General features: G+C 69.9%; 55 protein-coding genes, 2 pseudogenes and 1 riboswitch (1 of these 58 cut by a window edge). Of the genes and pseudogenes, 18 read left to right on the top strand and 39 right to left on the bottom strand.

What is annotated here, in order from left to right:
* A protein-coding gene (locus HC028_RS13510; RefSeq protein WP_168077129.1) for a response regulator transcription factor crosses the window boundary here: on the bottom strand, positions 1–452 show its 5' portion. The gene continues 223 nt to the left of window position 1, outside the view; the window shows 452 of its 675 coding nt (coding positions 1–452); the start codon lies at positions 450–452; its stop codon lies off the left edge, out of view.
* 149 nt (positions 453–601) lie between these two features.
* Here HC028_RS13510 and HC028_RS13505 point away from each other — a divergent pair, with 149 nt between their 5' ends.
* From HC028_RS13505 to nhaA, 3 genes are all read left to right on the top strand, one after another.
* Positions 602–1,018, top strand: coding sequence for an STAS domain-containing protein (locus tag HC028_RS13505; protein WP_168077128.1), 417 nt, complete (start codon positions 602–604; stop codon positions 1,016–1,018).
* A 46-nt stretch (positions 1,019–1,064) separates the two neighbouring features.
* Complete coding sequence (locus tag HC028_RS13500) at positions 1,065–1,667, top strand: STAS domain-containing protein (protein ID WP_168077126.1); 603 nt, start codon at positions 1,065–1,067, stop codon at positions 1,665–1,667.
* Positions 1,668–1,836: 169 nt separating this feature from the next.
* A complete protein-coding gene (nhaA, locus tag HC028_RS13495) occupies positions 1,837–3,147 on the top strand; it encodes a Na+/H+ antiporter NhaA (protein WP_168077124.1) in 1,311 nt (436 codons plus the stop codon).
* 20 nt (positions 3,148–3,167) lie between these two features.
* Here the strand turns inward: nhaA and HC028_RS13490 are convergent, their stop codons facing one another.
* The 12 genes from HC028_RS13490 to HC028_RS13435 form a co-directional block, all read right to left on the bottom strand.
* A complete protein-coding gene (locus tag HC028_RS13490; protein WP_239075573.1) occupies positions 3,168–3,695 on the bottom strand; it encodes a class I SAM-dependent methyltransferase in 528 nt (175 codons plus the stop codon).
* Between the two features lie 205 nt (positions 3,696–3,900).
* Complete coding sequence (locus tag HC028_RS13485; protein WP_168077120.1) at positions 3,901–5,169, bottom strand: glycoside hydrolase family 5 protein; 1,269 nt, start codon at positions 5,167–5,169, stop codon at positions 3,901–3,903.
* A 119-nt stretch (positions 5,170–5,288) separates the two neighbouring features.
* On the bottom strand, positions 5,289–5,492 hold the full coding sequence (locus HC028_RS13480; RefSeq protein WP_168077118.1) for a cold-shock protein: 204 nt from the start codon (positions 5,490–5,492) through the stop codon (positions 5,289–5,291).
* A gap of 229 nt (positions 5,493–5,721) precedes the next feature.
* The gene (locus HC028_RS13475; protein ID WP_168077116.1) at positions 5,722–6,153 is read right to left on the bottom strand and encodes a hypothetical protein; all 432 of its coding nucleotides are present in this window, start codon (positions 6,151–6,153) and stop codon (positions 5,722–5,724) included.
* On the bottom strand, positions 6,150–7,775 hold the full coding sequence (locus HC028_RS13470; RefSeq protein WP_205861391.1) for an FAD-dependent oxidoreductase: 1,626 nt from the start codon (positions 7,773–7,775) through the stop codon (positions 6,150–6,152). The genes HC028_RS13475 and HC028_RS13470 overlap by 4 nt, the downstream gene beginning before the upstream one ends.
* Positions 7,776–7,884: 109 nt before the next feature.
* The gene (locus HC028_RS13465) at positions 7,885–8,631 is read right to left on the bottom strand and encodes an IclR family transcriptional regulator (RefSeq protein ID WP_168077114.1); all 747 of its coding nucleotides are present in this window, start codon (positions 8,629–8,631) and stop codon (positions 7,885–7,887) included.
* A 73-nt stretch (positions 8,632–8,704) separates the two neighbouring features.
* Positions 8,705–9,484 (bottom strand): enoyl-CoA hydratase/isomerase family protein, encoded by a 780-nt coding sequence (locus HC028_RS13460; RefSeq protein ID WP_168077112.1) that lies wholly within the window; start codon positions 9,482–9,484, stop codon positions 8,705–8,707.
* Positions 9,485–9,536: 52 nt separating this feature from the next.
* Positions 9,537–10,646 (bottom strand): ABC transporter permease, encoded by a 1,110-nt coding sequence (locus HC028_RS13455; protein ID WP_168077111.1) that lies wholly within the window; start codon positions 10,644–10,646, stop codon positions 9,537–9,539.
* Complete coding sequence (locus tag HC028_RS13450; protein WP_168077109.1) at positions 10,647–12,206, bottom strand: sugar ABC transporter ATP-binding protein; 1,560 nt, start codon at positions 12,204–12,206, stop codon at positions 10,647–10,649.
* Positions 12,207–12,259: 53 nt separating this feature from the next.
* On the bottom strand, positions 12,260–13,432 hold the full coding sequence (locus HC028_RS13445; RefSeq protein WP_168077107.1) for a sugar ABC transporter substrate-binding protein: 1,173 nt from the start codon (positions 13,430–13,432) through the stop codon (positions 12,260–12,262).
* A gap of 84 nt (positions 13,433–13,516) precedes the next feature.
* On the bottom strand, positions 13,517–13,948 hold the full coding sequence (locus tag HC028_RS13440; RefSeq protein ID WP_168077105.1) for a hypothetical protein: 432 nt from the start codon (positions 13,946–13,948) through the stop codon (positions 13,517–13,519).
* Positions 13,945–15,570 carry an FAD-dependent oxidoreductase gene (locus tag HC028_RS13435; RefSeq protein ID WP_205861390.1) on the bottom strand — a complete coding sequence of 542 codons (1,626 nt, stop codon included), beginning with the start codon at positions 15,568–15,570 and terminating at the stop codon, positions 13,945–13,947. Before HC028_RS13435 ends, HC028_RS13440 begins: the two co-directional genes overlap by 4 nt.
* A 539-nt stretch (positions 15,571–16,109) precedes the next feature.
* On the opposite strand from HC028_RS13435, the gene HC028_RS13430 reads away from it, so the two are divergent.
* Together HC028_RS13430 and HC028_RS13425 are read left to right on the top strand one after the other, a co-directional pair.
* Positions 16,110–16,436, top strand: a complete 327-nt coding sequence (locus HC028_RS13430) for an NIPSNAP family protein (protein WP_168077104.1) — start codon at positions 16,110–16,112, stop codon at positions 16,434–16,436.
* A gap of 108 nt (positions 16,437–16,544) precedes the next feature.
* A pseudogene (locus tag HC028_RS13425) lies at positions 16,545–16,766 on the top strand (mycothiol transferase); the annotation flags it as partial.
* 33 nt (positions 16,767–16,799) lie between these two features.
* On the opposite strand, the pseudogene HC028_RS27565 reads toward HC028_RS13425, so the two are convergent.
* Both HC028_RS27565 and HC028_RS13415 read right to left on the bottom strand, forming a co-directional pair.
* Positions 16,800–17,276, bottom strand: a pseudogene (locus HC028_RS27565) (transposase family protein); the annotation flags it as partial.
* Between the two features lie 86 nt (positions 17,277–17,362).
* Positions 17,363–17,983 carry a TetR/AcrR family transcriptional regulator gene (locus tag HC028_RS13415; RefSeq protein WP_239075716.1) on the bottom strand — a complete coding sequence of 207 codons (621 nt, stop codon included), beginning with the start codon at positions 17,981–17,983 and terminating at the stop codon, positions 17,363–17,365.
* A 142-nt stretch (positions 17,984–18,125) separates the two neighbouring features.
* On the opposite strand from HC028_RS13415, the gene HC028_RS13410 reads away from it, so the two are divergent.
* Entirely contained in the window at positions 18,126–19,304 is a 1,179-nt protein-coding gene (locus HC028_RS13410) for an alkane 1-monooxygenase (RefSeq protein WP_239075717.1), read from the top strand.
* Positions 19,305–19,409: 105 nt separating this feature from the next.
* Here the strand turns inward: HC028_RS13410 and HC028_RS13405 are convergent, their stop codons facing one another.
* Both HC028_RS13405 and HC028_RS13400 read right to left on the bottom strand, forming a co-directional pair.
* The gene (locus HC028_RS13405) at positions 19,410–20,738 is read right to left on the bottom strand and encodes a KamA family radical SAM protein (protein ID WP_239075718.1); all 1,329 of its coding nucleotides are present in this window, start codon (positions 20,736–20,738) and stop codon (positions 19,410–19,412) included.
* A 17-nt stretch (positions 20,739–20,755) separates the two neighbouring features.
* Positions 20,756–21,817, bottom strand: coding sequence for a hypothetical protein (locus HC028_RS13400; protein ID WP_168077096.1), 1,062 nt, complete (start codon positions 21,815–21,817; stop codon positions 20,756–20,758).
* Between the two features lie 244 nt (positions 21,818–22,061).
* On the opposite strand from HC028_RS13400, the gene pqqA reads away from it, so the two are divergent.
* The 5 genes from pqqA to pqqE are packed head-to-tail and all read left to right on the top strand — an operon-like array spanning position 22,062 to position 25,122.
* Positions 22,062–22,172, top strand: a complete 111-nt coding sequence (gene pqqA / locus HC028_RS13395; RefSeq protein ID WP_168077094.1) for a pyrroloquinoline quinone precursor peptide PqqA — start codon at positions 22,062–22,064, stop codon at positions 22,170–22,172.
* Positions 22,173–22,179: 7 nt separating this feature from the next.
* Positions 22,180–23,070: a pyrroloquinoline quinone biosynthesis protein PqqB gene (pqqB, locus tag HC028_RS13390; RefSeq protein WP_203981583.1), complete on the top strand. Its 891-nt coding sequence runs from the start codon at positions 22,180–22,182 to the stop codon at positions 23,068–23,070.
* Positions 23,067–23,783, top strand: a complete 717-nt coding sequence (gene pqqC / locus HC028_RS13385) for a pyrroloquinoline-quinone synthase PqqC (protein ID WP_239075719.1) — start codon at positions 23,067–23,069, stop codon at positions 23,781–23,783. The genes pqqB and pqqC overlap by 4 nt, the downstream gene beginning before the upstream one ends.
* Positions 23,780–24,031 (top strand): pyrroloquinoline quinone biosynthesis peptide chaperone PqqD, encoded by a 252-nt coding sequence (pqqD, locus tag HC028_RS13380; RefSeq protein WP_203981584.1) that lies wholly within the window; start codon positions 23,780–23,782, stop codon positions 24,029–24,031. The genes pqqC and pqqD overlap by 4 nt, the downstream gene beginning before the upstream one ends.
* Positions 24,028–25,122, top strand: coding sequence for a pyrroloquinoline quinone biosynthesis protein PqqE (pqqE, locus tag HC028_RS13375; RefSeq protein WP_203981585.1), 1,095 nt, complete (start codon positions 24,028–24,030; stop codon positions 25,120–25,122). The genes pqqD and pqqE overlap by 4 nt, the downstream gene beginning before the upstream one ends.
* Here the strand turns inward: pqqE and HC028_RS13370 are convergent.
* The 4 genes from HC028_RS13370 to HC028_RS13355 form a co-directional block, all read right to left on the bottom strand.
* Positions 25,119–27,452, bottom strand: a complete 2,334-nt coding sequence (locus HC028_RS13370; RefSeq protein WP_168077088.1) for an EAL domain-containing protein — start codon at positions 27,450–27,452, stop codon at positions 25,119–25,121. The genes pqqE and HC028_RS13370 overlap by 4 nt on opposite strands.
* An 81-nt stretch (positions 27,453–27,533) precedes the next feature.
* The gene (locus HC028_RS13365) at positions 27,534–28,331 is read right to left on the bottom strand and encodes a hypothetical protein (RefSeq protein WP_168077086.1); all 798 of its coding nucleotides are present in this window, start codon (positions 28,329–28,331) and stop codon (positions 27,534–27,536) included.
* Positions 28,328–28,987: a hypothetical protein gene (locus tag HC028_RS13360; protein ID WP_168077084.1), complete on the bottom strand. Its 660-nt coding sequence runs from the start codon at positions 28,985–28,987 to the stop codon at positions 28,328–28,330. The genes HC028_RS13365 and HC028_RS13360 overlap by 4 nt, the downstream gene beginning before the upstream one ends.
* The gene (locus tag HC028_RS13355; protein WP_168077082.1) at positions 28,984–29,487 is read right to left on the bottom strand and encodes a pyruvoyl-dependent arginine decarboxylase; all 504 of its coding nucleotides are present in this window, start codon (positions 29,485–29,487) and stop codon (positions 28,984–28,986) included. The genes HC028_RS13360 and HC028_RS13355 overlap by 4 nt, the downstream gene beginning before the upstream one ends.
* Positions 29,488–29,886: 399 nt before the next feature.
* Here HC028_RS13355 and HC028_RS13350 point away from each other — a divergent pair, with 399 nt between their 5' ends.
* The gene (locus tag HC028_RS13350; RefSeq protein WP_168077080.1) at positions 29,887–30,339 is read left to right on the top strand and encodes a flavodoxin family protein; all 453 of its coding nucleotides are present in this window, start codon (positions 29,887–29,889) and stop codon (positions 30,337–30,339) included.
* A 16-nt stretch (positions 30,340–30,355) separates the two neighbouring features.
* On the opposite strand, the gene HC028_RS13345 is transcribed toward HC028_RS13350, so the two are convergent.
* Positions 30,356–32,014, bottom strand: coding sequence for a sugar transferase (locus tag HC028_RS13345; protein WP_168077078.1), 1,659 nt, complete (start codon positions 32,012–32,014; stop codon positions 30,356–30,358).
* Positions 32,015–32,445: 431 nt separating this feature from the next.
* Between HC028_RS13345 and HC028_RS13340 the strand changes: the two genes are divergently transcribed.
* On the top strand, positions 32,446–34,080 hold the full coding sequence (locus tag HC028_RS13340) for an MFS transporter (protein WP_168077076.1): 1,635 nt from the start codon (positions 32,446–32,448) through the stop codon (positions 34,078–34,080).
* Here HC028_RS13340 and HC028_RS27060 read toward each other — a convergent pair.
* The 4 genes from HC028_RS27060 to HC028_RS13320 form a co-directional block, all read right to left on the bottom strand.
* Positions 34,064–34,231 (bottom strand): hypothetical protein, encoded by a 168-nt coding sequence (locus HC028_RS27060; protein WP_203981586.1) that lies wholly within the window; start codon positions 34,229–34,231, stop codon positions 34,064–34,066. The genes HC028_RS13340 and HC028_RS27060 overlap by 17 nt on opposite strands.
* 83 nt (positions 34,232–34,314) lie before the next feature.
* On the bottom strand, positions 34,315–35,358 hold the full coding sequence (locus tag HC028_RS13330) for an ABC transporter ATP-binding protein (RefSeq protein WP_168077074.1): 1,044 nt from the start codon (positions 35,356–35,358) through the stop codon (positions 34,315–34,317).
* Positions 35,355–36,881, bottom strand: a complete 1,527-nt coding sequence (locus tag HC028_RS13325; protein WP_203981587.1) for an ABC transporter permease — start codon at positions 36,879–36,881, stop codon at positions 35,355–35,357. The genes HC028_RS13330 and HC028_RS13325 overlap by 4 nt, the downstream gene beginning before the upstream one ends.
* Before the next feature lie 26 nt (positions 36,882–36,907).
* Positions 36,908–37,945 (bottom strand): iron ABC transporter substrate-binding protein, encoded by a 1,038-nt coding sequence (locus HC028_RS13320; protein WP_168077072.1) that lies wholly within the window; start codon positions 37,943–37,945, stop codon positions 36,908–36,910.
* A gap of 178 nt (positions 37,946–38,123) precedes the next feature.
* Here HC028_RS13320 and HC028_RS13315 point away from each other — a divergent pair, with 178 nt between their 5' ends.
* Positions 38,124–38,594, top strand: coding sequence for a transposase (locus HC028_RS13315; protein ID WP_168077070.1), 471 nt, complete (start codon positions 38,124–38,126; stop codon positions 38,592–38,594).
* An 85-nt stretch (positions 38,595–38,679) separates the two neighbouring features.
* On the opposite strand, the gene HC028_RS13310 is transcribed toward HC028_RS13315, so the two are convergent.
* Positions 38,680–39,114, bottom strand: coding sequence for a hypothetical protein (locus HC028_RS13310; protein ID WP_168077068.1), 435 nt, complete (start codon positions 39,112–39,114; stop codon positions 38,680–38,682).
* On the opposite strand from HC028_RS13310, the gene HC028_RS13305 reads away from it, so the two are divergent.
* Positions 39,101–39,496, top strand: a complete 396-nt coding sequence (locus HC028_RS13305) for a hypothetical protein (protein WP_168077066.1) — start codon at positions 39,101–39,103, stop codon at positions 39,494–39,496. The two genes, HC028_RS13310 and HC028_RS13305, sit on opposite strands and share 14 nt — an antisense overlap.
* Positions 39,497–39,505: 9 nt before the next feature.
* Here HC028_RS13305 and HC028_RS28140 read toward each other — a convergent pair whose 3' ends face one another.
* Both HC028_RS28140 and HC028_RS13295 read right to left on the bottom strand, forming a co-directional pair.
* The gene (locus tag HC028_RS28140) at positions 39,506–40,282 is read right to left on the bottom strand and encodes a GNAT family N-acetyltransferase (RefSeq protein ID WP_203981588.1); all 777 of its coding nucleotides are present in this window, start codon (positions 40,280–40,282) and stop codon (positions 39,506–39,508) included.
* A 112-nt stretch (positions 40,283–40,394) separates the two neighbouring features.
* Positions 40,395–41,297: a C39 family peptidase gene (locus HC028_RS13295; RefSeq protein ID WP_168077064.1), complete on the bottom strand. Its 903-nt coding sequence runs from the start codon at positions 41,295–41,297 to the stop codon at positions 40,395–40,397.
* Positions 41,298–41,638: 341 nt separating this feature from the next.
* A riboswitch (cyclic di-AMP (ydaO/yuaA leader) is annotated at positions 41,639–41,780 on the bottom strand.
* Between the two features lie 239 nt (positions 41,781–42,019).
* Here HC028_RS13295 and HC028_RS13290 point away from each other — a divergent pair.
* A complete protein-coding gene (locus HC028_RS13290; RefSeq protein ID WP_168077062.1) occupies positions 42,020–42,967 on the top strand; it encodes an SDR family oxidoreductase in 948 nt (315 codons plus the stop codon).
* Here the strand turns inward: HC028_RS13290 and HC028_RS13285 are convergent.
* From HC028_RS13285 to HC028_RS13240, 10 genes are all read right to left on the bottom strand, one after another.
* Positions 42,931–43,419, bottom strand: coding sequence for a type II toxin-antitoxin system RatA family toxin (locus tag HC028_RS13285; protein ID WP_168077060.1), 489 nt, complete (start codon positions 43,417–43,419; stop codon positions 42,931–42,933). The two genes, HC028_RS13290 and HC028_RS13285, sit on opposite strands and share 37 nt — an antisense overlap.
* 8 nt (positions 43,420–43,427) lie before the next feature.
* Positions 43,428–43,940: a hypothetical protein gene (locus HC028_RS13280; RefSeq protein ID WP_168077058.1), complete on the bottom strand. Its 513-nt coding sequence runs from the start codon at positions 43,938–43,940 to the stop codon at positions 43,428–43,430.
* A gap of 28 nt (positions 43,941–43,968) precedes the next feature.
* Positions 43,969–45,096: a hypothetical protein gene (locus HC028_RS13275; RefSeq protein ID WP_168077056.1), complete on the bottom strand. Its 1,128-nt coding sequence runs from the start codon at positions 45,094–45,096 to the stop codon at positions 43,969–43,971.
* On the bottom strand, positions 45,093–47,756 hold the full coding sequence (locus HC028_RS13270; protein WP_168077054.1) for a phosphoenolpyruvate synthase: 2,664 nt from the start codon (positions 47,754–47,756) through the stop codon (positions 45,093–45,095). Before HC028_RS13270 ends, HC028_RS13275 begins: the two co-directional genes overlap by 4 nt.
* Positions 47,753–49,807, bottom strand: a complete 2,055-nt coding sequence (locus tag HC028_RS13265) for an AfsA-related hotdog domain-containing protein (RefSeq protein ID WP_168077052.1) — start codon at positions 49,805–49,807, stop codon at positions 47,753–47,755. Before HC028_RS13265 ends, HC028_RS13270 begins: the two co-directional genes overlap by 4 nt.
* A gap of 25 nt (positions 49,808–49,832) precedes the next feature.
* On the bottom strand, positions 49,833–50,105 hold the full coding sequence (locus HC028_RS13260; protein WP_168077050.1) for a phosphopantetheine-binding protein: 273 nt from the start codon (positions 50,103–50,105) through the stop codon (positions 49,833–49,835).
* A 21-nt stretch (positions 50,106–50,126) separates the two neighbouring features.
* Positions 50,127–51,209: an SDR family oxidoreductase gene (locus HC028_RS13255; RefSeq protein WP_168077048.1), complete on the bottom strand. Its 1,083-nt coding sequence runs from the start codon at positions 51,207–51,209 to the stop codon at positions 50,127–50,129.
* Positions 51,209–52,168 carry a UbiA prenyltransferase family protein gene (locus tag HC028_RS13250; RefSeq protein WP_168077046.1) on the bottom strand — a complete coding sequence of 320 codons (960 nt, stop codon included), beginning with the start codon at positions 52,166–52,168 and terminating at the stop codon, positions 51,209–51,211. Before HC028_RS13250 ends, HC028_RS13255 begins: the two co-directional genes overlap by 1 nt.
* Positions 52,165–53,460 carry an aspartate aminotransferase family protein gene (locus HC028_RS13245; RefSeq protein WP_168077044.1) on the bottom strand — a complete coding sequence of 432 codons (1,296 nt, stop codon included), beginning with the start codon at positions 53,458–53,460 and terminating at the stop codon, positions 52,165–52,167. Before HC028_RS13245 ends, HC028_RS13250 begins: the two co-directional genes overlap by 4 nt.
* A gap of 589 nt (positions 53,461–54,049) precedes the next feature.
* A complete protein-coding gene (locus tag HC028_RS13240; protein WP_168077042.1) occupies positions 54,050–54,241 on the bottom strand; it encodes a hypothetical protein in 192 nt (63 codons plus the stop codon).
* Between the two features lie 183 nt (positions 54,242–54,424).
* Here HC028_RS13240 and HC028_RS13230 point away from each other — a divergent pair, with 183 nt between their 5' ends.
* Positions 54,425–55,351, top strand: a complete 927-nt coding sequence (locus tag HC028_RS13230; protein WP_239075747.1) for a DUF389 domain-containing protein — start codon at positions 54,425–54,427, stop codon at positions 55,349–55,351.
* A 270-nt stretch (positions 55,352–55,621) separates the two neighbouring features.
* Positions 55,622–56,377, top strand: a 756-nt coding sequence (locus HC028_RS13225; protein WP_275408289.1) for a Clp protease N-terminal domain-containing protein, incomplete at its 3' end; no start/stop codon positions are given.

Below are 56,377 nucleotides of genomic sequence, written 5' to 3'. Positions count from 1 at the left end.
GCCACCGGCTCGCCGTGCAGCCGGACCTCGCCGGCCTCCGGCCGTATCTCCAACTCGCCGAAGACGAGCGCGGGTACGGGCGAGGCAGCCGGGCGGACCCGCCGGTTCACCGCCCGGAGCCGTGCCGACAGCTCCTTGACCGCGACCGGCTTGACGACGTAGTCATCAGCTCCGGCCTCGAGTGCGGCCACGATGTCGTGCGTGTCACTGCGCGCGCTGATGACGATGATCGGGACATCATCGGTGCGGCGCAGCTCACGAATGCATTCGAAACCGTCAACTCCCGGCAGCATCAGGTCCACGAGGACGGCGTCGGCCGGATCTTTCCGCTGAGCGATCAGCCCGTCCTCAGCGGTCGACGCCTCACGTACCGCGTGCCCTTCGTCTTCGAGCGCGAGCGCCAGGGACAACCGGATCCGATCGTCGTCCTCGATCACGAGCAGTGCCGCCATGGCAGCATCATGCCCTCATCGCGTATCGGGCCAGGGCACCGGGTCTCATCGTCAGGGTTGTCATTGATTCGTCATGATTTCGCGGACCCGCTGCCACATGCCTGAGCGAGATTCACCCTCGGACAGAACGGAGAGCCGGGGAGAGATCAATGGACATGTCGACGCGGAACCACGCTACCGCGTCCGGCGATGACTCGACCGTCGAAGTGACCGTAGTAGGCGCACTCGACGCGACGGCGGTTCGCGATCTAGGCGTCGTACTGGCCCTGGCCTTCCAGCAACGACCCCACCACCTGGTGATCGATCTCGCCGAATGCCCTTTTCTTGACGCAGCGGCGATCGAGCTGCTCGTCGATACGCATCGCCGAGCCTGGCGGGCCGGTGGCCTGCTCAGCTTGCGGGACGCTTCGCCGAGGGTGCGCCGGATCCTGGAAATCGCCCGCGTCGGTCATGTTCTGCGCCTCACGCTCAGCCCGCCACTTCAGCCGGGCACCGACGCCCACACCGTCACCGAACCGGCCGCGATCGTGGTCGTGCCCGAACCCCGCGATCCGCTGGTGCGCTGATGTCCCGTTACAGCTGTCCCAGGAGCATCGACGGCGAGCGACCGGCATGGGCGGCCTCGTGACCGCGTTGCCGACCCGAGACCGTTCAGCCATCGACCTCATCTGCGACAGCTGCGGCTACCTGCTTCCCGCGATCAGCAGCAGGTTGCGCGACTGGGAGGTGGTGTGGACGCTCATCAGCAGACACGGCTGGACGGGGTCGCCCATGGCGATCGGCCCCCACCGTTGCCCTCAGTGCGCCGGCGTGGTCAAATCGCCGATCACCGGCGGCACGGACGCGACTCCGCGGCCCGCGCCGATTCCCTGGCGCGCGTCGACCCGGACGGAGGGCGATGTCGCCGTCGTCGACCTATCCGGCAACCTCGACCTCCTGATAGCCGACCAGCTACGGGAGGTGGTGACGCAAGCCTGCAAGGACCATCGCCACGTCGTGATCGACCTGGCGAACGTGCGATTGATCGACTCGACCGCACTCGGAATCTTCGTGCGTGCTCACCGGACGGCCAAGTCAAAAGGCGGACATCTCTGCCTGGCCGCCCCGTCACAGTTCATCGTCTCGGTGCTGCAGACCATGAGGCTGCAGCCGGTCTTCCCGATCTTCGCCGGGCACGAACACGCGCTGGACTGGATCACCGCGGGTTGTCCTTGACGTCGCCACCACCGAGCCACCATCACGGCTCTGGACGCGGCACACCTCGGCGGCATCAGGCAACACACCGGACCGCTGCTTCCAGGTCAGGAAGCGACCGTTAGGGTGATCGCAGGTGAGCCGGGAAGTCTGGTCGGCAGTTCCCGACCCGACTTGCTAAGGAGCCGGAATGCCCGACACTCCTCGTGGCACCGTCCGCTTGTTCGCCCGCTCGTCATGGCCGGAGGCGAGGCGGATCGCGGAGGTCCTCCGCAAGGAGACCATCGGCGGGCTCCTTCTCCTGGTCGCCACGGCGTTCGCCCTGATCTGGGCCAACTCCCCCTGGTCGCACTCCTACCAGGCGCTGCGTGAGGTCAGGGTGGGCCCGCACGCCCTGCACCTGGATCTGACCCTGGCGCAGTGGGCCGCGGACGGCCTGCTGGCGGTCTTCTTCTTCGTCGCCGGGCTGGAGCTCAAACGCGAATTCGTCGCCGGCGACCTGCGCGATCCCCGCCGCGCCGCGGTCCCCGTGACGGCCGCCGTCGGCGGCGTGCTCGTACCCGCCGGCCTGTACGCCTTGATCGCAGCCGCTGCCGGCGGGAACGCGCTGCGCGGTTGGGCCATCCCGACCGCGACCGACATCGCCTTCGCCCTGGCCGTCCTCGCCGTCATCGGCACCCACCTGCCAGCGGCGCTGCGGACGTTCCTGCTCACCCTCGCCGTCGTCGACGACCTACTGGCCATCCTGATTATCGCGGTCTTCTACACCCAGACGCTGTCGCTCACCCCGTTACTGCTGGCGACCGTGCCGCTCGCGTTCTTCGCGATCCTGGTACAACGCCGGGTCCGGTCGTGGTGGCTGCTCCTGCCACTCGCGATCGTCACCTGGGCGCTGGTGCACGCCTCGGGCATCCACGCCACCGTCGCCGGAGTTCTCCTTGGCTTCACCGTCCCGGTGATCCGCAGTCAGGCGGCGGGCGGCCCGGATGCCGGGCCAGGGCTGGCCGAGCACTTCGAGCACCGGTGGCGGCCGCTGTCGTCCGGATTGGCCGTACCGGTGTTCGCGTTCATGTCCGCCGGCGTCGCGATCGGTGGGGCCGGCGGGTTCACCCGGGCGTTCGAAGACCGGGCGGCGCTGGGCGTCTTCGTCGGTCTCGTGGTCGGCAAGGCGATCGGCGTCTTCACCGCGACCTTCCTGGTCGCCCGGTTCACCAAGGCAAGCATCGACGGCGAGCTGGCCTGGGTGGACGTGTTCGGCCTGTCGATCCTCGCCGGAATCGGGTTCACCGTGTCCCTGCTCATCGGCGAACTCGCGTTCGGGCTTGACAGCACCCGCGCCGATCACGTCAAGGTCGCCGTACTCACCGGCTCGGTAACCGCAGCCGCCCTGGCTACGGTCCTACTCCGGCTGCGAAACCGCGTCTACCGGCGCCTGTACGAGGCCGAGACCGCCGACAGCGACCACAACGGCATTCCCGACGTGTACGAGGAGACCCGGTAACGGTCTCCGGGGCGGTACCGCTATGACGCGGGCCGCAGGACAGCGACGAGAAAATCGGAATCGTCGGCGAGCGGGCGCAGGTCCCACGTCGACAGCAGGACGTCCGCAACGAGGCCGCTCACTTCGGCGTCGGCCAGGAACTCGCCGAAGTCGTAGCCCCGACCGGCGCCGAAACCCACGACGACGCGGCCGCCCTCGCGCAGGTGCGCACACATCCGGCGGAGAACTTCCCGTCGCGTACTCGGAGCGACGAACGTCAGCACGTTGCCGGCACAGACGACGACGTCGAAGCCCTCGGTGATCCCCTGCGCGGGAAGGTCCAACTCAGCCAGGTCGCCGACGAGCCAGCGGGGGCCGACATGATCCTGCCGAGCCGCGGCGACGAGTACGGGGTCGAGATCCACGCCGACCACGTCGTGTCCGGCCGAGGCCAGCAACGATCCCACCCGGCCCGCACCGCAGCCCGCGTCGAGGACCCGTGATCCGCGCGCGAGCATCGCGTCGATGAAGCGCGCCTCCCCGGCCAGGTCAGCCCCTGCGGCGGCCATCGACCGGAAGCGTTCGATGTACCACTGCGAGTGGGCCGGGTCGTCCTCGGTGAGCTTGAGCCACCCGTTCTGATCACTCACGTCAACCACGCCGCCATCCTTGCACCACGTGATCGCCGGGTACGCGCCGCCCAGTGCGTCGCGGTACACCGGGTCAGCGCCTGAAGCAACGACGATCATCGACCGGCCGCGTGGTGGACCACGGTCATCGGCCGGTGGGCAGCACCTGGACAGCCAGCGGCGGAAGCCATTGGCAACGGCTCGGCACGGGATCGACGCGGCGCACCTCGTCGGCGTAGCTGGCGAGATACCGTCCACTCCCGTCGCTGTCGAAGTAGGCGTGCGACTCGTAGGCGACGCGGCCGAGCGGGTCGCGGATCCAGGCGCGGGGATGCATTTGCCCCCACGCCGGTGGGCCCATCGGCAGGTACCCGCTGATCATCACGGCCGCCGTGGCGCCGGTGCGGCGGATCGCGTCGACGGCCTGCTGCGATGCCCGCTCCCAGATCCGGGCGCCGGCTCTGCCGCCGGCGGCCAGCCGGGTCGGTTCGTTCAGGATCCCGTACGCGACGACCGCCGGCATGTCGGCAACGGCCTGCGCCGTCCGCTGCCAGAAGTCGGCCAGCGCCGTGGTCGGCAGCGCGGGCGAGCCGAGTACCAGGCGGCGGAGCTGGCCGTGCGACCCGCCGCCGGCGAAGAAGTCGCCGTAGCCGTGCAGGTCGAGGAGCACGGTGAGGCCGGCCTGGCCGGCCTGGCGGAACGCCGAGCGCACCCGGGCGAGCTCATCGCCAGACAGCGGCCCGAACGGCACCGGTTGGAGCCGTTCCCAGTTCACCGCCAGCCGCACCAGTCGTACGCCCCGCGCCGCGAGGTCGTGGTACGTGGCCGGGACCTCGTAGCCGTAGTCCAGACCGTACCGGCCCGGGTTGCCGGCGCCGAAGGCCGCGTTGGAGTCGCCGGCGCCGAACGAGCCGTACGCCAGGTTGACCCCCCGCGGGTAACGGTCGGTACTCCCGTGCCGCTCCACGACGGCCGCCTGTGGCCCCGCAACGTTGACAGTGGCCGGGTCGGGACCGGACCGGTAGATGGCCATCGGGTAGTCCGCCGGCCAGGATCCGGCCGCCCACGCCGTGACCGGCAGGCCGATCCGGTCGGCGGCGGTGTACCAGGTGTCAGCGAGCCTGTTCCACTGTCCGCTGTCCCGGTTGGACGGCCAACCGACCTCCCCGATGAAACCGTAGGTCCCGTTGCGCCGCAGCCAGCCCGCGAAGTTCGCCAGGCCGGCTACGGCTTTTGCCTCCAGAGCGTCGCTCGTGCACACCTTCCGTACCGCCGGTAGCGGCACTCCCGCCGGAATCATCAGAACGGCCAACAGGCCGAGGGCGGCAGCCACGTACGCGGCCGACGCCGCGAGGCACCACACCCGCCGCCGCTGCGCGCCGGAGGGCGGCAGCCACACCTCCCTGAACGACACGAAGGCATAACGCGCAAGCAGTGAACGAGCCTCTTGCGCGCGGCTGCGAATGCGCTTGGTGGTCACCTGCCGATCGCCGGTTGGGCACTCCGACCCGGGCTACTCAGCGGCCCGGCCGGTCAGATGACTCGTACCTGCTCGGCCTGCGGACCTTTCTGTCCCTGTACGACCTCGAACTCGACCCGCTGGTTCTCGTCGAGACTGCGGTAGCCGTTGGACTGGATGGCGGAGAAGTGGACGAACACGTCGTCACGCTCCCCGTCCGGAGTGATGAACCCGAATCCCTTCTCGGGGTTGAACCACTTCACGGTGCCCTGCGCCATGCCATTCTCCCTTGTCAGACAATCGCTCCGCGAACAGGGATGCTGATCCACCCTGGCGTACGCACCGTTGGATCGCTCACCCGGTCAGCGGCCCGGAACCTATGGAAATCGCCAGGCCCAGCAGGGTGCTGGGCAGGTGACCTACCCAAGCGGCCCGGCCGCTAACGCCGTCCCATCCGCGAGTAACAGGCTGTTACTCGCGGACGGGACGGCGTCCCGGTCGTTTCAGCTATCGGGGTATGGGGCGGTAGATCTGCCCCCGCTCGAGGACGGGCTTGAGGACGTCGTCGTCGAGGTAGTGGTCGGACTCGTCGGGGAACGCCGGCTGGGGCTTGGGCGCGTCGCCGGGGAGTCCGAGGTGCCGGCGGATGCGCGGGTTCATCAGGTATGCGCCCGAGATGGTGTACGCGAACGAGTCGAACACTGCCGGGTTGGCCGCACGCAGCCCCTCGAGCACCGCGGCCGGGTCACCGTCGAGCCCGACGACGCCGAGCACGACCTCGGTGAGGTCGGGCCGGGCGGCCAGCGTGCGGTCGATCCAGGTCGTGTGCACATCGGCCGCACTGGCCGAGGGCATCCCGTGCCCGCCGGCGATGAGTTCGTCGGCGAACCGCGCCAGCCGGTCGCGGTCGAGGCCGTCGATGGTGGTCGGGGTCGTCATGAGGCCACCTCCAACTGGCGGGCGTTGTCGGCGATGTAGGTAGCGGTGCGCTTGGCGAGGGCACAGATCGTCGCCGTCGGGTTCACCCCCGTCGACGTGGTGAACACACTGCCGTCGATGAGGTACAGGTTGGGCACGTCGTGCGCCTGTCCCCACCGGTTGACCACCGAGGTCTCCGGGTCGTTGCCCATCTTGCAGGTCCCCAAGTTGTGACCCGAGGACACCCTGCGCCGGGTGATCCATGCCTTTTTCGCCCCGGCCTCCCGCAACGACTCGAGCGAGCGCTGCAGGTGGAAATCAAGCATCAGCCGGGTGTTCTCCGAGGTCCGGTAGTGAATCTTCGGAGCCGGCAGACCGTCCGAATCGGTCAACGTCGGGTCGAGCGAGACGTAGTTCGTCTCCTCCGGGAGGTCTTCGTTGATGATCTGCCACTCCATCATGTGGCCGATGGAGTCCTGCATCTTCCGCGTGAACTCCGTGCCCCAGAAAGGCTCGTCACGGGTACCCTCGCCCTTGTCCCACCGCTCGACCATCTGCTGTGGGCCGCCGGTGCACATGAGGATCCACTTGCATCCGCGCACGAACCCACGGGACTTGTCCGTCTCGTAGAACTGCAGGGACACCAGCTGCTCGCCGGCCGGACCCACCCAGTCCTCGAGGTCGTCATCGAAGATTCCCGCCGACGAGCCGTGTGGGTGAAGCATCAGCCGCTTGCCCACCAGTCCGGACGAGTTGGCCAACCCGTTCTGGAACCGCTCCGACGCCGACATCAACAGCAGCCGGGGCGTACCGATGCCGTTGGCCCCGACGATGACCATCTTCGCCGGCTGGAAGTGCTCAACACCGTTCTGGAAATACGTCGCGCCGTTCGCACGACCCTTCTCGTCCACGGTGATCTGCGATACCCGTGCCCCGGTGATGATCTGGGTGCCGCGGTTCAACGCCAGCGGGAAATGCGTGATGTACGTCGACGCCTTGGCGCCCGCCGGGCAGCCCATGCGGCAGATTCCGTACCGCAGGCACTGCTTCTGGTGGCCGTAATCCATCGAGGGGGTCGCGTTGTCACCGGGCCACCAGTGCCAGCCAAGCCGGTTCAGTGCCTCAGCCATCCGGCGGCCGGTCTTGTGGATCGGGAACGGCGGCAGCGGCGGGGCCGCGCCCGGCGGGTACGCCGGATTGCCGACGAGCCCGGACACGCCCATATCCCTGTCGTTGATCTCGTAGAACGGCAGCAGCTCCTCGTAGCTGATCGGCCAGTCGTCGGCCACCCCGTCGAGGGTCTTCACCCGGAAGTCGGACGGCAACGCCCGGGTCCAGCACGCCGCGAACAACACGCTGGTACCACCCACAGCGTTGTACATGATGACGGGCAGATCGGACTCCGAGTCGTTGACCGGGTAGTCCTCCGGCTTGCCACGAAGGTTCGGGTTCGGGCTCCACTGCTTCGCTGCGAGCAGTTCGTACTCGGGCTTGTTGCCCGGGAAGTCACTCTCGTTCGGCCAGTGGCCCTGCTCGAGGACGACGACTTTGAACCCCGCCTCGGCGAGATGCCGCGCGGCGACCCCACCCGAGGTACCGCCACCGACAATCAGCACATCCGCCACATCGGTTCGTGCGACCACGCAATCACTCCTCTGGATCGTGTATCAGGTGCAACTCACTGCGGTTTGCCGTTGGTATGTGATGCTTCGTGAACCAGGACGACGAGCGGCCCTACGGTCTCTCAGCCAGTCACCGGAGCACCCAACCGAGCTGTTCAGACGTTGCTTTCGTCGCCTTGAGCAGTTCCGGCACGAAGCCGAGTAGGGTTTCCCTGTCTATCCGGCTCGTCGGAGCCGTCACGCTCATCGCCCCGACCACGTCGCCGGTACCGGTGAATACCGGCGCGGCCACACAGTGGATGTCGGGCTCGTTCTCCTCGTCGTCGATCGCATAGCCCCGCGCGCGCGTCTGAACCAGATCGGTTTCGAGCCGCTGAACGGTTGTCAATGTGTTCGCGGTACGCCTGGCGAGCTCCCGGCTCTCGACAAGATGGAGTCGCCGGACGTCCGGCAGGAACGCCAGGACGCCCTTGGCCACACCCGCGCAGTGCAGGGTCGCGACCCCTCCGATGCGCGAATGCATGCGAATCTGGTGCCGGGCCTCGACCTTCTCGATGTAGACGACTTCATCGTCTTGCAACGCCCCGAGATGAACGGTCTCACCCGTCACTTCGTTCAACTTCTCCATGAACGGCCGCGCGACCACCCGGAGATCGATTGCCTCCAGCGCCTGGAAGCCGAGCCGGAACGTGTTGGCACCCAGCCGGTAGCGATGATCCGGAAGTTCATGGACGAAGCGGTGCTGGCGCAGGACATGCAGCAGGCGCAACGCCGTCGAATGATGAACGCCCAGAAACATTGCTACTTCACCGATATGGCGCGGCTCTTCCGCAACAAAATCCAGAATCGTCAACGCACGGTGAAGAGTTTGGCTCATCTCGCTACCCCATTTTCTGTGCACCGGGCGCCAACGTACCGTCGCGCCTACGCTCCGTTTCCTGCTCCAAACTTCAACTGCCCTGCCCAGCCGCCACCCTCGCGCGCTCGTCGATGTAGGCCAGTCCCTCCAGCGCGAGCCCGTAGCCGAGGACGTCGTGGACCGCGCGCTTCAACGGGTGCGTGAACAGCCGGCGCGTGTAGCGGATGACCAGCGAGTTCTGTCGATTCAACTGGGCGGCGAGCTCGCGGGCCCGTGGCATGAGGTCTTCCCGGGGCATCACCTCGTTGACCAGCCCGAGGGAATGCGCCTCACGTGCGTCCAGCGTCTGCCCCGTCAGCAGGAAGTACCGGCCGCGGTTGTACCCCATCAGCAGCGGCATCACGAGGTTCATGCCGTCGCCGGGCGTCACTCGGTTCGGGAAGTGAGCCGAGTCGACGATCGTGGCGCCGTCCGCCGCGAGCACGATGTCGGCCAGCAACGCGACCTCCGGGTGACGGTACGCCGGCCCGTTGATGCAGGAGATCACGAGCGCGTCGATGTTGAGCAGGCTCGTCGTCAACTGCGTACCGGTGCGAAAGATCTCGTCCCAGGTCTGGGCGTCGCCGGGGAAGGGCTCGTCCTCGGAGGCCGGGGGCCCGGAGAAAACGTCACCCGTACCCGCCATTATGACGATCCGGTTCTCCGGATCCCGAGCGATGTCGGCGAACGCGTCCGCGAACTGGGTGTGGGCGCCGCCGAAGTGCCCCCACTGCAGTGGCCCGCCGTCGGTGTGGAAGACCACCTCCAGGATCCCGTCCACACGCGACATCCGAATGTTGTCGTACTTGTTGGCGTACTCTTCGAACTTCATCGACAAACCCCACTCGATCACGGTTTTTCAAGGCCTTCTGACGGCGTCGGCGTCACTGCGGCCTGAGCAGGAAGAACATCACGAGCGCCCCAACGATGATCGCCGCGTACATCGCGCCGAGTCCGGTGAGTCGCTTCAACAGGCCACCCGCGCCGCCCTTCCCCCGCGCCTCGAGCGACACAGCGGCCAGCACGATGAGGCCGTTGATGATGAACTGCATGAACGGGTCGACGTTGGCGAGGTTCAGGATGTTGCCGGTGAAGGCGATGATCAGGACGCCGATCGTGGTACCGATCACCGAACCGACGCCGCCGCTCAGTGCGGTGCCGCCGACGACGACGGCCGCGATGGCGTTCAGCTCGTAACCGTTGGCAGCGTTGGCGTCCGCGGAGGCGGTGAAGCTCGTGAGCAGGACCGCCGCCAGACCCGCCAACAGACCGCTGACGACGTACAGGTACAGCCGCCGCCGCCCCACCGGGATACCGGACAGGTAGGCCGCCTCTTCCGTGCCACCGATGGCGTACAGCTCACGACCCCACACCGTGTACCGCAGGTAGACGTGGGCCAGGACGACCACGAGGAGGAAGACGGCGACGGGGATGGGGATGAACCACAGCGAGGCTGAGCCGATGTGGCTGAGGCCGGGCAGGTTGACGACGAGGGGCGTACCTCCCGAGAGGTAGAACGCCACCCCGCGGGCGATCGTCATGGTCGCCAGGGTGACGATGAACGGCTGAAGTCGTCCTCGGGTGACACCGAGACCGTTGACGAGCCCGAAGTAGGCCCCGGCGACCAGGCTGCCCGCCACGAAGCCGCCCATTCCGTACCCGGCGAACAGCGCGCCGCAGACCCCGGAGGCGGCGACGACCGAGCCCACCGACAGGTCGATGCCGCCGGCACCGCTCAGGATGATGAGCGTCTGGCCGACCGAGATCAGGCCGACCACCGACGTGATCTTCAGGACGGTCTCGAAGTTCTGGGCCGTCAGGAACGCCGGCGACACCAGGTGCCCCACGATGATCACCAACACCAGGGCGGGCAGCATCCCGCTCGCGCGCAGGAGCCTCAGTCGCGCCCAGCGCCGCCCGGTGGGACTGTCCGGGTTGCTGTTTCCACCGACCCGGGGCAGCGCGGTCTGAACGGCCGTTTCAGATGTCACCATTTATTCGGTCCCCTTCGTGGAGGAGGCGCCAACTCCGGCGGCTTTGTGTGAAGAAAGATCAGGCATGGACAGCCGGAGGATGTCGCTCTCGGTCGCTCCGTCGCCGTCGATGCACCCGACCACCTCGCCGGCCCGGAGCACCAGAATTCGATCGGCTATGCCGAGTACCTCGAGCATGTCCGAGGAGACGACCACGACGGCGCACCCTTCGTCGGCCAACCTCCCGATGAGGGCATAGATCTCATGCTTGACAGCGACGTCGATGCCACGCGTCGGTTCGTCGAGCAGGATGATGCGGGGGTTTCCCAGCACCGCCTTGCCAATGACCGCCTTCTGCTGGTTGCCACCGCTGAGGGCCTGCACGGGCGTGTCGTACGTCGTGGGCCGCAGCCCCACCTGAGTGGCGACCTGCGCGACGGCGGGTCGGCGCTTGCGGTCTAGCAACAGGGCCACCTTCGACCACCGCTTCAGGTGCGGCAAGGAGATGTTGTCCGTGACGGTCATCCCGCCAACCAGCCCCTGTGTCTTGCGTTCCTCCGGCACCAGGGCAATTCCCGCTTGCTTGGCCTGGGCAGGGTTACGGATTCCGACGACCTCGCCGTCCACGGCCACCTCCATGGCGTTCGCCTGGTCGGCCCCGACGAGGCAGCGGAGCACCTCGGTGCGGCCCGCACCCATCAACCCGGTGATGGCCAGGATCTCGCCCTCCGCCACGGAGAACGAGACGTCGTTCAGGACGCCCCGGCGACTGAGCCCGGTGACCCGCAGGCGTTCCCGTTGACTGGGTGTCCGCTTCCGGTCCGCACTGAAGAACCGCGTGATGGAGCGCCCGACCATCGCCTCGATCAGTCGCTCGTCGTCCGGCACGCCCTCCCCCATCCAGGAAGCCACGCGTTCTCCGTCCCGGAGAACGGTGACGTCCTGGGCGAGGCGACGAAGCTCGGCCATGCGATGGCTGACGTAGACGAGGGCCATGCCCGACTCCCGGAGGTCGTCGAGAACGGTGAACAGGTGTTCCGCCTCCTGGTCACTGAGCGCCGCCGTCGGCTCGTCGAGGATCAACAACTTCGCGTCTTTCGCCAGGCCGCGAGCGATCATCGCGAGTTGCTGCACCGCGGGGCTGAGACTCCCGAGGGGCGCCGTCACATCGACGTCCACCCCAAGTCTGCCCAGCAGCTCTCGCGCACGGCCGGCCGTCCGCCGGAAGTCCACGAAGGACGCCTTCGAGGTGAAGTCACCCAGGAGGATGTTCTCGGCGACTGAGAGGTTGGGTACGAAGATCAACTCTTGCGGCACCACACTGATACCCAGTTTCAGCGCCTCAGCGGGCGACGACAGCTCAACGTCGCGACCCTCGACGGTCATGCTGCCAGCATCGGGCCGAACCATTCCGCCGATAATCTTGATAAGGGTGGATTTCCCGGCCCCGTTCTCACCCACCAGGGCGTGACAGTGCCCTGGGTAAAGCGTGATGTCGGCGTTCTGCAAAGCCTGCACCCGTTCATACCGCTTCGAGACGCCTGCCAGCGACAGGAAGGGCGCTTCGTGCAACTCCACCATGTAGATGGCCTTTCGGTTCGGACCCGATGGCTAGCGTGCGGGGTTGACCGGGCTCAGAAACCCGTGTTGGTGCCGAGCGTTCCCCAGGCCTTCGGCAGGATCTCCGCGGCGTTGCTCTGCGTGATCAGCTCGTCCTGGTTCAGGATGAGGTCCTTCGGCACCTGCTTGCCCTCGATGGCCATGATCGCCAACCGCAGCGCCACATCGCCGATAAGCGGAGAGTGCGGCGTGATCGCAGTGATCTTGCCGCCCTGGACGGCCTGGACCTCTTGCTTGCTGCCGTCGATCGTGTAGATGGGGATATCGGTCCGCTTGAGCTGGGCCATTGCCTTCTGAATGCCCAGCGCGATCGTTCCGGAGTGGACATACCAGGCCTTAATGTCCTTGCCCTGCGGAGAGCCGAGGAACTGCAGCGCCACCTGGAAGCCCTGGGCCTCGCTGTAGTCGGTCGGCGTCGTGGTAACAACCTTGATGCCGGGCGCTTTCGCCGTGAGCTCCTTCTTGAAGCCGTAGCTGCGGACGATCTGTGGCGACGACCCGACGGCGCCGGACGTCTCGGCGACGACGCCGGAGCCGCCGAGCTTCTCGGCGATCGCGTCCGCCATCGCCTTGGTCTCCGCCTCGTCGTCCAGGTAGATCCAGCTGGTGTAGTCGGAGGTAGCCACGGTCCGCTCCATACCGACGACCTTGAAGCCCTGCTGGGTGAGCTTCTTGATCTCGGGCGTCAGTGGCGCGATCGAGTGCGGCCACACCAGGATGGCGTCCGGCTTCTGCGCCGCGCAGGTCTCCAGGTCCTGTACCTGCTTGAGCGGGTCGTTGTCCGTGTTGTACGTCAGGACTTTGAGGTTGGGGTGCCGGGCGGCCTCGAGCATGAGCGACGAACGCAGGGCGACCGGGAACGGGTGACGGATCAGCGCCTGCGAGAAGCAGACGGTGTAGGTCTTGCTGGGATCACCGATCGGTCCGTCCGGGACGGCGTAGGCGCCCTTGTACGGAAGCGACAGCGTCGCGCCGGTGATCGGGTCCGTCTCGATCGGACCCGGGGCCGGATCGATACGGGACGCGCTCGCCGGAGCGAGAAGGTACTTGTCGATCTGCTCGACCGACGCGCCGCCCGCCGCATCGGACCTGCGGGTAACACCACCGCCACAGGCCGCGGTCAGCACCACCAGTGAGCCGACCGCTAAAACTGCGGCGACGGATCTGATCCTTCGACGGGCTTTCATCGAACTCCTTCTATGGAATGGGGACATACCTCGGGTACGGAATGGTGACGCGTTCAGTGCGGGATCGAGCGGGATCGAGCGAGATCAGCCGCTCGGCGTGGGGCGGTAGATCTGCCCCCGCTCGAGGACGGGCTTGAGGACGTCGTCGTCGAGGTAGTGGTCGGACTCGTCGGGGAACGCCGGCTGGGGCTTGGGCGCGTCGCCGGGGAGTCCGAGGTGCCGGCGGATGCGCGGGTTCATCAGGTATGCGCCCGAGATGGTGTACGCGAACGAGTCGAACACCGCCGGGTCGCTCGCGCGCAGGCCTTCGAGGATGCCGGCGGGTTCGCCGTCGAGGCCGACCACGTGCAGCACGACCGGGATGAGGTCGGGCCGGGCGGCCACGGTGCGATCGATCCAGGTCGTGTGGACACTGGCCTCGCTCGCCGACGGCATGCCGTGCCCGCCGGCGATGAGCTCGTCGGCGAACCGGGCCAGCCGGTCGCGGTCGAGGCCGTCGAGGGTCGGAGTCGTCATGAGGCCACCTCCAACTGGCGGGCGTTCTCCACGATGTGCGTGGCGGTGCGCTTGGCCAGGGCACAGATCGTCGCCGTCGGGTTCACCCCCGTCGACGTGGTGAACACACTGCCGTCGATGAGGAACAGGTTGGGTACGTCGTGCGCCTGCCCCCACCGGTTGACCACCGAGGTCTCCGGGTCGTCGCCCATCTTGCACGTGCCCAGGTTGTGACCCGGCGTGATGTTGCGACTCGTGACCCAGGCCTTCTTCGCACCGGCCGCCTCGTGCGCCTCCAGCGAGCGCTGGAGGTTCCAGTCGACAAGCCGGTAGGTGTTCTCCGAGAGCGTGTAGTGGACCTTCGGGGCCGGCAGGCCGTCCGAGTCGGTCAACGTCGGATCGAGCGAGACGTAGTTGGTCTCCTCCGGCAGGTCCTCCGACATGACCAACCACTGGATCATGTGGCCGACGGACTCCTGCATCTTGCGGGTGAACTCGGTGCCCCAGAAGGGCTCGTCGCAGACGCCCTCGCCCTTCGTCCACCGATCGACGGTGCGCAGCGGCCCGGTCGTCGCCTGGAGAATCCACTTGCTACCGCGCAGGAACCCGCGCGAGGGGTCCGACTCGTAGAACTGCATGGACTGCAGTTGCTCGCCGGTCGGCCCCAGCCAGTCCTCCATGTCATCGTCGTAGATGCCGACGGAGGCGCCGTACGGGTGGATCATCAGCCGCTTGCCCACCAGTCCGGACGAGTTGGCCAACCCGTCCTGGAACCGCTCCGACGCCGACATCAACAGCAGCCGGGGCGTACCGACCCCGTTGCACGCGACGACGACGATCTTCGCCGGCTGGAAGTGCTCGACACCGTTCTGGAAATACGTCGCGCCGTTCGCACGACCCTTCTCGTCCACGGTGATCTGCGATACCCGGGCGCCGGTCACGACCCGCGCCCCGTGGTTCAGCGCCACCGGGAACTGCGTCACATGCGTGGAGGCCTTGGCCCCGTGCGGGCACCCCATGTGGCAGATTCCGTACCGCACGCACTGCTTCTGCAAGCGGTAGTCCTGACTGGGGATCGCCGTCGTGCCGGGCCACCAGTGCCAACCGAGCTTGTTCATGGCCTCGGCCATCCGGCGGCCGGTCTTGTGGATCGGGTGCGGCGGGAGCGGCGGCGCTGCGCCCGGCGGGTACGCCGGGTTGCCACCGAGCCCGGACACACCCATGTCGATGTCGTTGGCCTCGTAGAACGGCAGCAGTTCCTCGTAGCCGATCGGCCAGTCGTCGGCCACCCCGTCGAGGGTCTTCACCCGGAAGTCGGACGGCAACGCCCGACTCCAGCACGCCGCGAACAACACGCTGGAACCACCCACGCCGTTGAACATGTACAGCGGCTGCACCGAGTCGTCGACATTGATCGGGTAGTCCTCCGGCTTGCCGCGCACGTTTGGATTTCCGGACCATTGCTTGCCCACCATGAGCTCGTACTCGGGCTTGTTTCCGGGAAAGTCGCTCTCGCTCGGCCAGTAACCCTGCTCAAGCACGACAACCCGCAAGCCGGCCTCGGCCAGATGCCGCGCGGCGACCCCACCCGAGGTACCGCCACCCACAATCAGCACATCCGCCACATCGGTTCGCGCGACCACGCAACCACCCTTCTGGATTGTGCAACATATGCAGTTCTAATGCGTATTTCGGTATGCTAGGGCGATTGTGGCGCACCGTCAATGAGTAATTTCCGCAGAGTTAATTTCGCTCCGCCGAGCCTTTTCTCGGCCACAAAGGCACCCATAGTCGCGCCGGATCACACTTTCGGCGACGCACCCGTCGAGCACTCACCGGGCGGCGTCGGCAGCTCCGACGCGACCACGCGCCCACCACATCGGATCTTCATTTCAGCAGGTCACATGCGTCTTCGGCGCTACGTCGACGCAATAGACAGCCACCGCCAACACCCCGCCAATCCACCGAACGGACTAATCCCCGCAGCTGAACCTGGCGCTTTTCGATCACCCCGGCACCCTTGACCCGTCGTACCAACGAAGCTACGTTGACGGACGAAATACACAGCCTATGCATATTGTGCAGCTGCATATTTTGCATTGCAGAATACGCAGCTGCATATTTTGCAGCGTTGCGGATTCCTTGATCGGTCAGCCACGCAGGGTGGCGGAATGGGGCTCACGTGGTTTGTCAGCTGCGCATCTATGACATCAAGCAGGGACAGATGGATGATTGGCTCAAACTGTTCCAGGAAAAGGTCGCGCCACTGCACCGCAAGTTCGACATTCCAGTGAGGCAAACCTGGGTGGACCACGAACGTTCACAGTTCATCTGGGTGCGGGAGTTCGTCGGCACCGGAACCCATCAGGAGCAGGAGACGCGCTACACCAGTTCGGAAGAACGGGCGCGGGTCATCGGCGACGAGCCGAAGCGCTTCATCGAAAAAATGGAAGTTCGGGTCATCGAGCCGGTACTGCAGAGCGCCCGGCCGGACTCAGCCGCCCACTGAGCGTTTCCGCGCAAGGTAGTGGTCACCCTGAGTGATCATGAGCAGGGCGCCCGAATCCGTTGACCATGAGTGCAGGTGTCGTTAATCGACCCCCAGGTGGTTACGGAGGCGTGGGACGCATGGCGTGCGGAGGTGGACTTCGCCACGCGGTTCGTGGCCGAGGCGCCCAGTCTCGACATCACCGGCCACGATCCCTTGAATCAGCATGGCAGCGGTGGAGGGCCGATGTCGCTGCGCGAGGTGCTGGTCGGAATGATCGAGGAGTACGCCCGCCACATGGGCCACGTCGACCTGTTGCGCGAGCGGATCGACGGACGCACAGGCCCGTGAGCCTTTCCGCGTAACGGCTCGTGGCGCTGGGGATCAGGTGGTGCGGCCGTGTTCGAAGTGCAGCAGGACGAGGGCGGCGGCGATGTCGCCGATCTTCCAGAGGCAGCGGCTGACGTCGCGTAGCGCTTTGAACGTGGTCTTGAGCAGCGAGTTCCCGCGTTCGCCGATGGCCCGGATCCCGTTATGGACCTTGTTGTAGGTCTTCTGGATATCGGTGAGCTCACCGCCCTTGGGATTTTTGAACGCGATGGTGACGGTATCGGCCTCGCCTTCGTAGCCGAGGTCGCCCAGTCACGCGGCGCAGGTCGTCGGTCCACCGGGTCAGCACAGGCAGCATCTCGGTGTGTTCGCGCAGCGCGGTGGTGTCGTGCTCGCGGCCGGGGCGCACCGGCGAGGTCCATAGCGGCCAGCCGTCCGGGGCGGTGATGACCTGGATGTTCCCGCCGTGGTTGTCGTGCTTGCCCGACCACCACAAGTCCACCCAGGGGTGGGGCCTGGGGCGCGGCACCGGATGCCGCCACCGCCTGGCGCTGCTCGCCCTGGTCGGCACGGTTCGAGTCGCGCATCGCCCAGAACAACGGGGCGCCTGACGGCCGTCAGTGGCGCTCGCGCGGCGCCGGGGTGACCGGGTCGGCGATGAACCGGATGGCCAGGTCGGCGAGGGCGTTGGCGGTCTGGTCGACCGGCGCGAGCGGCATCACGATGTGGCTGACCACGAGGCGGATGATGGACTCGGCGCCGAACGCGACAGCGTCCGCCGGTAGGTCCGGGATCCGATCAGCGACCCACTGCTGGAGGACCGCGGCCGCGGCGACGAGGACGTGCTCGGCCCGCGTCGTGAGGTACGGCAGGAGCGGGTCGGCACCGCCCCGGGCACTGGTCACGATCGCCTTGATCAACGGGTTGTCGGCCGCCTGGTCGAGCACCTGGAAGATCGCCGCGTACGCGGCGTCGCGCATGTCGTCGTGGGCGTAGAGCGCTTCGCGTACGCCGGCGACGAACCGCTCCGTCTCGGCTTCCGCGAGCGCCCCGGCCAGGGCGGCCTTGCTGCCGAACTCGTTGTACACGGTCTGCCGGCTGACGCCGACCCGAGCGGCGACGTCGGCCATGCGTACGGCGTCCCAGCCGCGGGCGACGGTGAGTTCGCGGGCAGCGTCGACGATCGCGTCGCGCATCCGTTGGCGCGCCGCGTCGCGGTACCGAGAAGTCGTGTCCATCCTGCGACGAAGTCTATCGGTGACGAACGCTCTGTACTCGTCAGCATGCTGCGTCGAGTTTCTTTACTTCGATAGGGGAATTGTCAAGTTCAGCGAAGCGTGCGAGAGTCATCGACACACTTCGACTGAGTGGAGGTCCGACGTGGAGAAACAGCTCGGCTGGCGAGACAGGAAGAAGTACCTCTGGCTCGTGGCGCTGGTCGTCCCCAGCCTGCCGTTCGGGGCCCTGGCGATGTGGAACGCCACCGGCTCACCCCTCGCCTGGTGGTACGCCCCGGTGGTCGTCTTCGGCCTGATCCCGATCGTCGACATCCTGTTCGGCGACGACCGGGAGAACCCACCGGAGGAGGTGGCCCGCGAACTCCAGCAGGCGCGGTACTACCGCTGGATCACCTACCTGTACCTGCCCATCCAGTACGTCGCCCTCGCCGTCTGCTGCCGGGTGTGGACCGACGGGGGGCTCGGCATCGTCGGGGCCACCGGCCTGGTGCTCACGTTGGGCATCGTCAACGGCATCGCCATCAACACCGCACACGAACTGGGCCACAAGCGCGAGACGGTCGAGCGCTGGCTGTCGAAGATCGCCCTCGCGCCGACCGGGTACGGGCACTTCTACGTCGAGCACAACCGGGGCCACCACACCAGGGTGGCCACGCCCGAGGACCCCGCCAGCGCCCGGCTCGGCGAGAGCTTCTGGGCGTTCTGGCCCCGTACCGTCATCGGCAGCCTGCGCTCGGCCTGGCGGCTGGAGACCAGCCGCTTCCGTATCCGCCACCGCAGCCCATGGACGCACCGCAACGACATCCTCAACGCCTGGGCGATGACGGTCGTGCTCTTCGTCGCGGCCGTGGCCGTGTTCGGCGTCGGCGTGCTGCCGTTCCTGGTGCTGCAGGCCATCGTCGGCTTCTCGCTGCTTGAGGTGGTCAACTACCTGGAGCACTACGGCCTGTGCCGCCAGCGCACCACCGCGGGGCGCTACGAGAAGGTCGACCCCCGGCACAGCTGGAACTCCGACCGCATCGTCACCAACGTGTTCCTGTTCCAGCTCCAGCGGCACAGCGACCACCACGCCAACCCGCTGCGCCGCTACCAGACCCTGCGCAGCTTCGACGTCTCCCCGCAGCTTCCGGGCGGGTACGCCACGATGATCGTCGCCGCGGTCGTCACCCCGCTGTGGCGGCGCATCATGGACCCGCGGGTGCTCGCCCACTACGGCGGCGATCTGTCGCTGGCCAACGTGCACCAGCCGGCGCTGCCCCGGCTCCGCGCCCGGTACTCACCGGGAAACGACGCCGCAGCGCCCACGCTCCGCAGCGCCTGACCCGCTTCTTTGGATCATGGGGATCGTGGGGATGGTGACACCGCGTCCGGTGTCACCATCCCCACGATCCCGTACCCGGACCGGCACTTCACCGCGAGCCTACGGCTACACGTCCAGACCGGGCAGGAACTGAGCCGCCCCGAACGCCGGCTTCAGATCGGTCAACCAGGTCGCGGCCGGGTCGAAGGCAGCGAAGAACGGCCTGCCGACCAGGCCCGGGTCGCGCGCCTGGATCAGGTGGAGCACGAAGACGCGCTCCCCGTTGACCTCGGCGATCCCGTCGACGCAGACCTTGCCCGGCATCGCGGACATGACCGGCCCGCGCACCGTCCGCGCGAGGCCGGACACCCGCGCGTACGCGTCGCGAAAGATCTCGTACCCGCGGGCCAGCGGCACGGCGAAGTAGTGCTGCGGGCCGGTGTCGCGCTCCACGAACTGGTAGTACGGCACCGCGCCCAGCCGGGTGAGCTCGTTCCAGAGCTCCACCCACACCCCGGCCCGGTCGTTGATGCCGCCGATGAGGGGCGCCTGGCAGCGCACGACGGCGCCGGTGTCGCGGATGCGCCGGATCGCCGTACGGACGACCTCGGGCCGCAACTCCCGCGGATGGGTGACGTGGGCCATGACCGCCAGGTGCCTGCCGCTCGTGACCACCCGCTCGAACAGGCGCAACAGGTCGTCGGCGTCGCGGTCGGCCACGAACCGGTACGGCCAGAACGACAGCGCCTTCGTGCCGATCCGGACCGCCTGAACGGTGTCGATCTCCAGAAGCGGTTCGACATACCGGCTCAGCACCGCGGCGCTCATCACCACCGGGTCGCCACCGGTGAGCAGGACGTCGGTCACCTCGGGATTGGCCCGCAGGTACGCGGTGACGGTCGCCACGTCCTCGGTCGCGATGCGCAGGTCCGGCTCGTCAACGAACTGCGGCCAGCGGAAGCAGTAGGTGCAGTACGCGTGGCAGGTCTGCCCCGGCCGCGGAAAGACCAAGATCGTCTCCGCGTACTTGCGTTGCACCCCCGCCACCCGCCGGCCCTCGTGGGTCGGGGCGTTGAGGTCGAGCTGGCCCGACGGGTGCGGATTGAGGCGCATCCGGATCTCGTGCGCGGCCCGCTGGACTACCGCGGCGGGCGCCTGGTCGCGCAGCAGGCGCACCATCTCGGCGAGGTCCGGCTCGCACAGCATGCCGGGCTGCGGAAACGTGAGCCGGAAGATGGGATCGGCCGGCACCGCCGACCAGTCGATCAGCTCGTCGACGACATACGAGTTCGTCCGGAACGGAAAGACCGCCGCGACGGCCCGCAGCGCGAGCCGCTGGTCGGCCGGCAGTCCGGCCCGACGGGCCAGGTCGTCGAGGTCACGGACCGTGAGTGCGCGGAATCGGCCGGGTCCGCCTCTGTGCGGCTCGGCTTCCGAACCCAGGGCTTCGGTCACGCGGCCATTGTGGCGGGTTAACCCAACGGCCGCAGCCACACGTACGTGGCGCGCGGCAGGTCGTACTTGTCAGCGAAGCGCTCGCTCAGCTGGGCGCACAGGTCTTCGTTGTCGTCGACCACGATCAACTCGTACCGGGTGTCGGGGTCCGCGCGGCAGTACGCGCTCAAGTGCCCGTCGCGCCGGCGCGCCATGTGGGACACGACGCCGTGGTCCACGATGTACTGCGCGCCGTCGGCGACCACGAAGCTGGTCACGAAGTCCCGCCGCGCCCCGTCGGCCTCGACGAGCGTGACCGGCAGCCGCATGAACTCGTGCATCGGCGCGCCCTGCTGCCACAGCTCCTCGAACCGCTGCTCCACGAACATCCCCAGCGGCGAGGAGACCGTCACTTCCAACTGGGCGCCCTGGCCGGACAGTCGCCCGACGGACAGGAACGACACCAGCGCCTTGTCGTCCCACCGGTACATGGTGACCCCGGCGGACGCCGAGTACAGGCGTACTTCGAAGCGCCGGCGCTGCGCCTCGGTGAGCCGCTGTTCGAACAGGTGCAGCGTGCGGAGGTTGCGCAGGATCTCGCGCCGGAAGTCCGCGCTGCCGGGCCCGTCGCCGACCTCCTGCGCCCGCAGCAGCACCGCGAGCGAGTCCGGATTCAGCAGCAGGATCTGGATGTGGGCCTGCCGGCTGATGGCGAGGGTGACGGCGCGGAAGAACCGGTCGGTGACCGGCTGGTCGAGCAGGTTGGAGAAGGTGTCGAGCAGCTTGACGCACGAGGTCGCCCCGTGCACCTGGTCGGTGTACCACTCGTAGTCCAGCCGCGGGTGCTCCCGGACCCGGCCCTCCTGCGCCCGGCTGATCAGCGGGGTGATCACGAAGATCGTGACAATGGCGCCGATGATGTCGGCGCCGACGTTGAGCGCGAGGTTCTGGCGGTAGTGGTCGATCCCGGCGCTCTGCCACAGCAGGAACGCGGACAGCGCCGCCAGGCCGGCCAGCACCGTGAGCGTCTGCGATCTCCTGGGCTGCCGAAACGGAGCGAGGAGCTTGCGGACTGCGCGTACGGGCGGGCTTGCGACCATCGGCGACCCCGTCTCGTCGATCCATGTACGTCGAGGAGTGACAATGGTACCGACCGTACAGACAGCCGTCGATCTCGAACGGAACCGCTGGCGGGTTCGGGTTTCACGCCGCGAGTTCCGGGCAGTGCGACCGTTCGGATTGTCGCCGCCAGCCGGATTGTCGCCGCCAGAACGTCCCCGTACAGCGAAACACCTTCACGGATTCCCTCGCGTCGAAGAAGATCGCTCACGTTCGGGAGGTCAGATGGCCGACACCACCGAACCCCGCCGCCGGTGGGTGCGGCCCGAGGCGACGCACGTCCGCCTCGGCGCCGAGGTCACGTCGTACGCCGGACTCGACCCGCTGATTCGCTGACGTGTGGGTGCGAGTCCTCGGATCCGCGGCGGGCGGGGGCTTCCCGCAGTGGAACTGCGCCTGCCGGAACTGTGCGGGCGTACGGGCCGGCACCGTCGCGGCCCGTACGCGTACCCAGTCGTCCGTCGCGGTCAGCGCGGACCGGCGGCGGTGGCTGCTCGTCAACGCCACCCCTGACGTCGGCCCCCAGCTGGCCATGGCCGCGCCGGCCGGCGACGGCCGGGTCCGAGCCAGACCCGTCACCGCCGTGCTGCTCACCGACGCCGAACTCGACCATGTCGCCGGCCTGCTGACGCTCCGCGAAGGCGGCGGCCTCGTGGTGTACGCGACGGCCTGGATCCTGTGGGCCGCCGCGCCGATCCTCGACATCCTGTCGGCGTACGTGCCGGTCGGCCGGCGGCAGCTGCCGGTCGGCGTCGACACGCTGCTCACCGGCGCTTCCGGCCTGTCCTGCCGGCCGATCGCGGCCGGGTCGGCGAAGCTGCCCCGCTACGTCCGTGGGCTGCCCGCCGACGCGACGGCGGTCATCGGGTACCGGTTCACCGACGCGGTGGGCGCGATCCTGGCGTACGTGCCGTGCCTGCCGGAGCTGACCGACGACATCGCCGCGGAGCTCAAGGGCAGCGACTGCGTCTTCCTGGACGGCACCTGCTGGACCGACGACGAACTGGCCGTGGTCGGCCTGCCCGCGAAGAGCGCCCGTTCGATGGGGCACGCGCCGGTCACCGGGCCCGCTGGCACCCTGGAACGGTTCGCGGCGCTGCCGACGCGCCGGCGGATCTACACCCACCTCAACAACACCAACCCGCTCCTGGTCGAGGACTCGGTGCAGCGCAAGCGGGTCGAGGGGTACGGGATCGAAGTCGCGTACGACGGGATGGAGTTCGAGCTGCCGTGAACGCCGCCGTGAACGCCGCCGTTAACGCCGCTGTGGATGACGCTTTCGTCGCCGAGCTACGCAGCCGCTCGACGGCGTACTGGGCCAACCATCCGTTCCAGCGGGCGATGCTCGCCGGCCGGTCGACGCGCGAACAGGTCCGCGGCTTCGTGGCCAACAGGTGGTACTACCAGAAGTCGTTGCCGCAGAAGGATGCCGCGGTCATCGCCAACTGCCCGGTGCCGGAGGTGCGCCGCCACTGGGCCGAGCGGCTGGCCTACCACGACGGCCCGCGCGAGGGCGTCGGCGGCCTCGCCGACTGGCTGCGCCTGTGCGACGCGGTGGGCCTGGACCGCGACACCGTGCTCGACGAGAGCACCGTCGTCCCGGGCGTCCGGTCGGCCGTCGACCGGTACGTCGCATTCTGCCGTACCGCCCACTGGACCGCGGGCATAGCCTCGTCGCTGACCGAACTGTTCGCGCCCGACCTGATGTCGCAGCGCATCGCCGCGTTCCGGCGCCACTACCCATGGATCGACGCGTCTGGACTGGAGTACTTCGAGAAGCGGTGCGTGCGCGCGCCCAAGGAGGCGTCGTACGCGCTCGACGTGGTGCTGACGTACTGCGCGACGCCGGAGCGCCGGGCGGCGGCCTGCGACGCACTGACCCGCAAATGCGAGGTGCTCTGGTCGATGCTGGACGCCATCGACGACGCGTACCGGGCCGAGCGGTGAGGCCACGCCTGCTCGCCGGCGCGACGCTTCGCTGGAACGCCGCCCGCGCCCAGTGGCTGATGATGCTGCCCGAGTCGGTGGTCGTACTCAACGAGACGGCCGCCGCGGTGCTGTCGCTGTGCGACGGCGAGCGCACCGTCACCGGCATCGTCACGGCGCTCGCGGCCGAGTACGACGGCGTGCACGCCGCTGACGTGGAGCAACTGCTGCGCGACCTCGCCGACCAGAGACTGGTGGAGCTGTCGTGACCGTGCCCGCCCCGCTGGGGCTGCTCGCCGAGCTCACCCACGCCTGCCCGCTGCACTGCGCGTACTGCTCCAACCCGCTGGAACTGGTCGCGCGTACCGATGAACTGAGCACCTCGGACTGGCTGGCGGTCATCGCGGCGGCCGCCGCCCTCGGGGTCGCCCAGGTTCATCTGTCCGGCGGGGAGCCGTTGCGGCGTGCGGACCTGCCGGAGATCGCGGCCGGCTGCGCCGATCGCGGCGTGTACACCAACCTGATCACCAGCGGCGTGGGCCTTTCTGCCGAGCGCCTGGCCGCGCTGCCGGTCGACCACGCCCAGCTCAGCGTGCAGGACGCCGATCCGGCCGGCGCCGCGCGGATCAGCGGCACCCGCGCGTGGGATCACAAGCTCGCCGCGGCCCGGGTGGTCAAGGCCGCCGGCCTGCCGCTGACGGTCAACGTCGTCCTGCACCGGCACAACATCGACCGCGTGGACACCCTGGTCGCACTGGCGGAGCGGATGGGCGCCGACCGGCTGGAGCTTGCCCACACCCAGTACTACGGGTGGGCGCAGCGCAACCGGTCCTGGCTGCTGCCGACGGCGGCGCAGGTTCGCGCGGCCGACGCCGCGGTGGCCGGGGCCGCGCGGCGGCTCGCCGGGCGGATGGAGGTCCTGTACGTCAGCCCGGACCTGCACACCGGCACGCCGAAGCCCTGCATGGGCGGCTGGGGACGGCAGCAGTTGACGGTCGCGCCGAACGGTGACGTACTCCCCTGCCCGGTCGCCCGCGTGCTCCCCGATCTGCCGGTCGACAACGTTCGCGACCGGCCGCTGCCCGCGATCTGGTACGACTCGCAAGGGTTCAACCGGTTCCGCGGCACGGACTGGATGGCGCCGCCCTGCCGGGGATGCCCACGCCGCGAGGTCGACTTCGGCGGCTGCCGTTGTCAGGCGTACCAGTTCACCGGCGACGCCGGTGCCACCGACCCGGTCTGCCGGCTCTCGCCGCACCGCCCACTGGTCGACGCGGTCCTCGCCACCGCGGTCCTCGCCACCGCGGTCCCTGCCGTCGATGCGCCGGACGTCGCGCCCGAGTACCGGCGACGGTTCTAGGAGGGCAGGCCACCGAGGTGCAGCATCGACACCGAACGGTCCATCCAGAGCAGCTGTGCCTTTGCGGGCCGGGGCGCACCGTAGAGCCAACCCTGCGCCCGGTCGCAGCCGTGCTCCCGCAGCCAGTCGCGCTGCACGAGCGTCTCAACGCCCTCCGCCACCACCTCCTGGCCCAGCGTGTGCGCCATCGCGACGACCGCACGGACGATCGCCTCGTTGGCGCTGCCCGCACCGACGCCGGCCAGGAAGGATCGGTCGATCTTCACGATCCCGGCCGGGATGAACCGGAGGTAGCTCAGCGACGAGTACCCCGTACCGAAGTCGTCGATGCACAGCGTCACGCCGAGGTCCCGCAGCGCCCGCAGGTCGGCGAGCACGCCCTCCGGGTCTTCCATCACCCCGGACTCGGTGATCTCCAGCCACAGCGCCGAGGCCGGCAGGCCGGTTCGGTCCAGCACGCCGCGGACGACGCCGACGAGCGCCGCGTCGCGCAGCTGGCGAACGGAGATGTTGACGGAGATGTGCAGCTCGGGCAGGCCGGCGGGGCGCTGCGCACGCCAGCGGACGAGCTGGGCCGCGGCCTCCTCCAACAGCCACGCTCCGCTCTCCACGATCAGGCCGGTGTCCTCCGCGATCGGGATGAACTCCAGCGGCGACACCGTGCCGAGCTCCGGGTGGTTCCAGCGCATCAGCGCCTCGAACCCGGACAGCTCGTCGGTGGCCAGGTCGACGATCGGCTGGTAGTGCACCGACAGCTCGCCCCGGTCCAGCGCGCCGCGCAGCGCCTGTTCGAGGTCGACCCGGATGCGTACCTGCTCGTGCAGGGTCCGGTCGAAGAACGCGTACCCGTTACGGCCCGACCTTTTCGCCTTGTACATCGCGGTGTCGGCGTCCCGGATCAGCTCGAGGGCCTCGGTGGCGCCGTCGGACCGGGCCACGCCGATGGAGGGCGTGATGATGACGCTGCCGACCGACAGGATGAACGGCGCGGCGAAGTCGGTGAGCAGGCGTTTGGCCAGGGACTCCACGAACGTCGACTGGGACGGGGCCGCCGTCAGGATGACGAACTCGTCGCCGCCGACCCGGCAGACCAGATCCTCGCTGCGCACCGCGGCCCCGAGCCGGCCGGCGACCGCGCACAGCAGCTCGTCGCCGACCACGTGGCCCCAGCTGTCGTTGACCATCTTGAACCGGTCCAGGTCGATGAAGAGCAGGCTGATCTCCTGCCCCTCATCCGCCACCCGGTGGCACCACCGGGTGATGGTCTCGGTGAGCAGCTCCCGGTTCGGCAGGTCGGTAAGGGCGTCGTGGGTCGCCCGGTGCCGCGCCGCCCGTTCCGCCCGGGCGCGGGAGTTGTTGGCCCGCACGATCCTGGCCACGATCGTTCCGGTGAGCAGGACGGACAGCGCCAGCCACACAACGCTGTTCCAGCCTCCCGACGGCGGGGACACGATCGCCATCACGGACGGCGCGACCAGGACGGCCGCGATGCCGATCGTGCGGACGACGCCGAGGTTGCGCACGACGACCGCCTGGGGCTCGGCGAGCGTACGCATCGTCGGGTGCAGCGCGGCGGCACCCACCGTGAAGAACGCCGTGAGGATCAGGACGTCGAACAGCGTCAGCAACGGGCTGCCCGTGCTGAGCCCGTCCTCGTGAAGCGCGTACAGCAGGTCCCCGACGAACATCACACCGGCCGAGGTGCCGAGCAGCCACAGGGCCGGCCGGCGCGCACCGTCGGCGAGCACGAGCTGCGCCACGATGACCAGGAGCAGCACGTCCACCATGGGGAAGCACGCCGCGATGATCTGCGGAACGGTCGACACCGCCGCCGCGCCGATGCGCGGCCCGGTCAGGAACGCCCACGCGGCCAGCGCGGCGCCGGTGCCGATGAGCAGGGCGTCGACGCGGGCGGGGTCGTCCTCGCCGGCGCGGCGGCGGCGCAGCATGTCGATCAGACCGTACGCGTACACCAGGTATCCAGGTACCACGAGCAGGTCCGGAAGGAGAGCCGCCGGTCCGGGTGGCATCGCGTCGGCGCCCGGCACCGTCGCCCGCAGGACGGCGCCACCGAGGAAGGCGATCTCCGCGGCGAGCAGCGCCCACCACGGTCTGCGCGCGCCCGGCACCCGAAGCCGTAACGTCCCAGTGACCGTGGCGACGATCGAGCCGATCGTCACGGCCAGGAACAGTGACAGCCGCAGTACGGAAGGGCCGAAGGCGTACAGCACGACCGCTAACGCGCCGCAGGCCAGGAAGGCCCATGCTGGCGCCGCGGACCGGGATCCGGGCCGCACGGCGGGGCGTGGAGTGCTGCTCAACGCAGGCATTCGCCTTCCCTCGGTTCATGCGAGTCGTACCGTCTTGCCTCCCATCGGCACGTGAAGCGCGCAATTAACGTGAATTCGTGATCAAATTTGCTCCCGGTGCACGACCCACACATTTGGCTCCCGGTAGATGCCAAGGTCAGCGGCGCGATCGACCGTCAGCGGCGCGAGCCCGCCGCGAATCACGTACTCGCCGTCGCCCGGGAGCGGCATGCCGACCCAGTACCGCCACTCGGCGACAGTCCCGCTGATCGTCATCGACGGGTATGCGACGCCGAGCACTTCCCCACCCACCCGCAGGTGCAGGCGCAGCCACGGGTCGAAGACCTCGCCGTCCTCGGTACGCCAGGTCAGGTACTGCTCCATGGGTACCAACGGGTAGCGCGCCTTCAGCACCGGCCGGACCGGCGCGATCAGCGCCGCCGCCCCGGCACTGGCCGCCGCCCGCTTGAGCGCGTCGATCATTTCGCCGGCGTACCCCTGGCCGGTGACCGCCGGCATCAGGGTGATCGACAGCGCGCAGGCCGCGTTCGGCCTGCCCCCGCGCTCGAGCAGGTCGGCGCTTGCCGTCACCGCACCGTCCCAACCGGACGGAAGATCGGCTACGGACCCGTCCCACTCCAGCGGCACCGACAGGCCGACGCCGCGGACCTCGTCGGTGGCGTCCACCAGCAACACCTGGTGCTGCGGCGCCCGTACCAGCAGGTCGGTCAGGTCGACGTCGTGGCCGGGGCGCCCGGCCAGCATGAACCTCGGCCAGCGGGAGTCGAGCACGCCGGGAACGGCGGTGACCAGGTCGGGACGGTCGGCAAGGGTGACGATCCGGGTACCCTCGCCGACCGCCCGTGCAGCTGTCCCGGCCGCCTCACGGTGGGCGGTCATCCGGCGCCGCCCGCAGGCGACGCTGCGTCGAACGTGGCGGTGTCGAAGGTGGCGGTGTCGAAGGTGGCGGTGTCGAAGGTGGCGGTGTCGAAGGTGGCGGTGTCGAACGTGGCGGTGTCGAAGGTGGCGGTGTCGAACGTGGCGGCGTAGTACGTCTGCACGTCGACAGCGTGCAGGCTCCACCCGGTCTCGCCCAGCCTTCGGAGTCGCCGGCCGACACTGCGTTCGTCGTTGTACGCGCAGACGTCGAACGCGAGCAGCCCTCGCGCCTCGGCGCATTGCCGCTCTACCTCGTTGGACATCAGCTGGAACGCGCCCTGCTCGGCGCGCTCCGGGTCGACGAGGGTGTACCCCAGGTAGAAAACCGCGCCGCGGGCAACCTCGTCCGGGTAGCGAGTCGCGAAGTACTCCGGGCTGATCCACGGCAGCGCAGCCAGGTCCCGCGCGACCGTGGTCAGCGCGAACGCCTCGTCGTTGGCGTCCCACAGGACGTACTTGTCGATGCGCTCGTCGACCATCTCCGCCTCGAACTCCTCGGCGGAGAACAGGTGCCGGGCGGCGGCCCTGGTACGGATGGGGTCGAAGGCGGCGACGTACAGCGGGTAGAACGCCGCGATGGTCGCCTCGTCCAGTTTGTGCTCGATGCTCAGCCTCATCGCGCACTCGCCCACGGCGCGGTCTCGTACGCGGCGATCACCAGCGAGCACACCGGCTCGCCGGTGCAGATCGCACCGTTGACCACCCACTCCGGCGGAGCGAACTCGCCCTCCCGCCCGGCGACGAGGTCGCGCAGGCTCGTGCTGATCGCGTGCGTCACGAAATCCTCGCTGGTCCCCTCGTGCTCGACGAACAGCCCGCCGCCGCCGTCGAGGCGCTGGACCCAGCCGATACCGGCCCACGCCTGCTCGCCCGGGGAGGTGGCCCGCTGATCGGCGTACACGCAGTAGAGGCGGTCGCCCCACTGCCCCGCCGGCACCGGCACGGTTCCGCTGACGTCGACCTTCGTGCGCGGCGGGATGACGCTGGACAGCCGGACCAGGTTGTAGTGCCCCAGGTCAACGGCGACGAGCGCCTCGTGGAAAGCGGACAACGTCGTTCCGCCCCGCCCGGTGGCGCGGAGAACGGGGATCTGGTCGTACACAGCTGAGGTGTGCATGAAACGTGGGCTCCGATCGGCCTGTCGTGGTGTCACTGACACCGGCAATTCGGTCATGCCGTGTCTCACCAGGCCGTGGAGATGCGCTGGACGCGGTCGCCGGTCAACGCACCGACCCGTCCGTCCCGCGCTCCACAGCCCGGTCATGGACTCGGTTTCAGAGCGCGGGTTTCGCCTCTCGCTCCCCGTCAGGCCTTGGGCGACCAGATGTGCCTGACGGATCTCAGCTCGCTCATCGGTGCAGCTTGCGCACCGACGCGAACCAGCATTGCACCCGTAATGCAACTCTGCGTCCCCTTACCGGGCATCCGTGGCAAACCGGAGGGACGACGCAGGTGGGATGCATCGGGGTTCCAGGTGGAGGATAAACAGCTGGTCGGTATCGGTACGCTCGGCCCGGTGAAGAGGCTGCTGATCGTCCACCACACGACGTCGCCGACGCTGGAGGCGATGTACCAGGCCGTGCGCGCCGGCGCCAGCACCGACGAGATCGAGGGCGTGGAGATCGTCTCCCGGCCGGCACTGGCCGCCACGGCGGTGGACGTGCTGGCGGCGGACTGTTACCTGCTCGGAACGCCGGTCAACATCGGGTACATCAGCGGCGCCCTCAAGCACTTCTTCGACCAGATCTACTACCCCTGCCTGGAGGCCACCGCCGGGCGCCCGTACGCGGCGTTCCTACACGGCAACAACGACGCCTCCGGGGCGGTACGCGCCATCGAGGCGATCACGACCGGCCTGCAGTGGAAGCGGGTACGGCCACCGGTCGTCCTCACCGGCGAGCCGGGCAAGGCTGGCCTCGAGGAGTGCTGGGAACTCGGCGCCACCGTGGCGGCCGAGCTGGCCGGCTGAAGACTGCAGGCTGCCGTCAGTTGCCGTAGGTGACCACCATGGGCGGGGGCTTCAACTTCATGACCTCCGCCGGTGTCATCAGGCGGTTCTTCGACTCGATCTGGTAGAAGATCTTGAACCCGCCGTACTGGAAGTTTCTGAAGCGCTTCATGTCCCGGCGGATCCACTCGTCGTACTGCTCGACCTTCGTCGGGATGTCACCGACCCAGCCGCCCACCGAGTCGACGTGCACGACGAGGTCCACCCGTGGGTCGTCGACCAGGTTGCGCTTGTCGGCGATCTCGGCGTTGCCGGGATCGTACGGGTCCGACATGCCGTCTCCGGTCGGCCGGAACTGATGGATGATCACGATCTTGCGGGGAATCCGGTACTTGACCGGCAGCTCCGCCATCGCGGTGATCAGCGGGTTCAGGTCGTCGGCCCGCACGTTTGACAGGTTTATGCCGGGCACTCCGTTGTGGCGGGGAAACATCCACTCCGGGTCGATCGCCAGGTGCACGAAGGGCAGCGCCAGGTACGACATGAAGTGCTCCAGCTCCTGGCGCGGGTCCGACCAGCCGAAGCTGAGATCCAGGAAGAGCAGCAGCCCGTTGGTCCGGCAGAAGTCGACGTACCGGTCCATGGTGGCGCCGTCGAGCCGGTGGCTGTAGGTGCCGGCCGGCCCCGGGTCGGAGTCGGGCACGCTGGCGACCAGGTCGATCCCGAGCGCGACCGGATGGGCCGGGTCGAGCTTCTCGTACTCCGCGCCCTGCGCCCGCAGCCGGTCCAGCACCCCGGCGTCGAGCGTCGCCGCCGGCCCGGTCTGGGCGGCCCCGGGTACCCCGTAGAACGCGACCACCCGGCGATTGGGCAGCACCGCGCCCTCGGCCGGGTCGAACGCCTGCGGCACGGCCAGCCCGCGCACGGGCCCCTTCAACACGGGCTGCTGCCGCGGCGTCTGGACGTCCAGCGCGGCAACCGCCACGGCGCCGACCAGGAGAACGGTCGCCACGGCCGCCACCGGCGCCGCGATGGGCCGGCGCGCCAGCGACCGGGCGGCGGTACGAGGTCGGGGCCGGAGTCGGGGCCGGAGGGCGTTGACGGCGCGGACCAGCACGGCGGCCATCTGGGGCAGGCGGACGAGGCGCAGGCGCCGCAGCAGGAGACCGACCACGAGCGTCCGCCCGTCGGACCGCACACACCGGAACCTCAGCAGTCGGGAGGCCGTCCCGTCCGCGCGGAGCGATCTCCTGGAGACGAAGATCGGGCCGGGCTCTTCGATCCAGATGAGCCCGACGATGACGATCCACAGTGGAAGCGTGGTCACGACGGCGGCGAACGCCACAACAGCGACGCATAGCGCCGTCAACCGCTTCCGCCAGGGGTCGTGCCGACCCGCCGGCGCGTCCATCCGGGTGCCGACGGATAGCGGCGTCGTATCCTCGGCGACCCCGACGTCCACCGCGGTGGCCGTCATCCCCCCGAAAAGGGCGCCGGCCACCACGTACCACCACGCGGACGGCGGCACCGAATGGGCGATGCGCAACAGCCAGCAGACCGCCGACATCAGCGCGAGGCTGACGAGGAACGCGGTGCGGTAGGTGCGGCTCGCCGCGCTCGGCTGATGGGAGGGCATCGACAGCCAAGCCAGCGCTATGACCAGGAAGAACGATCCGATGAACAGCGCATAGTTCACAGCCTGTACCTCCAGATACGCCGCTGAAGCGCAGTGCGGTGCAGGGCCTACGGCGCTGTGCTGGCCGTGGCCAGACCGACGCCGGAACGGCGCACCCGTCGGTGCGCAGGCATGGTCAGCGGCCGTGGCGACGCCTCGCCACAGCTGCGTCCGTCAGGAGCGTGACCCTGTGCCGACCGGGACGACGCCGGCCCAGACAGAGTCGAAGGAATGGCCACGGCGGGCCGGGCCATTACCCGCGGTGTACGTCATGACAAGCCTCGGGCGGGTGGGGTGCCCGGGCAGCAACCGCTCTACCCGGGCCCCCGCCGGTAAAACACGTGCCCTCCTCGGAATAGACGCGCGCCTGGGGCGTCGGGCCGCGCCGCGCCGCCCCAGGCGGGTCCGGAACGGTACGTGTACGGCCGGACCTGACGGGTACCCGGTCCCCAATGCAGCCGGCCGTTGCGGTACGCGCCTGGGCGCCACTGCGCAGGCGGACCTTTCGCGATCTGTATTTCGCCCAGTTCGCGACCATCACGGGCGGCTGGGCACAGACGGTCGGCGCGCAGTGGCTGATGGGCGACCTCGGGGTCGGTCCACTGTTCGTGGCGCTCGTGCAGACCGCCAACACGCTGCCGATCTTCGCGCTCGTGGTACCCGCCGGGGCGCTCGGCGACATCGTGGACCGGCGCCGCCTGCTGATCGCCGGCCAGTCGGTGATGTGTGCGGCCGCGGCGGCGCTGACGCTGCTGACCGCCGCCCGGCTGGTGAATCCACCGCTCCTGCTCCTGCTGATCGCTCTCATCGGCGTCGGGGGCGCACTGTCCATCACGACGTTCCAGGCGGTCACGCCCGAGTTAGTCAGCCCCGAAGAGATCCCGCAGGCGGCGTACCTCGGCGGCGCGAACGCCAATCTGGCCGCGGCGGTCGGCCCGGCCCTGGGTGGGGCGCTGATCGCCACCATCGGCCCGGTATCCACCTTCGCCTTCAACACGCTGTCGTTCCTCGGCGTGCTGCTGGTGCTCTACCGGTGGAAACGGCCGCCCGACCACCGCCCGCTGGGCGCCGAGCACATCGTGGGCGCCGTCCGGGCGGGCGTGCGCTACACCCGGCACGCGCCGCGCTTCGCCACCGTACTCGCGAGGCTGGCCCTCTTCGTCCTCTTCGCGAGCGCGCTGTGGGCGCTGCTGCCCGCCCTGGCTCGGGGCCCCCTGCGGCTCAGCGCCGGCGGCTACGGGCTGCTGCTGGCCTGTCTGGGCCTCGGCGCAGCGGCCGGCGCGTTCATCGTTCCCCGCATCCGTGCCAGGGTCGGCACGAACGCGGTGGTGACCGGTGCGACGCTGACCTTCGCGGCCATGATGGCGGTGATCGGGCTGTCCCGGTCGCCGCTGCCGGCGGTCGTCGCGCTGGTGGTGTCGGGGGCGGCGTGGATCGGCGTGCTGTCGACGCTCAACGGCACGGCTCAGGTGCTGCTCCCAGCCTGGACCCGGGCCCGGGCCCTCGCCTACTACCAGGTCGCGTTCATGGGCGGCCAGGCCCTGGGCGCGTTCGGCTGGGGCACGGTCGCCGACCTGGCCGGCGTGCGTACCGCGTTCGTGGTCCCGGCGGCCGGGCTGGTCGTCGCCGCCGCGGTCAGCATGCGGGCACTGCACCTGCCGGAGCCCCGGCTGGATGTGAGCACGATCGCGCACTGGCCGGAGCCACCCGCGCTCGACGTCGACTCCCGGGCCGGCCCGGTCCTGGTCACCCTGGAGTGGCCGGTCCCGCCGGAGAACGCCGACGCGTTCGTGAAGGTGATGCGCCAGGTCAGCCGGTCCCGCAAGCGAACCGGCGGGACCAACTGGGGCCTTTTCCGGGACGCCGAGGACCCGACGCTGTTTCTGGAGACCTTCACCGTTGCGACCTGGCACGAGCACCTGCGCCAGCATCTGGAGCGCGGGACCGTCTGGGAGCGCAACCTGGAGGCCGAGGCCCGCAGCCTGCTGATCGACGGCGCCGAGCCGCGAATACGGCACCTGATCTGGGCCGAGGCGCTGAAGCACAAGCCGGAGCTACGCCCGGTCCGACCTACCGCTGCCGACTGACTGCCGCCGGGGGTGCCGGTGCCAGCTCGCGGGTACGGGAGGCCCGTACGAGCAGGAGGGCGGCGGACCCGACCGTGACCACGGGTTCGAGGGTGGACAGGGTCGCGGTGGTGCTGGCGCCGAGCCGGGAGAGCCCGGCGAAGAACGTCACGATCCCCACAACGGTGCTGACCGGGCCACGTGATCAGCTGACTCGCCCACATGGGTCGGCGGTCAGACGGTTACGGGCGGTAACTAGTTCGTGCTCGGGTAGGCGGCTACGACGCCATCGACGGACAGCCGTACCCGCGCCCCTGGATCCGGCGTCCGTGCGCCCATGACGCGGGCGACCACCTCGGGCCCGCCGGGTTCAAGGTGGAGCCGGACGGTGGCGTCGTGACCGAAGTAGGCCACCTCCCCCACCCGTGCGACGATCCCCCCGTTGCCGCCATCGCGCGAGAGTTGGATCTGCTCGGGCCGGATGACGAGCTGCGCGGGTCCCTGAACGGATCCGGGCGCGACGGTCAGGGTCCCCAGCGCGCACTCGGCCCGCTGGCCGTCGACCGTTCCCGGCAGGAGCACCGCGGCGCCGACGAACTCGGCCACCGCCGGGTCGGTCGGGCTGCTGTACACGGTGTCCGGCGTACCCACCTGGACCAGCCGCCCCTCCCGCATGACCGCGACCTGATCGGCCAGGGACAGCGCCTCGTCCTGGTCGTGGGTGACCAGGACGGCGGTGGCGTGCGCGGTGCGCAGGGCCTGCGCGACGGCGCGGGCCGTACTGAGCCGAAGCGCCGCGTCCAGGGACGAGAACGGCTCGTCGAGCAGCACGACCGACGGCTGCGGAGCGAGCGCACGGGCGAGGGCGACGCGCTGCTGCTGCCCACCGGAGAGTTCGTGCGGGTACCGTGTGGCGACCCGGCGGTCGAGCTCGACGAGGTCGAGAAGCTCGTCCACGCGCTTCCGGGCGCGGCGGGCGGCGCGGGGCAGCCCGAAGGTGACGTTCGCGGCGACGTCGAGATGCGGGAACAGCGCGCCCTCCTGCGGCACGTACCCGACCCGGCGGCGCTGCGGCGGGACGGTTCCGCCGGGGCCGGCGACCTGCTGGTCGCCGAAGGCGATCGTGCCGCTGTCGGGGCTCAGGAACCCGGCGACCATCCGCAGCAGGGTGGTCTTTCCGCAGCCGGACGGGCCGAGCACGGCGGTGAGGCTCTCGGCGGGTACGTCGAGGTCCACCCCGGCGAGCGCTTGGACGGGCCCGAAGCTCTTGGTGAGCTGGCGGATCGTCAGTGCGGTCATGACGTACTCCTGGAACTTCGGGTGAGCAGGTAGGTGGCCGGCGCCGAGATGATCACCATCAGAGCAGCGTAGGGCGCGGCGGCACCGTAGTCGATGTCACTGCTGTAGGTCCAGAACTGGGTGGCCAGGGTCCGGGTACCGGTGGGCGCCAGCAGCAGCGTCGCGGTGAGTTCGGTGACGACCGCGAGGAACACCAGCGCGGCGCCGGCCCCGATCCCCGGGGCGATGAGCGGCAGGATCACCCGCCGCAGCGTGGCCGCGCCGCGGGTGCCCAGGGAGTGGGCGACGTCCTCGAGGCCCGGGGGCGCCTGCGCGATCGCCGCCCGAGCGCTGACCATCGCCCGGGGCAGGAAGAGGATGGCATACCCGGCCAGCAACAGCCCGGTCGTCTGGTACGCGGCCGGCACGAAGCGGATCGACACCGTCACGAGCGCCAGGGCGACGACGATGCCTGGCAGCGCGTTGGCGATGTAGGTGCTGCGCTCCAGCAGGGTGCTGACGCTCCCCCGGTGCCGCACGGACAGCCACGCGACCGGGAGCGCCAGCGCGGTGGTGAGCAGCGCCGCGACCAGCGCCAGGCCGATGGAGGCCCCAGCGGTCGCCGCGAGGTCGCCGACCGGGAACGCCGTCGACGCGCCGACGACCAGCCAGTGCACCAGACTGCCGAGCGGCACCCCGAGCGCGAGCACCACCACGCCGAACACGGCCGCGAGGGCCGGGACGGTCGCACCGCCCAGCCGTACGGGTTCGGCGGTGCGGGCCGCGCCCCGGCCCACGCGGGCATACCGCCGCCGTCCGCGCAGTCGCAACTCGGCCGTCAGTAGCAGCGCGCAGAGGCCGACCAGGACCACGGCCAGCATGTTGGCCGCCGGGGCGCTGAACGCCGACTCGTACTGGTCGAAGATCGCGGTGGTGAACGTCGGGTACCGCAGCATCTGCAGGGCGCCGAACTCGGCGAGCAGGTGCAGCCCGACCAAGAGCGAACCGCCCAGTACGGCGGGGCGAAGCTGCGGCAGCACGACCCGGGCGAAGGTACGCCACGGCCCGTGGCCGAGCGCGCGGGCGCTCTCCTCCAGGGCGGGGTCCAGACCACGCAGCGCCGCCGCGGTGGGCAGGTAGACCAGCGGGTAGTACGAGATCGTGACGATGAGCAGCGCGCCCCAGTACCCCTCGACCGCCGGGGTGAGCGATACCCAGCCGAAACTGGTCACGAACGCCGGCACTGCGAGGGGCGCGGCCAGCAGCGCGTTCCAGATCCGCCGGCCGGGCAGGTTGGTGCGCTCCACCAGCCAGGCCGCGCCGGTTCCGAGCGCGGCCGATCCGACCATGCAGCCCAGCGTGAGCCGGACCGTGTTGACGAGCAGGTCGCCGACGCGGGGACGGACCAGCAGCCGCCACGCCTCGTCCCAGCCGGTGCTGACCGTGTACCCGATGACGAAGGCCAGCGGGATCGCGGCGACGAGGGCGACAAGGACGCATACGGCGAGCAGCAGGGGCGGGTACGTCGCGACGCGGCGCCCCACCCCTGTCCACTTGAAAGAGTTGCTGGTCAGAGCAGGCCTGCCTGCTGCATCAGCTCGACCACCTTCGGCCCGTTGAGCTTGGCGACGTCCACGTCCGGCGGGCTGAGCTCGCTGAGCGGCTTGAGCTTGGAGTTGGTGGGAACCTCGGCCGAGATGGAGTACTCCCCGGAGTTGCCGTCGGCGAGGATCTTCTGCCCGGCCTTGCCGGTCAGGTACGTCACGAACTGCTGCGCCTCGGCCTGGTGCTTGCTGGCCTTGAGCACGCCGGCGCCGGAGACGCTGACGAACGCGCCGGGGTCCTTGTTGCCCCAGAAGAGCAGCTCGGTGTCCTTGCTGTTGGCACCCGACTCGGCCCGGTCGTTGTACCAGTAGTAGTGGTAGATGACGCCGGCGGAGATTTCGCCGGCGTTGACGGCCTTCATCACCGCGCCGTTGCCCTGGTAGACCTTCGCGTTGGCCTTCAGGCCCTTGAGCCACTCGGCCGTCGCGGCCTCGCCCTTCACCGCGAGAATGGCGCTGACGATGGCCTGGAAGTCCGCCCCGGCGGCGGCGACGCCGATCTTGTTCTTCCACTGCGGCTGCGTGATGTCCATGATGGACGCCGGCAGCTGCTCCTTGGTGACCTGCTTGGAGTTGTACACGAACACCGTCGAGCGGGCGGCGAAGCCCATCCAGTTGCCGGTGGACGGTACGTACTGCTTCGGCACCTGGCTCAACGTCGCGCCGTCGAGCTTGGCGAATCCGCCCTTGCTGTCCACGAGCGTCATCGCCGGGGAATTCTCGGTGACGAACACGTCGGCCGGGGTCGCCGCGCCCTCCTGGACGAGCTGGTTGGCCAGCTCCGAGTCTTTGCCGTTGCGGAACTTGACCTTGATCCCGGTCTCCTTGGTGAAGCCGTCGACCAGCGCCTTCATCATGGGTTCGTGCTGCGCGTTGTACAGGGTGATCGTCTTCGAAGAGTCGGCCGACCCGGCCTCTTTCGAACCGCCGCCGCAGGCCGCCGCTCCCAATGCGACAGTCAGCGCGGCCACAACCGCCAGTACCCGCCGTCCACCCGTACCCATCGTGCTCCTTAAGTAAGGCCAACCTTTGTTAGGCGAGCCTAAGCTCATGGCAAGGGTGCTGTCCAGCCGTCGAGCCGGGGTCATCGGAGTGCGCCTCAGCACATCGGCGGCCGACGCGGCATGGCGATAGGGCGTGTCTCGCTCGGATCCGGGACGAACTGAGCCAGGATCAAGCCCCGTGGATGAGGACGCGATCACCCGATGGGCCCCCGACTCACTGTGGGAGGTCGTCGCCCCGCTGATCCCGGCGACCCCGGTTCGACCCCAGGGCGGCGGTCGTCGACGCGTCGACGACCGCCGCGTGCTCGCCGCGGTGCTGTATCTGACCGGGGCTGGGCACTCCTGGTGGAAGCTGCCCGAGTCGACGTTCGGGGTTACCCGGGCCACCGCCCACCGCAGGTTCACCGAGTGGACGGCAGCCGGCCTGTGGAGCCAGCTCCACGAGGCCGTTCTCGCCCGCGCCGGCGCCGACTGGCCGCCCGGCCTGGTTGACTCGATCGCCACCCAGGCCGCAAAAGAGGAGGCCGCCAGGGCCGGTCGTACCGGTCGCGGCAGCCGATCCGACAGAGCCCGAACGACATCCGTCGGATCGGACCGCGACAACCCTGTGGTTCCGCCCACACCAAATGAGACACCAAATGAGACATGACTTAAGCTCGCCGGGTGCCCAGCGACTTCGGCAGCGACCAGACGCATCACAAAGCAACAGAACGCCTCTCCGGCTATCTCCGGCGCTACCGCCGCCAAGGCCGCCACTCCACAGAATCCACGTCCTTCTGGGGTACTCCCTGGCGTACGACCGCACTAGCAGCGGGCGTCACGGCCCTGGCCCTCGGTGCCCCCTGGGCCCTCGCGTCGACCACGGCCCAGCCGGCCACCACTCCGGATGCCAGCGCGGTGCTCGCCGACGCGAACGAACGCGCGGCAGCGGCGAACTCCAGGGCGAATCGGTCGCTGAGCGACCGCGCGACCGCGTCGCCCAGCAGCTCAGCGACTGATTCGCCCGACAGCCCGCAGGCCAGTCCGCAGACGAGCCCACCCGGCACGCCCCAGGCCAGTTCGACAACGGCGTCGGCGACCCCGTCACCGGCCTCGCCCCCGCCCCCGCCGACCCCGACCAAGCGCCCTCCGGTCGCCGGGCTCAGCCAGGCGCAGATGGACAACGCCATCGCCATCGTCGAGGCGGGCAAGGAGATGAACCTGTCGCGCCGCGCGTTCGTGGTGGCGATCTCCACCGCCCTGCAGGAGAGCAACCTGCAGGTCCTCGCCAACCCGGGCGTAGCGGGGTCGATGGACCACCCGAACCAGGGCGTGGGGTACGACCACGACTCGATCGGGCTGTTCCAGCAGCGGCCGAACTGGGGAAACGTCGACCAGCTGATGGACCCGAAGGAATCCGCGCGCCGGTTCTACGCCGCGCTCATCCAGATCCCCGGCTGGGAGCAGCTTGCCGTCACCGTCGCGGCGCAGCGGGTCCAGGTGTCGGCCTTCCCGGACGCGTACGCCAAGCACCAGCAGCGCGCGGAGCAGATCGTGGACGCGATCGGCTAGCCGGCGCGTTCACCGCGCGGTGCGGTAGTGGTAGGCACATATCTCGGTGAAACCCGCCAGCTCGTACAGCCGGAGAGCCGGCACGTTGTCGCGCTCCACCTGGAGGTACAGGCGGTCAGCCCGATGAGTGCCGGCCCAGCTGGCCAGCGCGGCCAGTACGCGGCGGGCCGCGCCTTTGCCACGAGCCCGGGGAAGCGTCGCCATGCCGAACACCCCGGCCCAGCCGGTGTCGGCGACCGCACGGGCCACCGCGACGACGTCATCCCCGTCCATCGCGCGGGCGTACCCGCTCGGCCGCGCCACCCGTTCGAGCAGGTCCCACTCGGTCCGAGGGTCGCCGCCGTGACCGTGCACCGCGTACCAGGCGTCGAACCACGCGCGGGTCGGGCGGTCGTCCACCTCGACCCGCAGCGCATCTGACGGCGGCCGATCCGAGCCCAGCAGTCGATCCAGGACCTGGGCGTCGGTGGCCACCTGCAAAGACGCCGGGCTTTCCGGGCAGTAGCCGCGCTCGGCCAACAACGTGTCGAGACCGTCCGGACAGACGCCCGGACTGATCTGGAACCGCGCGACCGTGCCGTGAGCGGCGTAGAACCTCTCCGCCCCGACGACCCGGCGCGTCAACTCGCCCGGGCCGGCCGTACGGTGCGGCAGCACCGTCCCCACCCACCAGGAGCAGCGGGGAGCGTGGCGCAGCCACCACCCCTCCGCGTCCTCGACGCGCTCCGCGGGCAGGGCCCGGGCCGCTCGCTCCTGCAAGCCCCTGATCAGTTCCGGACTGGTCACGGCACCCCCTTCCACGGACGCCCACAGATCTTGACGCATCACGAGTGGGGCCGGAAAGGGGTAGGCGGCCCGACCACGTCACATGGTCGAGCCGCCCGGTGCCGCTGTCGGCTCAGTACGAGTAGCCGCGGTTGACCATCCACTTCGTCATGTTGATGGTGGTCACCCAGTACGTACCGTCGCCGTTGGCGTTGGCAGGGTCCGCGACCTTCACCCGCCGGCCGTTGTCTTCGTACCCGACGACGCTCACGTAGTGCCCTCCCCCGTAGCTGTGAAAGCCCCCGGCGATGTCCGTCACCGCGCCGACGACGTTGGTGACCAGGGCTCGGCCGCCGCTGATGGCGCGCACGGCGTCGGCCTGTAGCTGATCCGTCTGGGCGGTGGTGGCGGCCGGTCCCGGAATCTCCCTGGTCTGGTAGACGTTGGCGCCGAGCACGCTGTTCAGCGCGCGGGTCGTGTCGTGGGCCGAGTTCGTCCCGCCCGTCGTGGTGCCCAGCTTGGTCGCGATCTCGTCCTGGCTGAGGAGGTGGCCGCTCGCGCTGAGCGCGATCCGGGTGGCCGCCGGACCGCAGTAGTAGTAGTTCGGCTGCAGTTGGAACTGGTAGTTGAGCACCTTCGACGCCGGCGGTGGCGGCGGCGTCGGGGGTTGAGCGGGTACCGCCTGCGCCTGCGCGGGTGCCGCCGCCTGGGCGGCCACCGCCGCCTTCGTGACCGCCGGCGCCCGGGTACCCGTGGGCGCGGGCGAAGCCATCGGTGCCTGAATGGCCGGCGCCTGGGTGGCCGCCGGCGCGGCCGCGCGGTTCTGGATCCGCGCGGCCCTACCGCCGTTGTCGCGGGCCGCGTCGGTCGCGCCGACCGCCGAGAAGACCCGTGATTCCGCCTGGCTCGGGGCCTGACTCAGCACGACGGCACCGGTTACGCCGACGACGAGAATCGCGGCGGCGGTGACCGGTCCCCGGGGAACGCGCCTGGGCGCGGCATGGCGGGACCTGCGGCGAGCATGTTTGGACTGCACGAAATTCCTCCACAGATGTGCCCTCGTCGTGCGTAGGCACATCGACAAATCGCGAGCGAGTGCGGGACGACGCCGCGCCGGATGAGCCAGCGACGCCCAAGGGGATGCCCGAGCCGAGCGGGGGCGTGGTGTCAGGTGCGCGAAGCCGCGGAGGCCGCGCCAGGATGGTGCTACCGGCAGGGCCGAGCAGCACGGGACCGATCAGTGCAGTACGCCTGCAGTGAGACCGCCGCGGCCTAGTGATCCAACGTCACGGGCCGGCTTCGAACCGGACGTACCAAGGCACGAGAGTGGCGCGGCGCAAGAATGTGGAGGATGGCAGGCGGGCTTGCACGTACGTGGTCTCCTTACGCTGCCGCCTACCGGGTTAGCTGTCGGATTCGGGCGCGAAAGGTCGCCCTACCACAGGCCATGGCCCGCGGATTCACCCCAGGATTGCGATGGGTCCCCGGCTCGTTGAACACGACTCGACGGGCCCGTCCCGGCGGCACCCGCGGTGACCGGTGACCGGAACGGACGCGTTGACACTACTGCCGGGTACCCACCCTGCCAAGCACCGCCGCTGTTACCCGGAGCACGTGCAACCCGCACCGGTCTCCGTCGGCCGGAACCGGGTGGACACCACAGTCCGCCGCCGGGACATGGGACCCTGCAAGCATCGATTCAATAGCACACCGAGCCGCGTCGGGAACACATCGTCCACCAGCTCTCTTTTGTGATTAATGTACTCATTGGACGGTGGTGGCTTGGTCGGCGCCGGTGCCGATAAGGTCAGCGGCGGCAACGCCGGGACGGCCGTCGGGTTGGCCGTCGGGTTGGCCGCAGGAATGCCCGTAGGAATGACCGTCGGGCTGGCCGTAGGGATGACCACCGTGGGGGGTGTCGTGTCCGACACAGGTGGCAGCGCCGTCGTTCTCGGCGCCCGCAAGACCGGTGGCGCGATCGTCGGCCGGCTGCTCGCCGACGGGTGGCGCGTGACCGCGGTGGCCCGCAGCGCACAGACGCTCCGGGCGGTACGGGACCGGGGTGCCCGTACGGTCCGGGCAGACGCCGGCGACCCCGATGAGCTGCGCCGGGTCCTCGACGGCGCGCGCGCCGAGCAGGGCGGCCTGGACCTGGTGGTGAACGCGGTGGCAGCACGCGTGCCGCCCGGCCAATTCGGCGGCGGCCCGATCGCCGACGCGGACCTCGCGACGTTCCGCGCCTGGGGCGTGGCAGTCGCCGAGCAGGCGTTCGTGTTCCTCCACGCGGGCGCGGACGCGCTGCGGCCGGACGGGGGAACGTTGATTCAGCTCACCGGCGGCTCGAGCCTGCGCGCCCAGCCGGGCCGCGGCGCATGGGCCGCAGGGGCGTTCGCCACCCGCGCGCTCGTCCACGCGGCAGCGAACGAGCTACGCGCGGACGGCATCCACGTCGCCCTGGTCATCATCGACGGCGCGATCGGCGGGACCCACGGTGTGATCGGCGGGACCCACGGTGTGATCGGCGGGACCCACGGTGTGATCGGCGGGGCCCACGACGCGATCGGCGCGCGGACCGACGGGGAGTCAGACCTCGCGGTCGAGCTCGGGGAGATCGCCTCGACGGTGACCTTCCTGGCCGCCCCGGGCACGCTCCGCCGCGTACACGAGGTTCAGCTCAGCCGTGCCGGGTCGGTGTGGATCCCGTAGCGCCGATCCGCCGCCGCGACCGCGTCGCGCTCGATGCCGAGCAGCATCTCCCGGCTGTTGGCGCGCAGCGAGCGCTCGGCGACCGGATTGAGCATGTCCGCGAGCAGCGGGATACCGATCTCGAACGTGATGTCCAGCTTCACGTTGGTACGGGCCTCGTCGATCGGGGTGACGCGCCACGCGCCGTCGAAGCTCTCCATGTCCCCGGCCACCTGGTGGAACGCCATGACGAGGTTGTCCGGGTCGAGCTTCTCGACCTCCTCCCACTCCAGGATCGAACCCTTGAGCAGGACCGACCAGCCGCTGCGCCGGGACAGCGGATCGGTACCGTCGATGATCTTCACCCAGCGCACGCTGTCCATCGAGTCGGGGTACCGCTCGATCGCGGTGACGACCTCCCAGACGCGCGCGGCGGGCGCCTGGATGTCCAGTTCGAACGCCACCTCAGGCATGTCTCACCTCACGCATTCCTACCCTCCTCCTGGGACCACTCCTTCGGCAGGAAGCCTTCCTCCCCCACCAGTTCCGCGAGCTTCAGCCAGTCCCGTGCGAGCGCGAGCGACGGAAAGTACCCCGCCGGCACGAGCGGATCCGGGACGTCACCCAGCAGCGCCCGTACGCCGGCGACCAGGCGCTCGCACCGATCGGCCAGCTCGTCGGCGGGAACGTCCCAGCCGGCCCGGACGAGGCTTTCGCACTCCCGGCCGAGGGGGTGGTCCCCGACGCGTGCCAGGGCCCAGGGCGCCCGGACCCGGGCCGCCGGCAGCGGTCGATCGTGGTGGAGCACCAGGTTGAGCACGACGGCGCAGCTCTGCCCGATCACGCGCGCGTTGCGGTGCACCAGGCCGTCCTGCCCCTCGACGACCGCACCGCGCAGGTCCTCCAGCAACGCCGCGATCGGAAGCCCGACCCACCACATCGCGTGCCCGCGGCACCAGGCGTACCGCCGGGCGTCGACATCGATTGTCTTCATCGCACCGCCTTCACCGCCATCACCGCCTTCATAGCACCGCCCCCGCCACCTCTGACGCGACCGCCAGCTCGGCCACTGGTACGCCCCGGTCCCAGCGCGGCTGCGCCAGCCCGCGCTCGTACAGGCCGAGACAGAAGTCGGTCTCCGCCCGCCCGCCGCCGCGCCACACCCTCGTCTCCGCAACACCGGCGCCGGCCGGCTCGGCGATCGTGGTCATCGCTGATTCGGCCAGTTCCCGCCACGCGGCCAGCTCCGCCTCGGACAGCTCCCACAGACCACCCACCGCCGGGGCGACCAGCAACCACGTATCGCCGGTCTTGCACACGCTCAGGCCCGAGCCGACCCAGCTCACCAGCGCCGTCAACTGGTCGGGTTCGGTCGGCACGCCGGTCAGCCGCCCGACGAGCGCGACCGCGTCGGCGACATAGGCGGCGCAGTCCGCCACCCCGGTCGGCAGCGACGCGTACCGGCGGTACGCGTCGCGCAGGTCCGGCGCGTGGCTCTTCAGCCGCTCGTGCAGCCACTTGTCCCCGGTGAACGGCACACCGCAGGCCGTGAGCACGACCGTGAACGCCTCCTCCACGGCCTCGCGGGCGTTGACCACCGCGGTCAGCCAGCGGTGGGATCGGGCGGCCAGCTGCGCCACCCAGATCGACTCCCGCAGCCGCTCGGCGTACTCGCGCAGCACCAGGTCGCGGGCGACCGCCCGGAAGTCCGGCACCGAGGCCGGGGCGAGCGGCGCGCCGGCCAGGCCCAGCCCGAACGCGACCCGGTGCAGGAGCTTGAGTTGCTGCTCCTGCTCGACGCTGCCGAAGGCGCCGGCGATCGGCGCGTGCCGGCCGAGTGCTTGCGCGGCGAGTACGAACAGCGCGTTGATGTCGGCGTGCGAACGGGTCCACACGTCGACCCGCAGCGTCGAGACCCAGTGCTGCAGCGGCACCAGGGACCGCGCCGTGGTCGCGCCGCAGACCACGACGTCGAAGTCGCTGAGCCGGTTGCCGAGCCCGAAGGTGAGCGAGCCGCCGGCGATGACGGTGTCCGCCGGCTCCCGCAGGTAGTCCACGACGGCGAGCACGTCGGAGACGCCGACGCCGTGAAAGCCGCGCAGCCGGGCGTCCAGCGCCGCGCGCCGCCGGTTCTCCGCGGGGGTGTTCATGCCTCCTCCGCATGGATCGTCACCGTGCCCGCCGCGCCGTCCACGGTCAGCCGCGTCCCCGTAGCGACCCGGTCGGTCAGCCGCGGGATCTGGACAACCGTCGGCACGCCGAGCTCGCGGGCCGCGATGGCGACGTGGGTGAGCGGACTCCCCCGCTCGATGAGCAGCGCCGTCGCGCTGGCGAGCACCCCGACCCAACCGGGGTCGGTGCGGTAGGTGACCACGATGTTGGCACCCGCGTCGCCGGGCCGGTCCAGGACCCTGGCCTCGCCGGTGGCCACGCCGGGACTCGACGGCGTACCACGAAGCACATCGCCGGCCTCCGCACCGTCCACTGTGGCAGCGTCGGCGCGCCGCTGTCCCCAGTACGTCCCGCCCGTCGTGACGAAGCGAGGCGGGGGCGCCGGGAGGCGCCGCTGCCGGTCCTGCTGGTCGCGGCGCAGCTGCGCCAGCGGCCGCAGCTCACGGTGGTCGATCGTGCCGGTGAACGCGCCGCGCAGCTCCTCCAGCCGCAGGAAGAAGACGTCGCGGGCTTGGCTCAGCGCGCCGGTCCGGGCAAGGTCGGCCCCGATCGCGGTGAGCATCCGCCGCGCCATGCCGAACGCGCGGGTACGGGCGAACCGCACCCGCTCGCGCTCACGCAGCACGGCGCGCACCGACCGGCGGGCCCGCTCGTACACCCAGCGGCGCGGCCCCCGCAGGTGCGCGTCCAGGTACGCGTCGGCGTCCTCAGTGACCGCCGGGCCGGGTTCATCACCCACCTCCAGCGCGTCGCGCAGCATCGACATCAGCAGGGTCGGATCTTCGCGCAGGTCGGGCTCTTCCAGCTTGAGCTCGTTGGCGCTGCGGTAGCCGAACTCGTGCAGGTACCGGTCCAGCCCGTCGCGCAGCCGGGCGGCGCTCGGCCCCGGCGCGACCCGCAGCCAGTCGTACGCCTCCCGAGCGGGCCGCTCCCGGATCGCCGCCGCCAGTTCCGGCCGGCGCCGCAGGTCGCGCGCCAACTCGATCAGCCGGCGGGCCGGCAGGGTGGACCCGACGTCGGCTCCAACTTTGACGACGTGCCACCGGAACCACTCCGGCGCATCCGGCAGCCACCTGCTGGTCAGCGCGTACAACACCCCGTACGAGAGCATGATGACGTTGTCCAGCACGGCCATCCGCCCCCACTGGGCCAGCAGCGTGCGCTCGACCTGCGTGAAGCGCCGGTACACCTCGGCGGCGGGCAGCCGGGCGTAGTCAACGGCGTCGACCTCCCGGTACACGGCCTCGAAGCGGCGCAGGAACCGGGCGACCGACGGCTTCACCGTCAGGCAGTACCAGCCGAACGTCACCGCGATCCGGGCCCGCGCTCCCGCCGTGACCAGCCGGGAGCCGTACTGAAGCGGGCGCGGCCGGTGCGCGCGCTCCACCGGCGTCTCCGGTACGCCCATCGCAGCGGCCAGGATCCGGCGGTGCAGCCGGTAACCGGGGAGCAGCCCGATCACCTTGATCCAGTTCAGCACGTTGTAGTACACCCGGCCGTCGAAGTAGCCGAGCATGCTGGCGAAGTCGGGCTCCATCAGCGCCAGTTGGGAGCGCGGCACGCCGAGTAGCGAGCAGTACTCCCGGTACACCCGCCCGTACATCTCGCGGGCGAAGCTGAACGTGAGCGGGGCGGTGATCTCGCCATAGCTCTCGATGATGTTCGAGTTGTCCCAGACTCGCACGTCGTCACCGGCGCCCTCCCCGCCGGGCAGTGCCGTGATCGGGCGGGCCTGCAGGACGTACAGCCGGTCGTCGGCGAACGCCCACTCGACGTCCTGCGGCGCGCCGTACAGTTCTTCGATCCGCTCGCCGGTGGCCCGCAACAGGTGGATCTGCGCGGTTGTCAAAGCGAGGGCCGCCCGGCGCCCCGGCTCCACCCGCTCGGTCCGGCACCCCGCACCGGCCGCGCGCGTGATCCGCTCGCGCTTCTCCCCCACGACGACGTCGGTCACCGCGCCGCTGGTGCGGTCGACGGTGACCGTGTCGGCGTCGACCGCACCCGACACCAGGCCTTCACCCAGCCCGTACACGGCACTGATCAGCATCTCGTCACGGCGGCCGGACAGCACGTTCGCGGTGAACAGCACGCCGCTGACCTCGGCCGGCACGAAGCGCTGGAGGATGACGGCCATCCCGGTCTCCTGCCCGGGCAGGTCGTGCAGCAGGCGGTAGGTCAGGGACCGGGCCGAGTAGGTCGACGCCCAGCAGGCGCGGACCCGGTCGGCCACGGCGTCCACCCCGACCACGTTGAGGAACGAATCGTACTGACCGGCGTACGACAGCCCGGTGGAGTCCTCACCGACAGCCGACGAGCGCACGGCTATCGCGCCGCCCGCGACCTCGGCGTAGGCGTCGACGACCGCCGCCCGGCTGGCCGGGTCGAGCGCCGTCGCGGCGAACGCGGCCCGGATGGCTGCGGCCACCTCGTCGGCGTTGTCGGCGCTCACCTCGGCGAGCGCCGCGTCGATCCGCGCGCCGAGCCCGGTGGCTTTCCGGTACGTGTCGAACACGCCGGTGCCGATGGCCGTCCACGCCGGCACCTCGAACCCGGCCCGGCTCAGGCGAGACAAGTTGGCCGCCTTACCGCCGAACTCCTCGGGCCCGCACTGTCCATTCAGGAGAAATTGGCTCGTCATAGCCGGCCTCCCCGCGGCGCGGCCACCGCCGTGCTGACCCGGCACACCGTGGCGCCGCGCTGCCGCATCGAAACCATGACGCCCGTAGCGTCCTGCTCGCTCCGATCGGAGATGCTGGCGGTGCAGCGCACCGGCAGGTCGACCTCGGCCATCGCGGGGAACGACGCGTGCAGGCGGGTCGGCGTGAGTGCCCCGGCCAGGGACCCGGTTGTTCGGGCCACCGTCCAGATCGCCGCCTGCCGAGCGGCCTCCATCAGCAGCATGCCGGGCAGGTGGTCATGATCGTGGTCGAACATTCCCCGGTACGCCAGGTCGAGCGCGAGGTCGAAGGCGTTGTCCTGGGCCCCCTCCCCGTCGCCCTCCGTGCGGCCGGCGAGCACGACGTTGCGTTGCGCGGTCCGGCCCACGCTCGCGGCGGGAAGGAGCGGAGCGCGTACGGCCGGCGGCGGGCCGACCCGCGCTCCGAGCCCATGGGCGGCGCGGACGGCCGAACGCAGCGCCCCGTACTCCGCCGGCCCGCTCCACGAGCCGGACATAGTGCCGGTGCCCACCGGACGACCGTCGGGCGCGGTGAAGGTCAAGCCGGCCACCAGCCCGGGCCGTGGCGACTCGATGAGCCGTCTCAGCTCGAACGCGGTCTCGACGCGCAGCCGGCCGGGCTGGTCGGCGAAGGGCAGCTGCGGGGCGAGGTCGACGCCGAGCCGCCCCAGCAGGAACGCCCGGTCGAACGGCACTCCCAGGTGGCGATGGACGACGACGTAGAACGCCTGGCGGCAGAGCTCCAGCACCGCCATGAGGTCGAACCGCGCCGGACCCGCGGGCAGATCGCTGAGGTAGCAGTGGGTCTGCGGCAGTTCGGCGGCGAGCGCGAACGTCCCGCTGTCCACCTGCGCGCTGTCGGTCACCAGCACCTCCTCGATGCCCTCCTTATGGATGAGGCCACGCGGTACGGGCTGGTCGTAGCGCAGTGCCGGCGGCGCTGGCTCTCCCCCGCCTCGGTCATGCCCCGTTCGGGCAGCACGGGGGCGGCACGGCAGCCAGCCGGGCGGCAGGATCGCGGGCTCGGACCGCCGGTCCCACTCCGATCCGGGCACGCCGGCGAGGATCGGTACGGTGCCCGACTCGGAGGCGACCATGAGATGCGTGCCCAGGACGATCCGATCCCAGGCGTCCAGCGGCACCCCGGCCACGCCGGCCAGGTCGCACAGGCCGCGCCAGTCGGCGTTGAGGCCGGCCTCCATCGCCTCCAGCGCCGACGCCAGCGTACGGACGGCCGGCCCGGTGCGGCCGGCCAGGCGCTGATACATCCGCTCGACGAAGCCGGCAAGGCTGAGATCACGTGCCGGGGTTCGCTCGTACAACCGCGCCACCAGGGACTGCGCCGCCGCGGTCGCGTCGGCCCCCCGCCGCAGCTGCCGGTACAACTTCCGCCGCTGCGGCGCGTCGAACAGCACCCCCAGCTCGCGTACCAGGTCCGCCGGCTCATCCGCGGTGTGCACGAAGTTGAGCAGGAAGTTGTCGTTGCCCAACCGGTGGCGAAGGTGCCAGGGCTGCCGCCGCGCCGGCTCCGCGGGGCCCTTCGCACCTGACAGGCGTACCGTCGCGGGCCGGTCGCCCGGCGGCATCGCGACGATGAGCAGCAACGAGTCCCCACCGCGCACGATCAGGTCGGCGAGGTCGCGCCGGTCTCGGCTGGCGACGTTCCACTGGTACTGCCACATCACCCTGGTCGTGTGCCGATCCAGCCGGACCGGTTCGGCGGCGACCACCGTGCCCTGCTCGCCGAGCCAGCCGAGCGCCGCCGACAGCCGCCGCCCGACCACGGCGTCGGGCTTGAGCAGCAGCACGGCATGGTGGCGCAGGATGTACTCGATGGCGTCCGGCGGCAGCTCGCACAGGTCCTCCCAGCTGTCCCGGAAGTAGCTGTCGACGGCGAACAGGGCACGCTTGCCCGGGATGACCGACAACGACTCGAGCAGGGGTGGGGCGTGTTCGGCGCCGAGCCGTACCGAGGGGTCGACAATCTCCGTGGTCTTCACCGTACGGGTCACTGACTCTCCAATCACGACTGTCGAATCACGCGGGCGTACGTGGTCGGCTCCGGCGGGCGTCGAGGACCCGCCGCACCATGTCCTCGGCGTCCTGGAGGGTCCGTACCGACCGGAAGTCGCCGTCGACCGGCGGCAGGTCGAACTCGGCCTCGAGCAGCCCCATCAGTTCCAACAGGGACAGCGAGTCGTAGCCCAGGTCGTCGGTGAGCACCATGCCCGCGTGCACCCGGCCCACCGCGATGGGCGCCGCCTCGACGACGAGTCTTCGTACGCGGTCGGCGATCGTCTGTTCTGGCATTGGTTCCTCCTTCGTCGTGTCTCACGCCGCCGCGTCGCCGCGCCACGGCAGCGGGTTCATCGCCGCCAGGCGGGGATTGGTCGAGGCCCAGTACCGGACCGAGGCGCGCAGGCAGCCGTCCACGCCGTTGACGGCATGGGTGACGGGCAGCGGCACGGTCGAGACCAGGTACGGCTCGAACACCGAGAGCAGGTCGAGCATCCGGTTCTGCCGGATGGTCAGGTGCTCCCGCGCGAACGGCACAAAGAATCGGTTCCAGCGCTGCGGGGTGATGATCCGGGGCGGCTGCAACGGTTCGTGTCCGCGCGCCGCCCGCCAGCCATTCAGCGCCGCCATGACCACGTCGAGGGCGTGGCTGACCGGCAGGGCGTCCCCCATCACGGCGTCCCCCATCGCGGCGTCCCCCATCACGGCGTCCCCCATCACGGCGTCCCCCATCGCGGCGTCCCCCATCGCGGCGTCCCCCATCGCGGCAAGGATCAGGTCGGCGAGGTCGTCGACGGGGACCAGGTCGAACCTCGCCTGCGGGTCGGCGGCGACGACCGGGACGGCGCCGGTCGCGATGCCACGCACGAGCGTGTACAGGCCGGAGAAGCGGGCCGCGCGGCCGTCGGAGCGCCGGCCCAGGATGAGGGCCGGCCTGATCACGGTCAGCCGCGGAAACAACTCCCGCGCGAGGCGTTCGGCGTGGGCCTTGGACCACTCGTACGAGTTGCGGTAATCGTCGAGGTCGGGTGACGAACCGTCGCCGCGGTGGCCACCGGCGTACGCGGTGGACACGTGGATCACGTGGGTGCCCGGCGAGACCAACGGCGCCAGCGCCGCAACGGTGTCCACATTGGCTCGTCGCGCGGCGTCCGGGCGCAGGGACCACCGCACGTCCGCAGCCGTGTTGATGACCACATCCCACGGCCCCGCCAGCGCGACCGGGGGCGGCTCGGCGCCCATGTGCCACTTGACGACCGCGGGCAGCAGGTCCGAGCCGCGGCGGCTGGTGCCGGTGACCGTGACGTCGCCCATGAGGTCGGCGCGCTGCCGCAGCCGGTCGTACACCTCGAATCCGACCAGCCCGGTGGCGCCCGTGACCAGTACGCGTCGAATCATCAGCACCCCCTGGGTCCAGCGAGCAGCGCCGCCACCGAAACGGCGAGCTGTACGGGCAGGAGAAGCGCCATGCCGGCCCGCGCCGCCCGGCCCCGCCTGCGCGTCGGCGCCTGCGCGAACCGGGCCAGCGCGACCTGGGGACCGGCGGCGAGCACGGGTAACGCCATGACACCTGCGGCCGGGCCGTCCGCGAGCCGGAGCAGGGTCGCCAGTACCGCGGTCTGGACCGCGACGGCGACCGCACCGACCGTCGCGGCGCGCCGGACCCCGAGCGCGCGGACGTACGCCCGGCCGCCGCCCGTCCCAGGAAGGAACTTGCGCACCAGGTCCACCGAGGCCGACAGGGTGACGCCGAGAGCCGCTACCGCGAACGCCGCGGGCGGAAGGCTGCGCGGGCCGGCGCCCAGTTGCGCGATCCACACGCAGACCAGCCCGGATAGCGGCAGATGCAACAACGGGTACAGCACCGGGCGATCAGCGATCCACCGGCCGAGGAAAAAGTCCTTGGCGGCCAGGGCGGTCCACGCGAGCGCCAGCGCCCACCAGCGCCCGGCCCGGCCGATGCCTCCGTCGGCGGCGAGCGTGACGATGAGCTGGAGCGCCACCGCGCCCGCAGCCACCACCTTGAGCTGGTCGAGCGTCACCACGCCCCGCTGCAGCACCCGGCCGGGGTACTCCGCGCGGTCGCGTTCGTAGTCCTTGTGCTCGTCGACGATGCGGACCATCAAGAAGAAGGCCCACCCGGCGGCGACCGCGGCCAGGTCGCCCAGGTGTGGCCGGGGCGCGCCGGGATGGGTGAGAACGCGACCGTAGAGCAGAGCAACCAGGCAGGCGGGGACCATGACGGCACCGAGTGCGACCGGGAACCGCTCCTGCGCCCAGGCCGCCAGCCGCCGCGATAACGGCCGGGCTGCGGGAACGGCCGGATCCCGCCGGCGCTGGCGCTGCGTGGCTGTCATGCCGGACCTCCCGCGACGGGCTCGTCGGCGGCGGTCTCGTCGGCGGCGGGCTCCTCGGCGGCGATTCGTCCGGTAGCCGCAAGCGCGGTCCGGAACGCCTCCATCGCCCGCTCCAACTCGGCGGGCGTCGTGACCATCGGCGGCAGCAGGCGGATCGTTCGGCGCGAACTCAGGCACGGCGATACGAGCAGGCCGGCGTCGGCGAGTTCGACCAGCATCGAGCCGGCCATGGCCGGCCTGGCGAAGTCGACGCCCCACAGCAGCCCCTGTCCGCGTACCTCGCGGACCAGCGCCGGGTAGCCCCTCGCGAGGTCGCGCAGCTCGCGACCGAACCTGGCGCCCAACTCGTCGGCGCGCTCGGCCAGCCGGTCGATGACGGGCAACGACGCCCGGCCGGCCGCGCACGAGAGCGGGTGGCCACCGAAGGTGGCGGTGTGCCAGGTGGGGTCGCCCACCAGCGGCGCGAAGAAGTCCGAGGTACCGACGGCTGCGGACAGCGGCAGTACGCCACCGCCCAACGCCTTGCCGAACAGGACGGCGTCCGGCGCCCACCCGGCGTCGACCGCCATGGAGAAGGGCCCGCAGCGGCGCAGGCCGGCCTGGATCTCGTCACTGATCAGGAAGGCGGCGGCGGCGCGCGCATCGGCGCCCCACTGCCGGACGACGCCGGCGTCGAGCGGTCGTACGCCGGCCTCGCCCTGGACGGGCTCGACGATCAGTGCGGCGACGTCACCGGCGCGCACCTCTCGGGCGACGGCCCCGGCGTCGTCGCGACGGAGGTGGGTGACCGGCCCCAGCACGCCGTCCAAGCCGGCGCGGAAGGACGTCGAGTCGGTGACGGACAGCGCACCGAGCGTCTTGCCGTGGAACGCGCCCTCCACGGCAAGGATGCGCGGGCGGCCCGTCCCGCGCCGGGCGAGCTTCAACGCCACCTCGACGGCGTCCGCTCCGTCGCTGCCGAGCCATACCCGTTCCAGTTCGGCCCCGCACCGGCTGAGCAGCTCTTCGATGAACACGGCCACGGTCGGGTTGGCCAGCGCTCGGGTGCCGGTGGGCATGGCGGCCAGCTGCGCCGCGACGGCGTCGACCACGGGTCCGCACCGATGGCCGAGCAGCGTCACGGCGTACGACCCGAAGTCGATGAGTTCGCGCCCGTCAGACAGGCGCACGGTGGCGCCGTTCGCCGCCACCTCGTACGCGCCGTGCCCGACCATTTTGTAGCCGAGCGCGAGGCCCGGTGAGACGTGCCGACGAAGGATCCCGTACACGTCCGGCTCCGTTGCCGGCGACATCGGTGTTCTGTACGCACTGGAGCTGGACAATTGTTTCCCCTCGGCTCCTACCGAATGACAGCGGCCATGGGCGCACCGGCGCACGGTTTCCGCCGCAGTTTCCGCCACTATCCGTGCGGGTTGTAAAAACTCTCAAGGGAATATGTAAAAAACCGATGACGCTCACTCCCCCGCGATTGCGCACCTGCGCACTGAACCCACCCGGCGGCACCGGGAACGCCATGCCGTCCTGATCAGAGGGGTTTCACGGGATTTCCGGCGAGCGTTCCCGCAGGAAGCGCGTTCGCGCCGGCCTCCGCGACCGCACGTCCGCGCCGGACACTGCCGAGCCAGCCGCAGCCGAAACGCGGAACTCCTTGCATCATCTGCGCCACTCCAAATCTAGGCTTGGCCGTTTTCCCGCAGCAACCTAGCAAGGGTCCTTGATCCAGTTAAAGCACTAATGCCGTGCTTAATGTCACGCCAAGGGAAATACACAAAGCCCCTTATTAAGCGCGCCTTAGCGAAATACGAATTGCCTTCAGTCAATTTGACTACGGATACGTAACCGTAAGCGCGAGCGAAGCAGGGTGACGGGCGGGCGCGCCCGTCACCGGCCGCTCACGGCTGCGCCCGCCAGCCGATTGCCCCGCGCCAGCACCTCGAAGATCTTGGCCTGAGCGAACTCGATCTTCATCGTCGCGGACGACAACAGCAAGGACGACAACAGCAAGGACGACAACAGCAAGGTTGTCGACCGAGCCGAGCGCTTCTGCGCGTCCGCCGCGCGGAAGAAGCCCAACTTCCTGGCGGTCGACCGTTACGACCTGGGTGGCGCGAAGTCCGCGGTCGACCAGCTCAATACCTATTGGTACGCCGCGTGAGCAGCCGCTGCGTTCGGGGCGCCCCGCTGGGTGGCGGATGGGTGTGGCTTGAACAGCTAACGGCACGGATGGGCGATGATCAGGCGGAATACGCAGTCGAAGTGCCGGTACCGCGCCCGCTGCGCGCCCGAGCCCGAGCCCGCGCCCGCCGCGAAGGAGAACCTGCCACGATCCACCTGCGCATCATCTCGCCTCGAGACCGGTCTCCGGAGGTCGTCAGCCTACTCGCGAACGATCCCGCCGTCGCCCACCTCATCGTGGTGCCAGACGCGGGTCGCCGGCCTGCGGGCGACGTGGTGCTCTGCGACGTGGTGCGCGAGGGCGCCAGCACGGTGCTCGACGGCCTGCGCGCCCTCGGCGTCGACCATACCGGCGCGATCTCCATGGAGACCGTCGAGGTGACGTTATCGACCGCGGCGGAGGAGGCCGCCCGCGCCGTACCCGGACTCGGCGTGGACGCGGTGGTGTGGGACGAGATCGAGCAACGAACCGGCGAGGAAACGACCCTGTCCGGCGCGTACCTGATCTTCCTGACCGTGGCAATGATCATCGCAGGTATCGGGGTCCTCCTCGACCAGCCGATCCTGATCGTCGGCGCGATGGTCGTGGGTCCGGAGTTCGGCCCCCTTGCCGCGCTGTGCGTCGGGATCGTGCGGCGGCGGCTTTCCATGGTCGCCCGCTCGGTGCTCGCGCTCGCCGTCGGCTTCCCGATCGCCATGCTGGTCACCGTGTTCACCACCTGGGCCATGACCGCCATGGGCCTGGTCAGCAAGGAGATGCTGCTGGCGGAGCGCCCGCTCACCGGCTTCATCTGGCGCCCGGACGCGCTGTCCTGGATCGTCGCGTTCCTCGCCGGGGTGGCCGGCATGCTCGCGCTCACCTCGGCGATCCAGTTCCTCGTCAACGTGGCCGCCCTCGTCACGGCCGGCATCGTGACGCTGCTGATCCAGCGCCTGATGTGGCGGCGTGGGGCCCGCCGTACGCCGACCGAGATGGTGGTCAAGCGCATCGCGGCGGCGGACCAGTGAGCCGCGGCGGAAATCCGGCCGCGGTCCATGATTCGGCCGCCGGCCAGCGGGAATCACCCTCTGCCGGGGCTAGCATTGGAGGTAGGTAGCCCGCCTACCCATATGTGCACCGGCAGCCGCGCCCGCACTGGCGTCCGGCGCAACGGTGTTCAGAGCGGTGAGGTTTAAAGCATTCGACTCAGCGCATCAGATGATTGTTCGTTTGATTGTTCGTTGAGCGGAGCCTTCGCCGGCAGGGTGTACGGGTGGCCTGCCGGAGGATGATGGACGATGTTCGAGCGGTTCACCGACCGAGCACGGCGGGTGGTTGTCCTGGCCCAGGAAGAGGCCAGGATGCTCAACCACAACTACATCGGTACCGAGCACATCCTGCTCGGCCTCGTCCACGAGGGTGAGGGCGTGCACGGCGGCGAGGGCGTGGCGGCCAAGGCGCTCGAGAGCCTCGGCATCTCGCTGGAGGGTGTGCGTCAGCAGGTCGAGGAGATCATCGGCCAGGGGCAGCAGGCGCCCGGCGGCGACATTCCGTTCACGCCGCGTGCCAAGAAGGTTCTGGAGCTCTCGCTTCGCGAGGCGCTGCAGCTCGGTCACAACTACATCGGAACCGAGCACATCCTGCTGGGCCTGATCCGCGAGGGTGAGGGGCTCGCGGCGCAGGTGTTGATCAGGTTGGGTGCCGATCTGAATCTGGTCCGCCACCGGGTGATCAGGTTGCTCTCGGGTTACCAGGGCAAGGAGCCCGCCGAGGCAGGTACCAGCCCGGCCGAGGCACCCGCCTCCGCCAGCGCGGTCCTTTCCCAGTTTGGGCGCAGACTCACGCAGGCTGCCCGCGAGGGCAAGCTCGACCCGGTGATCGGCCGGGAGCGGGAGATCGAGCGGGTGATGCAGGTACTCTCCCGCCGTACCAAGAACAACCCGGTCCTCATCGGCGAGCCCGGCGTGGGCAAGACGGCCGTTGTGGAAGGCCTGGCGCAGCGCATCGTCCGGGGCGAGGTGCCCGAGACGCTCAAGGACAAGCAGCTGTACACC

The organism is Planosporangium flavigriseum, from assembly GCF_011947225.1.
Lineage (GTDB): Bacteria > Actinomycetota > Actinomycetes > Mycobacteriales > Micromonosporaceae > Planosporangium > Planosporangium flavigriseum.
Note: the sequence above shows the minus strand (reverse complement) of the source record. Positions and strands in the feature narration are given on the sequence as shown.

Excerpts from the sequence above, each read along its gene's own strand:
- HC028_RS13505 (WP_168077128.1), top strand. The coding sequence starts at position 602 with ATGGACATGTCGACGCGGAACCACGCTACCGCGTCCGGCGATGACTCG.
- HC028_RS13500 (WP_168077126.1), top strand. The coding sequence starts at position 1,065 with ATGGGCGGCCTCGTGACCGCGTTGCCGACCCGAGACCGTTCAGCCATC.
- nhaA (WP_168077124.1), top strand. The coding sequence starts at position 1,837 with ATGCCCGACACTCCTCGTGGCACCGTCCGCTTGTTCGCCCGCTCGTCA.
- HC028_RS13490 (WP_239075573.1), bottom strand. The coding sequence starts at position 3,695 with ATGGCCGCCGCAGGGGCTGACCTGGCCGGGGAGGCGCGCTTCATCGAC.
- HC028_RS13480 (WP_168077118.1), bottom strand. The coding sequence starts at position 5,492 with ATGGCGCAGGGCACCGTGAAGTGGTTCAACCCCGAGAAGGGATTCGGG.
- HC028_RS13475 (WP_168077116.1), bottom strand. The coding sequence starts at position 6,153 with ATGACGACCCCGACCACCATCGACGGCCTCGACCGCGACCGGCTGGCG.
- HC028_RS13465 (WP_168077114.1), bottom strand. The coding sequence starts at position 8,631 with ATGAGCCAAACTCTTCACCGTGCGTTGACGATTCTGGATTTTGTTGCG.
- HC028_RS13460 (WP_168077112.1), bottom strand. The coding sequence starts at position 9,484 with ATGAAGTTCGAAGAGTACGCCAACAAGTACGACAACATTCGGATGTCG.
- HC028_RS13455 (WP_168077111.1), bottom strand. The coding sequence starts at position 10,646 with ATGGTGACATCTGAAACGGCCGTTCAGACCGCGCTGCCCCGGGTCGGT.
- HC028_RS13450 (WP_168077109.1), bottom strand. The coding sequence starts at position 12,206 with ATGGTGGAGTTGCACGAAGCGCCCTTCCTGTCGCTGGCAGGCGTCTCG.
- HC028_RS13445 (WP_168077107.1), bottom strand. The coding sequence starts at position 13,432 with ATGAAAGCCCGTCGAAGGATCAGATCCGTCGCCGCAGTTTTAGCGGTC.
- HC028_RS13440 (WP_168077105.1), bottom strand. The coding sequence starts at position 13,948 with ATGACGACTCCGACCCTCGACGGCCTCGACCGCGACCGGCTGGCCCGG.
- HC028_RS13415 (WP_239075716.1), bottom strand. The coding sequence starts at position 17,983 with ATGGACACGACTTCTCGGTACCGCGACGCGGCGCGCCAACGGATGCGC.
- HC028_RS13400 (WP_168077096.1), bottom strand. The coding sequence starts at position 21,817 with ATGGTCGCAAGCCCGCCCGTACGCGCAGTCCGCAAGCTCCTCGCTCCG.
- pqqA (WP_168077094.1), top strand. The coding sequence starts at position 22,062 with ATGGCCGACACCACCGAACCCCGCCGCCGGTGGGTGCGGCCCGAGGCG.
- HC028_RS13370 (WP_168077088.1), bottom strand. The coding sequence starts at position 27,452 with ATGCCTGCGTTGAGCAGCACTCCACGCCCCGCCGTGCGGCCCGGATCC.
- HC028_RS13365 (WP_168077086.1), bottom strand. The coding sequence starts at position 28,331 with ATGACCGCCCACCGTGAGGCGGCCGGGACAGCTGCACGGGCGGTCGGC.
- HC028_RS13360 (WP_168077084.1), bottom strand. The coding sequence starts at position 28,987 with ATGAGGCTGAGCATCGAGCACAAACTGGACGAGGCGACCATCGCGGCG.
- HC028_RS13355 (WP_168077082.1), bottom strand. The coding sequence starts at position 29,487 with ATGCACACCTCAGCTGTGTACGACCAGATCCCCGTTCTCCGCGCCACC.
- HC028_RS13340 (WP_168077076.1), top strand. The coding sequence starts at position 32,446 with ATGCAGCCGGCCGTTGCGGTACGCGCCTGGGCGCCACTGCGCAGGCGG.
- HC028_RS13330 (WP_168077074.1), bottom strand. The coding sequence starts at position 35,358 with ATGACCGCACTGACGATCCGCCAGCTCACCAAGAGCTTCGGGCCCGTC.
- HC028_RS13320 (WP_168077072.1), bottom strand. The coding sequence starts at position 37,945 with ATGGGTACGGGTGGACGGCGGGTACTGGCGGTTGTGGCCGCGCTGACT.
- HC028_RS13305 (WP_168077066.1), top strand. The coding sequence starts at position 39,101 with ATGGACAACGCCATCGCCATCGTCGAGGCGGGCAAGGAGATGAACCTG.
- HC028_RS13310 (WP_168077068.1), bottom strand. The coding sequence starts at position 39,114 with ATGGCGTTGTCCATCTGCGCCTGGCTGAGCCCGGCGACCGGAGGGCGC.
- HC028_RS13290 (WP_168077062.1), top strand. The coding sequence starts at position 42,020 with ATGTACTCATTGGACGGTGGTGGCTTGGTCGGCGCCGGTGCCGATAAG.
- HC028_RS13285 (WP_168077060.1), bottom strand. The coding sequence starts at position 43,419 with ATGCCTGAGGTGGCGTTCGAACTGGACATCCAGGCGCCCGCCGCGCGC.
- HC028_RS13280 (WP_168077058.1), bottom strand. The coding sequence starts at position 43,940 with ATGAAGACAATCGATGTCGACGCCCGGCGGTACGCCTGGTGCCGCGGG.
- HC028_RS13275 (WP_168077056.1), bottom strand. The coding sequence starts at position 45,096 with ATGAACACCCCCGCGGAGAACCGGCGGCGCGCGGCGCTGGACGCCCGG.
- HC028_RS13270 (WP_168077054.1), bottom strand. The coding sequence starts at position 47,756 with ATGACGAGCCAATTTCTCCTGAATGGACAGTGCGGGCCCGAGGAGTTC.
- HC028_RS13260 (WP_168077050.1), bottom strand. The coding sequence starts at position 50,105 with ATGCCAGAACAGACGATCGCCGACCGCGTACGAAGACTCGTCGTCGAG.
- HC028_RS13255 (WP_168077048.1), bottom strand. The coding sequence starts at position 51,209 with ATGATTCGACGCGTACTGGTCACGGGCGCCACCGGGCTGGTCGGATTC.
- HC028_RS13250 (WP_168077046.1), bottom strand. The coding sequence starts at position 52,168 with ATGACAGCCACGCAGCGCCAGCGCCGGCGGGATCCGGCCGTTCCCGCA.
- HC028_RS13245 (WP_168077044.1), bottom strand. The coding sequence starts at position 53,460 with ATGTCGCCGGCAACGGAGCCGGACGTGTACGGGATCCTTCGTCGGCAC.